This is a genomic window from Actinomadura sp. NTSP31, from assembly GCF_041951385.1.
GTDB classification, from domain to species: domain Bacteria; phylum Actinomycetota; class Actinomycetes; order Streptosporangiales; family Streptosporangiaceae; genus Spirillospora; species Spirillospora napierensis.
The window spans coordinates 56,725-114,395 of sequence record NZ_JBGNUT010000020.1 but is presented as its reverse complement, the minus strand read 5'-3'; the positions used below and the strand labels follow the sequence as shown (position 1 = coordinate 114,395).

Annotated in this window: 29 protein-coding genes (2 of these 29 only partly in view); 8 read left to right on the top strand and 21 right to left on the bottom strand. The window is 74.0% G+C overall.

Features of this window, described 5'->3' with window-relative positions; translation table 11 throughout:
* The 6 genes from ACA514_RS30240 to ACA514_RS30215 form a co-directional block, all read right to left on the bottom strand.
* Positions 1-18,755: the 5' portion of an amino acid adenylation domain-containing protein gene (locus tag ACA514_RS30240; protein ID WP_375044662.1), read on the bottom strand. Its footprint begins 1,519 nt before the window's first position; 18,755 of the gene's 20,274 nt are visible here — the first part of the coding sequence; it begins with the start codon at positions 18,753-18,755; the stop codon falls past the left edge of the window.
* Complete coding sequence (locus tag ACA514_RS30235) at positions 18,755-23,701, bottom strand: amino acid adenylation domain-containing protein (protein ID WP_375044661.1); 4,947 nt, start codon at positions 23,699-23,701, stop codon at positions 18,755-18,757. The genes ACA514_RS30240 and ACA514_RS30235 overlap by 1 nt, the downstream gene beginning before the upstream one ends.
* A gap of 105 nt (positions 23,702-23,806) precedes the next feature.
* Positions 23,807-24,025 (bottom strand): MbtH family protein, encoded by a 219-nt coding sequence (locus tag ACA514_RS30230; RefSeq protein ID WP_375044660.1) that lies wholly within the window; start codon positions 24,023-24,025, stop codon positions 23,807-23,809.
* Positions 24,026-24,075: 50 nt separating this feature from the next.
* Positions 24,076-25,110: a 2,3-diaminopropionate biosynthesis protein SbnA gene (sbnA, locus tag ACA514_RS30225; RefSeq protein ID WP_375044659.1), complete on the bottom strand. Its 1,035-nt coding sequence runs from the start codon at positions 25,108-25,110 to the stop codon at positions 24,076-24,078.
* Between the two features lie 124 nt (positions 25,111-25,234).
* On the bottom strand, positions 25,235-27,037 hold the full coding sequence (locus ACA514_RS30220) for an AMP-binding protein (RefSeq protein ID WP_375044658.1): 1,803 nt from the start codon (positions 27,035-27,037) through the stop codon (positions 25,235-25,237).
* Positions 27,038-27,262: 225 nt separating this feature from the next.
* Positions 27,263-28,138 (bottom strand): LuxR C-terminal-related transcriptional regulator, encoded by an 876-nt coding sequence (locus ACA514_RS30215; protein ID WP_375044657.1) that lies wholly within the window; start codon positions 28,136-28,138, stop codon positions 27,263-27,265.
* A 372-nt stretch (positions 28,139-28,510) separates the two neighbouring features.
* On the opposite strand from ACA514_RS30215, the gene ACA514_RS30210 reads away from it, so the two are divergent.
* Together ACA514_RS30210 and ACA514_RS30205 are read left to right on the top strand one after the other, a co-directional pair.
* Positions 28,511-30,331 carry a BTAD domain-containing putative transcriptional regulator gene (locus tag ACA514_RS30210; protein WP_375044656.1) on the top strand — a complete coding sequence of 607 codons (1,821 nt, stop codon included), beginning with the start codon at positions 28,511-28,513 and terminating at the stop codon, positions 30,329-30,331.
* A 73-nt stretch (positions 30,332-30,404) separates the two neighbouring features.
* The gene (locus ACA514_RS30205) at positions 30,405-31,232 is read left to right on the top strand and encodes an NAD(P)-dependent oxidoreductase (protein WP_375044655.1); all 828 of its coding nucleotides are present in this window, start codon (positions 30,405-30,407) and stop codon (positions 31,230-31,232) included.
* Between the two features lie 120 nt (positions 31,233-31,352).
* Here ACA514_RS30205 and ACA514_RS30200 read toward each other — a convergent pair whose 3' ends face one another.
* Together ACA514_RS30200 and ACA514_RS30195 are read right to left on the bottom strand one after the other, a co-directional pair.
* Positions 31,353-31,838: a carboxymuconolactone decarboxylase family protein gene (locus tag ACA514_RS30200; protein WP_375044654.1), complete on the bottom strand. Its 486-nt coding sequence runs from the start codon at positions 31,836-31,838 to the stop codon at positions 31,353-31,355.
* Positions 31,838-32,914: a dihydrodipicolinate reductase gene (locus tag ACA514_RS30195; RefSeq protein WP_375044653.1), complete on the bottom strand. Its 1,077-nt coding sequence runs from the start codon at positions 32,912-32,914 to the stop codon at positions 31,838-31,840. Before ACA514_RS30195 ends, ACA514_RS30200 begins: the two co-directional genes overlap by 1 nt.
* Before the next feature lie 158 nt (positions 32,915-33,072).
* Between ACA514_RS30195 and ACA514_RS30190 the strand changes: the two genes are divergently transcribed.
* Entirely contained in the window at positions 33,073-33,909 is an 837-nt protein-coding gene (locus ACA514_RS30190; RefSeq protein ID WP_375044652.1) for an LLM class flavin-dependent oxidoreductase, read from the top strand.
* A gap of 10 nt (positions 33,910-33,919) precedes the next feature.
* Here the strand turns inward: ACA514_RS30190 and ACA514_RS30185 are convergent, their stop codons facing one another.
* Complete coding sequence (locus tag ACA514_RS30185) at positions 33,920-35,110, bottom strand: ROK family protein (RefSeq protein ID WP_375044651.1); 1,191 nt, start codon at positions 35,108-35,110, stop codon at positions 33,920-33,922.
* Positions 35,111-35,238: 128 nt separating this feature from the next.
* Here ACA514_RS30185 and ACA514_RS30180 point away from each other — a divergent pair, with 128 nt between their 5' ends.
* On the top strand, positions 35,239-36,642 hold the full coding sequence (locus tag ACA514_RS30180; protein ID WP_375044650.1) for an APC family permease: 1,404 nt from the start codon (positions 35,239-35,241) through the stop codon (positions 36,640-36,642).
* On the top strand, positions 36,639-37,508 hold the full coding sequence (locus tag ACA514_RS30175) for an ROK family protein (protein ID WP_375044649.1): 870 nt from the start codon (positions 36,639-36,641) through the stop codon (positions 37,506-37,508). The genes ACA514_RS30180 and ACA514_RS30175 overlap by 4 nt, the downstream gene beginning before the upstream one ends.
* A 19-nt stretch (positions 37,509-37,527) precedes the next feature.
* Here the strand turns inward: ACA514_RS30175 and ACA514_RS30170 are convergent, their stop codons facing one another.
* Complete coding sequence (locus ACA514_RS30170) at positions 37,528-40,329, bottom strand: sugar-binding domain-containing protein (RefSeq protein ID WP_375044648.1); 2,802 nt, start codon at positions 40,327-40,329, stop codon at positions 37,528-37,530.
* A gap of 207 nt (positions 40,330-40,536) precedes the next feature.
* Here ACA514_RS30170 and ACA514_RS30165 point away from each other — a divergent pair, with 207 nt between their 5' ends.
* A complete protein-coding gene (locus ACA514_RS30165) occupies positions 40,537-42,093 on the top strand; it encodes a class I adenylate-forming enzyme family protein (RefSeq protein ID WP_375044647.1) in 1,557 nt (518 codons plus the stop codon).
* An 11-nt stretch (positions 42,094-42,104) separates the two neighbouring features.
* Here ACA514_RS30165 and ACA514_RS30160 read toward each other — a convergent pair whose 3' ends face one another.
* The 4 genes from ACA514_RS30160 to ACA514_RS30145 form a co-directional block, all read right to left on the bottom strand.
* Positions 42,105-42,671 carry a hypothetical protein gene (locus tag ACA514_RS30160; RefSeq protein ID WP_375044646.1) on the bottom strand — a complete coding sequence of 189 codons (567 nt, stop codon included), beginning with the start codon at positions 42,669-42,671 and terminating at the stop codon, positions 42,105-42,107.
* A gap of 27 nt (positions 42,672-42,698) precedes the next feature.
* A complete protein-coding gene (locus ACA514_RS30155; protein ID WP_375044716.1) occupies positions 42,699-43,916 on the bottom strand; it encodes a flavin-dependent oxidoreductase in 1,218 nt (405 codons plus the stop codon).
* Between the two features lie 5 nt (positions 43,917-43,921).
* Complete coding sequence (locus ACA514_RS30150) at positions 43,922-45,166, bottom strand: DJ-1/PfpI family protein (protein ID WP_375044645.1); 1,245 nt, start codon at positions 45,164-45,166, stop codon at positions 43,922-43,924.
* Between the two features lie 303 nt (positions 45,167-45,469).
* Positions 45,470-46,117, bottom strand: coding sequence for a dihydrofolate reductase family protein (locus tag ACA514_RS30145; protein WP_375044644.1), 648 nt, complete (start codon positions 46,115-46,117; stop codon positions 45,470-45,472).
* Between the two features lie 164 nt (positions 46,118-46,281).
* On the opposite strand from ACA514_RS30145, the gene ACA514_RS30140 reads away from it, so the two are divergent.
* Complete coding sequence (locus ACA514_RS30140) at positions 46,282-47,244, top strand: GlxA family transcriptional regulator (protein WP_375044643.1); 963 nt, start codon at positions 46,282-46,284, stop codon at positions 47,242-47,244.
* Between the two features lie 48 nt (positions 47,245-47,292).
* Here the strand turns inward: ACA514_RS30140 and ACA514_RS30135 are convergent, their stop codons facing one another.
* A complete protein-coding gene (locus ACA514_RS30135) occupies positions 47,293-47,934 on the bottom strand; it encodes a TIGR03085 family metal-binding protein (RefSeq protein ID WP_375044642.1) in 642 nt (213 codons plus the stop codon).
* A gap of 203 nt (positions 47,935-48,137) precedes the next feature.
* On the bottom strand, positions 48,138-48,992 hold the full coding sequence (locus ACA514_RS30130; RefSeq protein WP_375044641.1) for a helix-turn-helix domain-containing protein: 855 nt from the start codon (positions 48,990-48,992) through the stop codon (positions 48,138-48,140).
* Positions 48,993-49,062: 70 nt separating this feature from the next.
* Here ACA514_RS30130 and ACA514_RS30125 point away from each other — a divergent pair, with 70 nt between their 5' ends.
* Entirely contained in the window at positions 49,063-49,845 is a 783-nt protein-coding gene (locus tag ACA514_RS30125) for a phytanoyl-CoA dioxygenase family protein (RefSeq protein WP_375044640.1), read from the top strand.
* Here ACA514_RS30125 and ACA514_RS30120 read toward each other — a convergent pair.
* The 5 genes from ACA514_RS30120 to ACA514_RS30100 all read right to left on the bottom strand — a co-directional run.
* A complete protein-coding gene (locus ACA514_RS30120; protein ID WP_375044639.1) occupies positions 49,793-52,912 on the bottom strand; it encodes a hypothetical protein in 3,120 nt (1,039 codons plus the stop codon). The two genes, ACA514_RS30125 and ACA514_RS30120, sit on opposite strands and share 53 nt — an antisense overlap.
* A 613-nt stretch (positions 52,913-53,525) precedes the next feature.
* A complete protein-coding gene (locus ACA514_RS30115) occupies positions 53,526-54,353 on the bottom strand; it encodes a carbohydrate ABC transporter permease (RefSeq protein WP_375044638.1) in 828 nt (275 codons plus the stop codon).
* The gene (locus tag ACA514_RS30110) at positions 54,350-55,336 is read right to left on the bottom strand and encodes a carbohydrate ABC transporter permease (protein ID WP_375044637.1); all 987 of its coding nucleotides are present in this window, start codon (positions 55,334-55,336) and stop codon (positions 54,350-54,352) included. Before ACA514_RS30110 ends, ACA514_RS30115 begins: the two co-directional genes overlap by 4 nt.
* Complete coding sequence (locus tag ACA514_RS30105) at positions 55,333-56,622, bottom strand: ABC transporter substrate-binding protein (protein WP_375044636.1); 1,290 nt, start codon at positions 56,620-56,622, stop codon at positions 55,333-55,335. The genes ACA514_RS30110 and ACA514_RS30105 overlap by 4 nt, the downstream gene beginning before the upstream one ends.
* 77 nt (positions 56,623-56,699) lie before the next feature.
* Positions 56,700-57,671: the 3' end of a family 78 glycoside hydrolase catalytic domain gene (locus ACA514_RS30100; RefSeq protein WP_375044635.1), read on the bottom strand. It continues 1,749 nt past the right edge of the window; the window shows 972 of its 2,721 coding nt (coding positions 1,750-2,721); its start codon lies off the right edge, out of view; it ends in the stop codon at positions 56,700-56,702.

Below are 57,671 nucleotides of genomic sequence, written 5' to 3'. Positions count from 1 at the left end.
GCCTCCCGGACGGCGGGATGGGCGGTCAGCAGCGCGGCGACCGCGCCGGGCTCGACCCGGTGGCCCCGGATCTTGACCTGGTGGTCGAGCCGGCCGAGGAACTCGGCGGCGCCGTCCGGCCGCAGCCGCACCAGGTCGCCGGTCCGGTAGAGCCGCGAGCCCGCCGGGCCGAACGGGTCGGGCACGAACCGCCCGGCGGTGAGCGCGGGCCGGTCCAGGTAGCCGCGGGCGACGCCTGCGCCGCCGACGAACAGCTCCCCCGGGACGCCGACCGGGACCTCGCGCATGTCCTCGTCGAGCACGTGCATGCGGACGCCCGGCAGCGGCCGGCCGATCGGCACCACCTCGCCGTCCGCGGGCCCGTCCACCGGGTGGACGCTCGCGCCGACCGAGGTCTCGGTCGGCCCGTACTCGTTCACCAGCCGCCCCGGCCCGACCCGGTCGAGCCACTCGGCGGCGAGCCCGGCGGGCAGCGCCTCGCCCGCGACGACGATCACCTCGGCCAGCTCCGCGGCCTCCTCGGGCGCCACCTGCCCGGAGAGGATCTCCAGGTGGCCGGGGGTCAGCTTCAGGAAGCCGAACGGGGCGTGCCGCAGGAGCTCCTCGCCCAGCCTCGTCAGCTCCAGGTCGGGCGGCAGCAGCCGCACCGCCCGGCCGGTCAGCAGTGGCGCCCACAGGTTCGGGACGACCAGGTCGAAGGCCACCGAGGAGAAGACCGCGGAGCCGCCCCGGCCCCGCCCGGCCAGCTCCGCCGCGGCCCAGCCGAGGTGGTTCGCCAGCCCGCCGTGGGTCACCTGGACGCCCTTCGGCCGTCCGGTCGACCCCGACGTGTAGATCACGTAGGCCGTCTCGTCCGCGTGCGGGCGGTGGGCGAGCGCCCGGGCGGGGGCGGCGCCGATCCGGTCGGCGGAGAGCACCGTGCCCGCGAAGTCCGCGCCGATCGGCTCGGCGAGGCCGGCACGGCTCAGCAGCGCCGCCGCGCCCGCGTCGGTGAGCGCCTCGCCCAGCCGCGCGGCGGGGTGCGACGGGTCGAGCGGCAGGTAGGCGGCGCCCGCCCGCCAGACGCCGAGGAGGCCCGCGATCAGGTCCACGCCCCGGTCGAGCAGGACGCCCACCACGGTGCCGGCGCCCGCGCCGGCGGTCCGCAGCGCCGCCGCGACGGCGTCGGCCCGCTCGATGAGGCCGGCGTAGGTGAGGGCGTCGTCGCCGCAGACGACGGCCCGCGCCTGCGGGGTGCGCGCCGCCTGCTCGGCGATCCGCTCGGGCACGCTGAGCGGGCCGTAGTCGGCGACCGGGCCGGTCGCGGCGCGCCGGAGGGTCTCGTCCTCGCCGTCGGGCAGGCAGGTCTGCCCGGCATCGCCGTCCGGATCGGCGGCCATCGCCGCGAGCACCGCCCGGTACATCCCGGCGAGGCGCTCGGCGTTCTCCGGCGAGAGCACCCGCGAGTTGGTGTGGAAGGTGAGCCGGGCCGCCTGCACGGCGACGGTCAGCGGGAACTCGTTGGAGCTGAAGCAGAAGTCGAGCCTGCGGTCGACCGGCCCCTCCTCGGGCTGGTCGAAGTCGATGTAGCTGAAGTACACGTCGATGAGGCGCTCCCCGCCGGCCAGGTCGTGCTGGATCGCCGACATCGGGAGGTGCCGGTGCTCCCACATCCGGGCTTCGGCGGCGAACACGTCCGCGACCAGCTCGCGCCAGGTCCCCGCCCCGCGGTCCATGACGACCGGGAGGGCGTTGAGGCTCATCCCGGCCACCCGGTCGGCGCCGATGACCTGGGCGCGCGAGTGGCACATCAGGCCGGTGACGAACGCGCGCTCGGGGGTGAGCCGGCTCATCACCTTCAGGTGCGCGGCCAGCAGCACGCTCTTGACCGGCACGCCGGCGTCGTAGGCGAGGTGCTCGATGCCGTCCATCAGGTCGCCGAAGCGGACCTGGTGCAGGTGGACCTCGCCCGGTCCGGCGCCGACCGATCCCCAGCCGTCGGGGAAGGTGAACTTGGCGGCCCCGTCGAGCGCCGAGCGCCAGTACTCGCGGTCGCGGTCGCCGGCCAGCGCCGCGCGCTCGGCGGCGACGAAGTCGGCGAAGCGCACGTCCGGTGCCGTGTAGGGCTCGGGCCCGTGGCCGTCGCGGTAGGCGCGGTACAGCTCCAGCGCCTGGACGCGCAGCAGGTAGAAGCTCCAGCCGTCCAGGATGACGTGGGACTGGGCGAAGGTCAGCTGCCAGCGCCCGCCGGCCAGCCGGTGGACGGTCAGCCGCATCAGCGGCGCCGCCTCGTGGTCCAGCGGTTCACCGGCCTCGGCCTCGAGGTGCGCGGCGAGCACCGCCGCTTCGGCGTCCTCGCCGAGGTCGCGGCGGTCCACCACGCGCAGCCGGATCCGCGCCTCGCGGTGGACGAGCTGCAGCGGCTCGGAGTAGCGCTCCAGGTCGATGGAGGTGCGCAGGATCTCGTGCCGGGACACCAGCTCGTCCATCGCCCGGCGCAGCGCGTCCTCGTCGAACGGCTCGGCCGCGGAGAAGCCCACGGTCTTGACGATGTGATAGTTCGGCTGGCCGGTGCTGGAGAGCATCTCCACGAGCATCCCGGCCTGCCCCTGGGTGAGCGGATAGGCGTCGGTGACGCCGGCGGGGAGCCGGTCGCGGTCGCGGTCGGCGATCAGCTCGAACGGGGCGACCCTGGTGGCGGACTCCTGGATCTCGGCCCGGCCCTCCAGCGCCCGCGCGAGCCCGGCGACGGTCCGCCGGGCGAAGACGTCGGGGACGCCGACGTCCAGCCCCTCCGCCCGCAGGGCGCCGACTAGCGACACCGCGCGGATCGAGTCGCCGCCGAGGTCGAAGAAGCCGTCCTCGACGCCGACGCCGCCGACGCCCAGGACCGCCGACCACACCGACGCGATCCGCTGCTCCAGCGCGGTGCGCGGCGCGACGTAGGCCCGCCGGGCGCGCAGCGCGGCGGCGCCGGGGGCCGGGAGCGCCCGCTTGTCGAGCTTGCCGTTCGGCGTGAGCGGGACGGCGTCCAGCGCGACGAACACCGCGGGCACCATGTACTCGGGGAGCGTCTCGGCGAGCCGGTCCCGCAGGTCGGCGGCGTCGGGCCTCTCCTCGCCCGCCGGGACGACGTACCCCACCAGCGCGGGTTCGCCGCGCTCGTCGTCGCGCAGCAGCACCACGGCGTGCCGGACCTGCGGATGGGCGGCGAGGGCGGCCTCGATCTCGCCGAGCTCGACCCGGAAGCCGCGGATCTTGACCTGGTCGTCGATCCGGCCGGCGAACTCCAGCGAGCCGTCGTCCTTGCGGACGGCGGTGTCGCCGCTGCGGTACATCCGCGATCCCGGGGGGCCGAAGGGGTCGGGCACGAACCGCTGCGCGGTGAGGTCGGGGCGGCCGAGGTAGCCGCGGGCCACGCCCGGGCCGGACACGTGGATCTCGCCGGCGACCCCGTCGGGCACCCGGTTGCCCTCCGCGTCCAGCAGGTGGACCCGCAGGTCGCTGAGCGGGCGGCCGACGGCATTGCCCGCCGCGGGGTCCAGGTCGCGCTTGGTGATGCGGTGGTAGGTGGTGTGGACGGTGGTCTCGGTGATGCCGTACATGTTGACCAGCGCCGTGCGGGCGAGGCTGCGCCTCTCCACCCACGGCCGCAGCTCGGGGATGTCGAGCTTCTCCCCCGCGAACACGACGGCGCGCAGGGCGAGCGATCTCAATCGCGGGTCTCCGGCGGCCGCCGCGGCCACCAGCGAGCGGAACGCGGTCGGGGTCTGCGACAGGACGGTGACCTCCTCGTCGACCAGCAGGTCGAGGAAGTCCTCCGGCGAGCGGGCGACCTCCGTCGGCACCAGCACCAGCCGGCCGCCGTGCAGCAGCGCCGCCCACATCTCGAACACCGACACGTCGAAGGCGTACGAGTGGGACATGCTGACCACGTCGGAGTCGTCGAAGGCGTAGTGCTCCTGCGCCGTCGTCATGAGCCGGACGACGTTGGCGTGCGTGACCGCGACGCCCTTCGGGCGGCCCGTCGACCCGGACGTGTAGATGGTGTAGGCCAGGTTGCCGGGCACGGCCGCGGACCAGGCCGCGTCCGCCGTGTCGCCGCCCGCCGTGTCGCCGCCCGCCGCGTCGCCGTCCGCCGCGTCGCCGCCCGCCGGGACGGCCGCCTCCGCCGGATCGTCGAGCACCACGAGCCGTCCCCCGTGGATCGCCCGCGCGAGGCCGGTCCGCGCGTCGTCGGTGACCAGCACGTCCACGCCCGCGTCCGCGACGATGTACCGGAGCCGGTCGGCGGGGTTGGCGGGATCGAGCGGGAGGTAGCCGGCGCCGGACCTGAGCACGCCGAGCAGCGCGGGCAGCAGGTCGGCACCGCGGCCGAGGCACACGCCGACCAGCCGTTCCGGCGCCGCGCCGAGCGACCGCAGGCGGCGGGCGAGCCGGTCGGCGCGCGCGTCCACCTCGGCGTACGTCAGCGTCACGCCGCCCGCGGTGACCGCCGGCGCGTCCGGGGTGCGCGCCGCCTGCTCGGCGAACAGCTCGTGCAGGCAGCCGCCCACGGCGGTGCCGGACGCGCCTTCGGCGGCGTCCTCGGCGGCCGGTTCCGGCAGGTACATCGCGCGGGCGTCGCCGTCCGCCCCGGCGGCCATCGCCTCCAGCACCGCGCGGTACATCCCGGCGAGCCGCTCGGCGGCGGCGTGGCCGACCGCCCCGGTGTGCGTGCTCAGGTAGAGGCGGTCGCCGCGGTTGTGCACGGTCAGCCCGATGCCCGCCTCGACGGGCGCGTTGCTGATCCGGCGGCCGGTGTCGACGGCGTCGGTGTCGACCTGGTGGAAGTCCAGGTAGTTGAAGTAGACGTTGATGAGCCGGCCGCCGCCCCACTCCCGCTGGATGTCGGGCATCGGGTAGCGCCGGTGCGGCCACAGCTCGACCTCGCGGTCGAAGGTCCGCCGGACCAGGTCGGCCCACGTCCGGGCGCCGCGGTCCATCGCGAACGGGACCGTGTTCAGGTACATGCCGTAGACGCGGTCGGCGCCGAGCTCCTCGGGCCGGGTGTCGCAGACCAGGCCGGTGTGGAAGGCCCGGGCGCCGGTGATCTGGCTCATCACCTTGAGATGGGCGGACAGCAGCACCGCCTTCAGCGAGACGCCCGTCGCGGTGGCGAGGGCGCGCAGCCCGCCGCCGAGGTCCTCGAACGGCACCTGCGCGTACACCGGCTCGACGTCCGCGGCCGCCGGACCGGCCGGGCCCGTCGCGGCCGTCGCGGCCGTCGCCCAGTCCGCGGGGAGGGTCAGCGGCGCGTACTCACCGGTGATCCGCCGCCAGTAGCCGCGGTCCTCGGCCGAGTCGAGCGATGCCAGCTCGGCGGCGACCGAGTCGGCGAAGCGCACGCCGGGCGCCTCGTAGGGCTCGGGTTCGAGTCCGTCCCTGATCCGGTGGTAGACCTCCAGCAACTCCATCAGCAGCAGGTGGTAGCTCCACCCCTCGGTGATCAGGTGCGCCTGGGTGAAGGTCAGCCACCAGGCCTCGTCGCTCTCCTGGTGGGCGAACATCCGGATCAGCGGGGCGGTCTCCAGGTCGAACGCGTCGGCCCGTTCGGCGGCGACGAACTCGCGCAGGATCCGCTCGCCCGCCGCGCCGGTCACGTCGGGGACGCCGCGCAGATCCTGCACCCCGACCCGGATGCCCGCCGCGTCGCGCGGGTCGTGGACGACCTGCATCGGCACCGAGTAGCCCGTCAGGTGGATCGACGTGCGCAGGATGTCGTGCCGGGCGACCAGCGTGCGCGCCGCCGCCGCGAGGGCGTCCGCGTCCACCGGCCGCTCGTCGCGGATCCGGAACGTGTTGATGATGTGGTAGGCCCGGTGCCCGTCGTCGGCGAGCATCTCGACGAGCATGCCGATCTGGTTGCGGGTCAGTGGATAGGCGTCGGCGACGCCGTCCGGGAGCGCGGCGCGGTCCCGCTCGGAGATCAGCTGGAACGGCGCGACCGCCGCCCGGTCGCCGGCGGTGAGCCGGTCCCGGTCCCGCAGCGCCGCGCACAGCCTGGCGACCGTCCGGTACTCGAAGACGTCGCGGACGGCCACGTCCAGGCCCTCGGCGCGCAGCGCGCCCACCAGCGCCACCGCGCGGATCGAGTCGCCGCCCAGGTCGAAGAAGCCGTCGTCGACACCGACCCGCTCGGCGTCCAGGGCGCGCCGCCAGGCGTCGGCCACCCGGCGCTCCAGCCCGGTGCGCGGCGCCACGTGCTCGCCGCGGGCGAAGTCGCCCTCCCCGGGCGCGGGCAGCGCGCGCCGGTCGAGCTTGCCGTTGGAGGTCAGCGGCAGCCGGTCCATCGCCACGAACGCCGCGGGGACCATGTAGTCCGGCAGGGTCCGGGCCAGCTCCGAGCGCAGCGCGCCGGGGGCGGGGCTCGCGCCCTCCTCCGCGACCAGGTAGGCGATCAGGCGCTCGCCGCGCACGACGACCACGCACTGCCGCACCCGCGGGTCGGCCGCCAGCACCGCCTCGATCTCGCCGAGCTCGATCCGGTGGCCGTGGACCTTCACCTGGTCGTCCAGCCGGCCGAGGAAGTCCAGCGAGCCGTCCGGCAGCCGGCGCGCCAGGTCGCCGGTGCGGTACAGGCGCGCTCCGGCGGGGCCGTGCGGGTCGGGGACGAACGACGCGGCGGTGAGGTCCGGCCGGTCCAGATAGCCGCGTCCCACCCCGGCGCCGCCGACGTGCAGCTCGCCGGGCACGCCCGCCGGGACGGGCTGCAGCCATTCGTCCAGCACGTGCAGCCGGGTGTTGCGGACCGCGCGGCCGATCGGCACCCGCGCCTCGGCGGACGTGCCGTCCTCGGCGGTGATGACGGCGTGCGTGACGTCGTCGGAGCATTCGGTCGGGCCGTAGGCGTTCACCATCGGGACGCCGGGGAAGCGGGCGGACCACCGCGCGCACAGCTCCGGCGGCAGCGCCTCGCCGGTCACCACCAGCCACCGCAGGTCCGGCAGCGCGGGGGCCGGGGCGCCGGTGTCCCAGGTGTCCAGGGCCGCGCGCAGCAGCGACGGGACGACCTCGAGGACGGTGACGCGGTCGCTCGCGGCCAGCCCGAACAGGCTTTCCGGGTCGAGCGCGGCCGCCGCGTCCACCACCCGGACCCGGCCGCCCACGACGAGGGGCGCCAGCATCTGCCACACCGAGATGTCGAAGGCGGGCGAGGCGTTCAGCACGACGGTGTCGGCGGCGGTCAGTCCGAGGTCCTCGATCTTGGCGAGCAGGTGGTTGCCCATGCCGCGCCGGTGGACGATCGCGCCCTTCGGCCTGCCGGTGGATCCCGACGTGTAGATGACGTAGGCGAGATGATCGCCGTCGCCGCCGGCGGCCGGGACGGGGGCCTGCGCGGACGGGTGCGGCCACCCGTCCGGCTCGTCCAGCAGGACCACGGTCCGCCCGTCGCCCGGCGCCGCGCCGAACAGGTCGCGGCGGGTGAGCAGCAGCTCCAGACCGGCGTCGGCCGCGAGGCCCGCGAGGCGCTCCGGCGGCAGCTCGGGGTCGAGCGGCAGGTAGGCGCCGCCGGCCTTGAGCACCGCCAGCACGCCGAGGACCAGCTCGGCCGACCGGTCGGCGCAGATCCCGACCAGCGTCTCGGGACCCGCGCCCAGCTCGCGGAGCCGGTGCGCGAGCCGGTCGGACCGGTCGTCCAGCTCGGCGTAGCCGAGCGAGATCCCGGCGGCGTGCACCGCCACGGCGTCCGGGGTCTCGGCGGCGTGCCGCTCGAACTCGGCCGGCACGCGGATCGCGACGGGCTCGCGGGCGGCGGCGCGCTCGTCCGGCAGCGGGTCCGGCTCGTCCGGCCCCAGGTACGCGTCGCGGGCGTCCCCGTCGGCGTCGGCGGCCATCGCCGCCAGCACCGCCCGGTACATCCCGGCCAGCCGCTCGCCGTTCGCGCGGCTCAGCACGCCGGTGTCGGTGCTCAGGCTGAGCCGGTCCGGCCGGCAGTGCACGGTCAGTCCGAACTCGGTCCGCGAGTCGCCGAGCCTCAGGTCGGCGCCGCCGGACGGCCCGCCGGCCTCGTCCGGGCCCGTCCGGGGGAAGTCGAAGTAGTTGAAGACGACGTTCACCAACCGCCCGCCGCCCCAGGCGCGCTGGATGGCGGGCATCGGGTAGCGCCGGTGCGGCCACAGCCCGGCCTCACGGTCGAAGACGCGCCTGACCAGCTCGTACCAGGTGCCGGCGGTGCGGTCCATGGCGAACGGCACCGTGTTGAGGTGCATCCCGTACACGCGGTCGGCGCCGAGGACCTCGGGGCGCGCGTCGCAGATCAGCCCGACGTGGAACGCCCTCGCGTCGGTCAGCTGGCTCATCACCTTCACGTGCGCGGCGAGCAGCACGCTCTTGATCGACACGTGCGCCCGCGCGGCCAGGGCGTTGAGCGGTTCCTCGAGTGCGCCCAGTTCCACGCGCACGTCGTACGGCTCCCCCGGGCCGGTCCCCGGCTCGCCGCCCCAGCCCTCGGGCAGGGCGACGGGCGCGTGGCCGTCGACGGTCGCCTGCCAGTAAGCGCGGTCCTCCTCGGAGTCCAGCGCGGCCAGTTCGGCGGCGATGAAGTCCGCGAAGCGCACTGGCGGCGCCTCGTAGGGCGCGGGTTCGCGCCCGTCCCTGACGCGCCGGTAGCAGTCCAGCAGCTCGGCCAGCAGGGCGTTGTGGCTCCAGCCCTCCGTGACCGCGTGCGGGCGGGCGACGGCCAGCCACCAGCCGCCGCCGTCGGCCACGTAGGCGCCCAGGCGCAGCAGCGGCGCCGCGGCCAGGTCGAACGGCTCGTTCCGCGCCGCGGTGAGCAGGTCCATCAGCGCTGCCTCGCGCTCGTCCTCCGGCAGCCGGCGCAGGTCGCGGGCGGTCACCGGGACCTCGACGGCCTCGTGGACGACCTGCATCGGGACCGAGTACGAGCCGAGGTCGAGGGAGGAGCGCAGCACCTCGTGGCGGTCCACGACGACCTGGGCCGCGGCGCGCAGCGCGCCCTCGTCGAACGGCCGCGGGTCGGGGATCCGGTAGGCGGCGAAGCTCAGGTAGTGGCCCTCGCCGCCCATCATCTCCACGAGCATGCCGACCTGGGCCTGCGACATCGGGTAGGCGTCGCGGACCCCGGCGGGCAGCGCCGCCCGGTCGTCGGGGCCGATCAGCTCGAACGGTTCGACGGCGCGCGCGGCACCCGCCACGGCGCCGCGTCCCGCCGCGGCCTCGGCCAGTCCGGCGACGGTGCGGGACACGAAGAGGTCGCGCACCGAGACGTCATAGCCCTCGTCGCGCAGGGTGCCCACCACGACGATGGCGCTGATCGAGTCGCCGCCGCTCTCGAAGAAGCCGTCGTGCAGGCCGACGCGGGCCCGGCCGAGCACCTCGGCGAAGACCGCGGCGATGCGTTCCTCGGCCGGCGTGCGGGGTGCGATGACGGCCTCGTCCTCCTGCGCGCTGTCGGGTTCGGGGAGGGCGTGGCGGTCGACCTTGCCGTTGGCGTTCAACGGAATCGCCGGCAACTCCACGAACACCGCCGGAACCATGTACTCCGGCAACAACCCCGCACAATGCTCACGCAAACCGGTCACATCACCCGCCGAGACCACATAAGCGACCAGCCGATCCTGCCGGGCGACCACCACCGCCTCGGCCACACCCGGATGCGCCGCCACCACCGCCCGGACCTCACCCGGCTCGACCCGATACCCCCGGATCTTCACCTGATCATCCAAACGACCCAGAAACTCCACATCCCCACCCGGCAACACCCGCACCAGATCACCCGTCCGATACAACCGAGACCCCACCCCGAACGGATCCGGCACGAACCGCTCAGCCGTCAAACCCGGATTGCCGCAGTAACCCCGCGCCACACCCACACCGCCCACGAACAACTCACCGGCCACACCCACCGGAACCAACCGCATATCCGCGTCCAGAACACGCATCGTCATCCCCGGCAACGGCCGCCCGATCGGCACCACCTCACCCGCCACATCACCCCCGACCGGGAACACACACGTCCCCACCGACGCCTCCGTCGGCCCGTACTCGTTGAGGACCCGGCCGTCCGGGGCGAGTTCACGCCATGTCTCCAGCGCCGGTCGCCCGAACGCCTCGCCGGCGACGACGAGCGTGTCCGTGAGGCTGCGAGCCTGTTCGGCGCCGAGCTGGTGGCCGAGCAGTTCGAGGTGGGACGGCGTGAGCTTGACGAAGCCGAACGGCCCCTCCTGCGCGAGCCATCCGCCGAGATCGGCGAGGTCGGCGTCCTGGGGGAACAGATGCACCGGCCGACCCGACACCAACGGCGCCCACAGACTCGGCACCTGCAGATCGAACGCCACCGACGAGAACACCGGCGCGCCACCAACGGCACCATCCAGCAACTCCGCCGACGCCCAACCCACATGATTGGCCAACCCCCGATGCGTCACCTGCACACCCTTCGGCCGCCCCGTCGACCCCGACGTAAAGACCACATAGGCCGCACGGTCCAGGTCGCGAGCCACGTCCGGACGGGTGGGCGGCATGGCCGCGATCCGCCCGGCCTCCCCGTCCAGGAACGAGGCGTCCAGGAGGAGGGATGCGCCCGCGTCCTCCAGCATCGAGGTGATCCGGTTCGCCGGGTACGCGGGGTCCAGCGGCACGAACGCGCCGCCCGCCTTCCACACCGCCAGCAGCGACACCACCAGATCGGCGTCGCGGCCCAGAAGGACGCCCACCACGGACTCGGGTCCGACGCCGCGTCCGATGAGGTGCCGGGCGAGGCGGTTCGCGCGCTCGTCAATCTCTCCGTAGGTGAACGACATGCCGCCGGCCTCCACTGCCGGCGCCTCCGGCGACGCGGCCGCCCGCTCCTCGAACAGATCCAGCACCGAACGCGAGGCCGCGGCGGCGGCGCCCTCGCCCCACGAGAGCAGGCGGTCGAGTTCGTCCGGCGGCAGCAGTTCGGCGTGCGGGTCCCCGTCGAGGTCGCCGGCGACCGCCTCCAGGGCGGCCCGGTACATGCCCGCCAGCCGGTCCGCGTTCTCCTGGGTCATCGTGTGCGTGTTGGTGCGCAGCGTGAGGATGCCGCCGAGCACGGTGACGCCGAGCGGGAACTCGGTCGCGCTGGCGTTGATGCCGTTGCCCTCGTCCTCGGCCCGCTCCGACCCGACGTCGCCGAAGTCCATGTAGCTGAAGAAGACGTCGGTGATGCGGCCGCCGCCGTGCTCGCGCTGGATGGCGGGGAGCGGGAAGTGCCGGTGCGGCCACAGCCCGACCTCCCGGTCGAAGACCCGCCGGACGAGGTCGCGCCATGTGCGGGCGGTCCGGTCCATCGGGAACGGCAGCGTGTTCAGCAGCATGCCGAGGATCCGCTCGGCGTCCGGCGCCTCGGGCCGCGTGTGCGTGACGAGTCCGGTGTGGAACTCCGGCTCGGGCGTGATCCGGCTCATCACGGCCAGGTGCGCGGCGAGCAGGACGCTCTTGAGCGACACCCCGGCCTCGGCCGCGCGGGCGCGCAGGCGCGGTTCCAGGTCGCGGAACGACAGGCCCGAGCGGACGTCGGCCAGCGGACGGGCGGGGTCGCCGCGCCACGCCTCGGGCAGGGTGAGCCTGCCCCGCCCGCCGACGATCTCCCGCCAGTAGGCGCGGTCCTCCGCCGAGTCCAGCGCCGCGAGTTCGGCCGCGATCGCGTCGGCGAACCGCACCGCGGGCCGCGCGTCCGGCTCCGGTTCGCCGCGCCCGGACAGGATCCGCTCGTAGCCGTCGACCAGCTCGCCGAGGAGCAGGTGATAGCTCCACCCGTCCAGGAGGGCGTGGCTCTTGACGAACGTGCAGCGCCAGGTGTCGTCGTCGTGGAGGTGCACGAAGACGCGCAGCAGCGGCCCGTCGGCGGCCTCACCGAACGCGCGCGCCCGCTCCTCGGCGACGAAGGCGGCCAGGGCCGCCTTCTGCTCCGGCTCGCCGAGCCCGCGCAGGTCGCGGAGTTCGCAGGGGATGTCGGCGGCGGCGTGGACGAGCTGCATCGGCGTCGAGTAGCCGTCCAGGTGCAGGGACGAGCGCAGGACGTCGTGCCGGCCGGCGACGGCGGCGACGGCCCGCCGGAACGCCTCGAGCGAGAACGGCCTCCCGCCGCGGATGCGGAAGGAAGTCACGTCCACGTAGCTGTTGCGGGTGTCGTCGGCGAGCATCTCGACGAGCATCCCGGCCTGGTTCTGCGACAGCGGATAGGCGTCGACGACGCCCCGCGGGAGCCGGGCGCGGTCGGCGTCGGAGACCAGCTCGAACGGGGCGGCGGCGGGCCTCGGGGCGGCCGCCGCGCCGCCGTCCCGCTCGGCGAGCCGCGCGCACAGCGCGGCGACGGTCCGGTGCTCCATGACGTCCCGCACCCCGGCCTCGAAGCCCTCGGCGCGCAGGGCGGCCGCGAGCACGACGGCGCGGATGGAGTCGCCGCCGAGGTCGAAGAAGGCGTCGTCGACACCGACGCGCCCGACGCCGAGGACGTCGCCCCACAGGGCGGCGACGCGCTCCTCGACGGGCGTGCGCGGCGCGATGTACGGACGGTCCGGCCCGGTGCCCGCGGCGTCGCGGTCCGGGACGGGCAGGGCCCGCTCGTCGAGCTTGCCCGCCGTGCTGAGCGGGATGCGGTCGAGACGCACGAACGTCCGCGGCACCATGTGCTCGGGCAGCAGGGCCGCGCAGTGCCCGCGCAGTCCGTCGAGGGCGCCGTCGGTCACGACGTAGGCGACGAGACGGACCGCCCCGGTCCCGTCGTCGCCCGCGACGACGACCGCGTCCCGGACGGCCGGGGCCTCCCGCAGTACGGCGGCGACCTCTCCCGGCTCGACGCGGTGGCCGCGGATCTTCACCTGGCCGTCGCGGCGGCCGAGCACCTCGGCGTCGCCGTCGGAGCGCCAGCGGGCGAGGTCGCCGGTGGCGTACAGGCGCCCGCCGCCGCCCCCGAACGGATCGGGCACGAACCGCGCCGCGGTCAGGGCGGGGTCGCCGGAGTAGCCGCGCGCGAGCCCCGCGCCGCCTACGTACAGCTCCCCGACGACGCCGACGGGGACGGGCTCCATCAGCTCGTCCAGGACGTAGAGGGTCGTGCCCGGGATCGGGCGGCCGACGGGCACCACGCCCTCGGGGCGCGGCTCCTCCACGGTGAACGCGGCGTCGGCGACGGTGATCTCGGTCGGCCCGTACTCGTTCACGACCCGGCCGCCGCCGAGCAGCCGCGACCACAGCCCGGCGACCGGGCCGTGCACCGGCTCGCCGCCCACCACCAGCGTCCCGGCGAGCCCGGCGGCGCGGTCCGGGCCGAGCTGGTGGGCGAGCATCTCCAGGTGGGAGGGGGTCAGTTTGACGAAGTCGAAGGGGCCGTTCGCGGCCAGCCAGGCGCCGAGGTCGGCGAGGTCGCCGTCCTGCGGGAACATGTGGACGGCCCGTCCCGCGACCAGCGGCGCGTACAGCATCGTGACGGCCAGGTCGAAGGCCACCGAGGAGAACAGCGGCGCCCCGCCCCCTCCTTCGGCGCGCTCGGCATCGCCGATGTATTCGGCGGCCGCCCAGCTCAGGTAGCCCGCCAGGCCGCGGTGGGTGACCCGCACCCCCTTCGGGCGGCCCGTCGACCCCGACGTGTAGATCACGTAGGCGGTGGAGTCCGGGTCCCGGACGACCGTCTCGGGGGCCGTCCCCTCCCGCGCGGCGTCGGCCGCCCGCAACCGCGTGCCGTCGAAGGCGCCCGCGAGCAGCCCCTCGTGCGCCTCCTCGGTCAGGACGATCCGCGCACCGGCGTCGGCCAGCACGTGGCCGAGCCGTTCGGCCGGGTCGGACGGGTCCATCGGCGCGTAGGCCGCGCCGGCCCGCCACACGCCGAGCATGCTCGCGAGCAGGTCGGGGCCGCGCCCGAGCAGCACCCCCACCACCGTCTCCGGGCCCGCGCCGAGGTCGCGCAGCCGGCCGGCGATCCGTCCGGCCCGGTCCCACAGCTCGGCGTAGGCGACGGTGCCGGCCGCGCCGGTCACGGCGACGGCGCGCGGCGTCCGGGCGGCCTGCTCCCCGATCAACGAGCAGGCGTCGGCGTGCGCCGCGGCCGCCGGGCCCGCCGCCCACTCCCGCAGGGTCCGGTCGCGCTCGCCGGGCGGCAGCAGGATCTCGCGGGCGTCGCCGTCCGGGCCGGCGGCCATTGCCTCCAGCACGGCCCGGAACATCGCGCCGAGGCGGTCGGTGTCCTCGAGCGTGAGGTGGTGCGAGTCGGCGGTGAGGATGACGTGCCCCACCCGCGAGGAGATGGTGAGCGGGAACTCCGTCGGCGCGTCGTCGCTGCCCGCGCGGTCGTCCACCAGGGCCGTGTCGACCTGGTGGAAGTCCTGGTAGTTGAAGTAGACGTCGATCAGGCGGCGCCGCCCGCCCGCGCGGCGCTGGATCTCGGGGAACGGGTGGCGGCGGTGCGGCCACAGCTCGACCTCGCGCTCGAACGTGCGCCGGACGAGATCCCGCCACGTCCGGGCGCCGCGGTCCACGGCGAACGGCAGCGTGTTGAGGTACATGCCGTAGACCCGGTCCGCGCCGAGGATCTCGGGGCGGGCGTCGCAGACGAGCCCGACGTGGAAGGCCGGCTCCTCGGTGAGCTGGCTCATCACCTTCACGTAGGCGGCGACGAGCACGCTCTTCAGGGACGCCCCCGCGTCGGTGGCGAGCGCGCGGAGGCCGCCTTCGAGGTCGTGCCACGGGATGCCGACCAGGTGCTTCTCGCTCGGCTTGGGGTCGGGCCCGTCGGGCGCGGGCCGCTCGCCGGACCAGGCGGCGGGCACGGTGAACTTCGCGTGGCCGCCGACGACGCCGTCCCAGTACTCCCGGTCCTCGGCGGACTCCAGGGAGGCGCGCTCGGCGGCGATGAAGTCGGCGAAGCGGACCGCGGGCGCCTCGTACGGCTCCGGGTCGCGGCCGTCGCGGATCGCCCGGTAGCAGTCCAGCAGCTCCATCAGCAGGGAGTGGTGGCTCCAGCCCTCGAGGATCGGGTGGCACTCGGTCACCGCCATCCAGAACCCGCCGTCCCCCGTCAGGTGCGCGTGGAAGCGCATCAGCGCGGGCGTGCCGAGGTCGAACAGCGCCGCCCGCTCGTTGGCGGAGAACTCCGCCAGCGCCTGGTCGGCCTGCTCGCCGGTCAGGCCGGTGAGGTCGTGCACGCCCATCGGCAGCTCGGCGGCGGCGTGCACGAGCTGCATCGGCACCGAGTAGCCGGTGAGGTGGATCGAGGTCCGCAGCACCTCGTGCCGCGCGACGACGAGCCGGCCCGCGGCCCGGAAGGCCGCCTCGTCGAACGGCCCGTCGTCGTTGATCCGGAACAGGGTGACGTTGTGGTAGGCGTTGCGGCCGTCCTCGGCGAGCATCTCGACGAGCATGCCGATCTGGTTCTGCGACAGCGGATAGGCGTCGTCGACGCCGTCCGGCAGCGCGGCCCGGTCGCGGTCGGAGATCAGCTCGAACGGCCGCACCAGCGAGGCGCCGGCGGCGGGCAGGGCGGGACGGCCTTCGGCGAGTCCGGCCAGCGCGGCCACCGTGCGGTGCGCGAAGACATCCCGGACCGAGACGTCCAGGCCGCGGGCGCGCAGCTCGCCGACCAGCGCGACCGCGCTGATCGAGTCGCCGCCCAGCTCGAAGAACCCGTCCAGGACCCCGACCCGCTCGACGCCGAGGACGTCCGCCCACACGGCCGCGACCTGCGCCTCGCCGGGCGTGCGCGGCGCGGCGTAGGCGCCGCGGGCCCGCACGGCCGCGTCGCCCGGCTCGGGCAGCGCGCGCTTGTCGAGCTTGCCGTTGGGCGTCAGCGGGATCCGGGCGAGCGGCACGTACACCGCGGGGATCATGTAGTCGGGCAGGGTTCGGGCCAGCAGCTCGCGCAACGCGGCGGCGTCGGGCAGCCCGCCCTCCGCGTCCTCGGCGGGAACGAGGTAGCCGACGAGCCGCTCGTCGCGGACGACCACCACGGCCTGCCGCACCGCGGGATGCGCGGTCAGCGCCGCCTCGATCTCACCGGGCTCGACCCGGTAGCCGCGCACCTTCACCTGGTCGTCGGCGCGTCCCAGGAACTCCAGGCCGCCGTCCGGAGCGCGCCGCGCCAGGTCGCCGCTGCGGTACATCCGCGATCCCGGCGGGCCGAACGGGTCGGGCACGAACCGCTCGGCCGTCAGGCCCGGCCGGTTCAGGTAGCCGCGGGCGACGCCGGGCCCGGCGACATGGATCTCTCCCGGAACGCCGACCGGGACCGGGTTGCCGTGCGGGTCGAGGAGGCGGATCGCCAGGTCGGCGAGGGGCCGCCCGACGCGGTTGCCGGCGGCGGGGTCCAGGTCCGCCCCGGTCAGCCGGTGGTAGGTCGAGTGGACGGTCGTCTCGGTGATCCCGTACATGTTGACCAGGACCGGGGCGTCCAGGCCGCACCGGTCGGCCCAGGGACGCAGCTCCGCCGTCTCCAGCTTCTCGCCCGCGAACACGACGGCGCGCAGCGCGAGGCGTTCCACCCGCTCATCGCCGTCTTTCGCGGCGGCGACCAGCCCGCGGAATGCGGTCGGCGTCTGGCTGAGGACGGTCACGCGCTCCTCGACCAGCAGATCGAGGAAGTCCTCCGGCGAACGGGTCACCTCGCGGGGCACCACCACGAGCGTCCCGCCGAACAGCAGCGCGCCCCACATCTCGAACACCGACACGTCGAAGGCGTAGGAGTGGAACAGCGACCACACGTCCGCCGGGCCGAACACGTAGTGCTCGTGCGCGGTCGTCATCAGCCGCACCACGTTGGCGTGCGTCAGCGCCACGCCCTTGGGCCGGCCGGTGGACCCGGAGGTGTAGATCACGTAGATCGCGTTGTCCGGGACCGAGTGGTTCGCCGGGTCGCCCTCCGACGCGTCCGCCTCGTCCCGGCCGACCACGACGGTGGCGCCGTCGTGCACCTCGCCCACCAGATCCAGCAGCTCGGGCCGCGTGACGACGACCTGCACGCCAGCGTCGGCCGCCACGTGGGCGAGCCGTTCGGCGGGGTTGACGGGGTCGAGCGGCACGTACCCCGCACCCGACTTCAGCACGCCGAGCAGCGCCGGGATGAGGTCCGGGCCGCGCTCCAGGCAGACGCCGACCAGCGACTCGGGGCCCATGCCGAGCGACCGCAGATGGTGGGCGAGCCGGTTGGCGCGGGCGTTGACCTGCGCGTAGGTCAACCTCTCGGCCCCGGCGACCACCGCGATCGCGTCCGGCGCCGCGGCGGCCCGCTCCTCGAAGAGCTCGTGGACGCAGCGTTCGACCGGCGGGCGGACGGCCGGGCCGGCGAGGACGGCGGCCCGCTCGGCGCCGTCGAGGATCTCCAGCCGGGACACGGGCGTCGCCGGTTCGGCCAGCGCCGCCTCCAGCAGGGTCCGGAAGTGCGCGGTCATCCGCCGCACCGTGGACGCCTCGAACAGCGCCGAGGCGTAGCGCATCCGCGCGGAGAAGGCGCCGCCGGCGTCCTCCTGGACCTGGAGTTCGAGGTCGCACTTGGCCGGTCCCGAACCGGAGCCGAACTCCTCCACCCGCACGCCCGGCAGGTCGACGCCCTCGTTGCGCTCGCCGTGCAGGGTGAAGGCGGCCTGGTAGAGCGGGGTCCGCGACATGTCGCGCTCGGGCTGCAGCTCGTCCACCAGGCGGGCGAAGGGCACCTCCTGGTGGTCGTAGGCGTCCAGCACCATGGCGCGCCCGCGCACCAGCAGGTCGGCGAAGGCGGGGTCCCCGGTCCAGGCCGCCCGCATCACCAGGCTGTTGATCCCGTAGCCGATGAGGCCCTGCAGCTCGGGCCGCGTCCGGCCGGACACGACGGTGCCCACCGGGACGTCCTGCCGCCCGGTGTAGCGGGCGAGCAGCACCTGGAACGCGGTCAGGAAGACGACGAACGGCGTGGTGTCGTGGCGCGCCGCCAGCTCCCGCACCCGCTCCCCCAGCTCGGCGGTCAGGTCGAACGAGACCTCGGCGCCGGCGTGGTCGCGGACGGCGGGCCGCGGGCGGTCCGTGGGCAGGTCGAGCGGCGCGAGCCCGGCGAGGCGCTCGCGCCAGTGGGCGAGCCGACCCTCCAGGGCGTCGCCCGCCAGCTCCCGGCGCTGCCAGGCGGCGAAGTCGGCGTACTGCACGGGCAGCGGCGGCAGCGGCGCGGGGCCATCCGCCGCGAACGCGCGGTAGAGGGCCGCGAGCTCGGTGCCGAACACCGTGCAGGACCAGGCGTCGCAGGCGATGTGGTGGAACACCACGGCGAGCACGTGGTCGTCCTCGGACAGCCGCACCAGGGTTCCGCGGACCGGCCACTGGCGTTCGAGGTCGAACGGGGTCGCGGTCTCGCGGGCGACGAGCCGGTCCGCCAGCTCCTCGCGCTCGCCCTCGGGCCGGCCGCTCAGGTCGGCCTCGTGCAGCGGCGGCAGGTCGCGGGGCTCGTCGATGACCTGGACGGGCGCGCCGCCGGACATCGCGTAGCGGGTGCGCAGGATCTCGTGCCGGACGATCAGCTCCCGCCAGGCGCGCTCCAGCGGCTCCCGCTCGACCGGGCCGCGCATGCGCAGCACCAGCGGAACCAGGTACTCGGCGCTGTCGGGCTCCAGCCGGTGCAGGAACCACATCTGCTGCTGCCCGTAGGACAGCGGAAGGGGACGGGCCCGGTCGGCGCGGCCGATCGCCGCGGCGCGGTGTCCGCCGCTCCCCGCGCGCCCGCCGCCCTGGAGGCGGCGCCGGAGCAGGTCCTCGCGCAGCGCCGCGGCGTCGCGCGCGTTCTCGTCGATGCTCATCAGTCCTGGCCCTCCAGCGGAAGCGAACCGGCCAGCAGCTCGGCGTCCGACAGCTCGGCGATCTCCGCGCGGACGCGGTCCTCGATCTCCAGCGCCAGCGCCGCGATGGTCGGGTTCTCGAAGACGGTCCGCACCTGCAGATCGATGTCGAAGGCGTCCTGGATCTCCGCGATCAGCCGGATCGCGACGATGGAGTTCCCGCCGGCCTGGAAGAAGTTGGCGTGCACGCCCACGGTGGTGCCGAGCAGCCCGGTCCAGATCTCCGCGATGCGCTCCTCGACGACCGTGCGGGGTTCGACGGCGTCGTCGCCGGGCCCGGTGTCGGGTTCGGGAAGGGCGTGGCGGTCGACCTTGCCGTTCGCGTTCAACGGAATCGCCGGCAACTCCACGAACACCGCCGGAACCATGTACTCCGGCAACAGCCCCGCACAATGCTCACGCAGACCGGCCACGTCACCCGCCGGAACCACATAAGCGACCAGCCGATCCTGCCGAGCCACCACCACCGCCTCGGCCACACCCGGATGCGCGGCCACCACCGCCCGGACCTCACCCGGCTCGACCCGATACCCCCGGATCTTCACCTGATCGTCCAAACGACCCAGAAACTCCACGTCCCCGCCCGGCAACACCCGCACCAGATCACCCGTCCGATACAACCGAGACCCCACCTCGAACGGATCGGGCACGAACCGCTCTGCCGTCAACTCCGCGCGCCCCACATAACCCCGCGCGACACCCACACCGCCCACGAACAACTCACCGGCCACACCCACCGGAACCAACCGCATGTCCGCGTCCAGAACACGCATCGTCATCCCCGGCAACGGCCGCCCGATCGGCACCACCTCACCCGCCACATCACCCCCGACCGGGAACACACACGTCCCCACCGACGCCTCCGTCGGCCCGTACTCGTTGAGGACCCGGCCCCGCACGCTCGCCCGTGCGAACGGAACGGCCAGTGCCGACGGCAGCGCCTCACCGGCGACCACGAAGGTCCGGGCGAGGGCGCGGAGCTCGTCCATGGGCAGCTGCCCCGCGAGGATCTCCAGATGGGACGGCGTGAGCTTGATGAAACCGAACGGCCCTTCGGACGCCAGCCATTTCCCCAGCCCGGCGAGGTCGGCGTCCTGCGGGAACAGATGCACCGGCCGACCCGACACCAACGGCGCCCACAGACTCGGCACCTGCAGATCGAACGCCACCGACGAGAACACCGGCGCGCCACCAACGGCACCACCCAGCAACTCCGACGACGCCCAACCCACATGATTGGCCAACCCCCGATGCGTCACCTGCACACCCTTCGGCCGCCCCGTCGACCCCGACGTGAAAACCACATACGCCGCACGGTCCAGGTCGCGGGTCACGTCCGGGCGGGTGACGGGCATCCGCGCGATCTCCTCGGAGTCGTCGTTGAGCACCGCCCCGGTGAGGGTGAGCGAGGCGCCCGCGTCCGCGAGCATCGACGCCGTCCGCTCGTCCGGCGCGGACGGGTCCAGCGGGACGAACGCCGCGCCCGCCTTCCACACCGCCAGCAGCGAGACGACCAGGTCCGCACGGCGGTCGAGCCGCACCCCGACCACCGACTCGGGGCCCACGCCCCATCCGGCGAGGTACCAGGCGAGCCGGTTGGCGCGCTCCTCTACCTCCCCGTAGGTGACCGGCTCGGTTCCGGCCACCACGGCGACCGCACCGGGTGACGCGGCCGCCCGCTCCTCGAACAGCTCCAGCACCGAACGCGGCGCCGCGGCGCCGGCGGCGCCCTGGCCCCACGCCAGCAGCCGCTCCTGTTCGCCGGCGGGCAGCAGTCCGAGGGCGCCCACCGGGACGCCGGGGCCGGTCGTGACGGCCTCCAGCAGCAGGCCGAAGTGACCGGCCATCCGCTCGATGGTCGCGTGCTCGAACAGGGCCGTGGCGTACTCCAGGCCGCCGACCATCGTCCCGTCGGGCTCGCGGCGCATGAACAGCGTCAGGTCCGTCTTGGCGACCCGCCACGCCTTGACGTAGGCGTCCAGGTCGTCCCCGCCCGCCACCGACGCGGTGAACTCCTCGTCGTGCAGGTCGAACGCCGCCTGGTAGAGCGGGGTCCGGGACAGGTCGCGGTCGGGCGCCAGGTCCTCCACGAGCCGCTCGAACGGCAGTTCCTGGTGGGCGAAGGCGTCCCGGCAGGCGTCCCGGACCCGGACCAGCGCCTCCTCGAAGGGCAGCTCCGGGCCGAGACCGCAGCGCACGACCAGGCTGTTCAGGAAGAACCCGACGACGCCCTCCACCTCGGGACGGTGCCGGCCGGCGACCGGCGTCCCGACCGGCACGTCCCACCGGCCGGTGTGCCGCGCCAGCAGCACGGCGAACGCGGTGAGCAGCGTCATGAACGGCGTGGCGTCGTGCCGCCGGCCGAGGCGGGCGAGCCCGTCGGCGACGTCCCGCCGGACGGTGAACGGCACGAGCGCGCCGCGCGGGTCCCGTACGGGCGGCCGGGGCCGGTCCGGGCGCAGCGCCAGCGGGGCGAGCCCGTCCAGGGCGCGGCGCCAGTGGGCGAGTTCGGCCTCGATGACCTCCTCGGCCAGCCGTTCGCGCTGCCAGACCGCGTGGTCGGCGTACTGCACGGGCAGGGGCGGGAGCGCCGCCGCGTCCGCGCCGTCCCCGTCGGCCGCCAGCAGGAGCCCGAACTCGCGCTGGAGGATCGCGGCCGACCAGCCGTCGCAGGCGATGTGGTGCATCGTCAGCACGAGCACCCGCTCGCCGGGGAGGGTCGCCAGCACCGCCCGCAGGACCGGACCGTTCTCCAGGTCGAACCCGCGGTCGAACTCCTCGTCGAGCACGGCCGCGAACCCCTGGCGCGCGACCTGCACCGTGCGCAGTTCCGCGGGACGGGGCGGGTCGACGAACTGGACGGGCTCGCCGTCCACGACGCCGTACCTGGTGCGCAGCGCCTCGTGCCGGGCGACCAGCGCGTCGAGCGCGCGGCGCACCGCGTCCGGCGAGGTCCCGTCGGGGACGGGGACGAGCAGCGGCGACACCCATTCGAAGGCGCGCGGGTTCATCCGGTCCAGCACCCACAGGCGGCGCTGGCCGGACGACAGCGGCAGCCCGCCCTCGCGCGGCACGGCCACCGGCCCCGCCGCCGGTCCGGGCGGATCGGCGGAGGGCGGCGCCGCGATCAGCCTGGCCTGCTCCTCGACCGTCGCCGCCGCGAGCAGCCCGGGCAGGTGGATCTCCCTGCCCGAGGCCGCCCGCAGCCGGTTGGCCAGCCGGGTGAGCTGGAGCGACGTGCCGCCGAGGTGGAAGAAGTCGTCCCGGACGCGCACGCCCTCGACGTTGAGCAGGTCCTCCCAGACGCCGGCGACGAGCCGTTCCGCCGGCGTGCGCGGCGGCGCGTCGGGCGCCCACGGCCGGTCGCCGGCCGCGCCGGGCTCGGGCAGCGCCGCGCGGTCGACCTTCCCGCTGGAGGTGAGCGGGTAGGACGCGATCTCGACGAAGGCGGCGGGGACGTGCGTGCCCGGCAGCCGCTCGGCCAGGAAGTCCCGCAGGTCGCCGGGGAGGCCGCGGCCGCCGTCGACCGGCCGCACGTGGGCGGCCAGCCGCAGGCCGAGGCCCGCGGTCGTGTACGGGGCGACCACCGCCTGCGCGACCCCGGGATGGGCCGACAGCGCCGCCTCCACCTCGCCGGGCTCGATGCGGACGCCGTTGACCTTGACCTGGTGGTCGAGCCGGCCGACGAACTCCAGGGTGCCGTCCTCGCGCCAGAAGACCAGGTCGCCGGTGCGGAACAGGCGCGAGCCGGGCGGCCCGAGCGGGTCGGGCACGTAGCGCTCGGCGGTGAGGGCGGGGCGGTCCAGGTAGCCGGGGCCGACCCCGATCCCGCCGATGTGCAGTTCGCCGCGGACGCCCGGCGGCACGGGCCGGCCCGCCGCGTCCAGCACGATCACCCGCATGCCGGTGACGGGGCGGCCGATGGCGACCGGTCCCGACGCCTGCGCCGGGTCGAACCGGTGCGCGGTCACGTCCACCGAGCACTCGCTCGGCCCGTAGGTGTTGACGATGTCGGCGGGCACCCGGTCCCGCAGCCGGCGGGCGAGCTCGGCGTGCAGCTGCTCGCCGCCCGACAGCACGAGCCGGAGCGATCCGCAGCCGTCCCAGCCGGGCTCCTCCACCAGGGCGCGCAGCAGCGACGGCACGACCTGGACGACGGTGATCCGGTGCGCGGCGATCTCGCGGAGCAGCGCGGCCGGGTCGCGCTCGGCCCCGTCCGGCGCCGCCACGAGCGTGCCGCCGCCCACCAGCGGCGCGAACACCTCGAGCTGGGCGGCGTCGAACGTCATGGCCGTCTTGTGCAGCAGCCGGTCCCGGCTCGAGAGCCCCTGGGCGCCGGCCAGCCAGGCGACGGCGTTGGCGAACCCGGCGTGGTCGATGACGACGCCCTTCGGCTCCCCGGTCGACCCGGAGGTGTAGAGGACGTAGGCGACGTCGAGTCCCGTCACCTCGACCGGGCCCGCGGGGGGCGGCTCTTCGGCGCCGGCGCGAAGCTCCTCCATGAGGAGGGCGCGGGCGCCCGCCTCCTTCGCCGCCTCGCGGCCGGCGTCCGCCGCCTCCGCGGCCAGCACCAGGTCGGCGCCGGTGTCGCGGATCATCCAGGCGAGCCTGCGGCGCGGGTGCCCGGGGTCGAGGGGCACGTACGCGGCGCCCGCCCGCCACACCGCGAGCAGCGCGACGACCAGGTCGGCGCCGCGGTGCAGGCACACGCCCACCCGCCGACCCCGGCCCGCGCCGAGCGCCCGCAGGCGGCGCGCGAGCCGGTCGCTCCGCGCGTCCAGCTCCTCGTAGGTCAGCTCGTCGTCCCCGTCCACGACGGCGACCGCGTTGGGCGACTCGGCCGCCTTGCGGGCGATGAGGGCGGGAACGGTGACGGCCCCGTCGGGCGGGCTCGGCACGAAGGACATGGTGGCTCCCAGGCGGACGGCGGGCACGGCGGGCACGGCGGGACGGACGCCCGGGTTCGGGCGCCGAGCGGACGGGCTGGGGGGCGGTGCGGAGGCGGCGGGCCGTCAGCCCGCGGCCTGCTGCTCCATGCGGCGGCGCAGGCTCAGGGGGCGCATGTCGGTCCAGATGGTGCCGATGTGCTCCAGGCACTCCTCGCGGGTGCCCTCGGTGCCCTCGGCCCGCCACCCGGCGGGCAGTTCACGGTCCGCCCACCAGATCGAGTACTGCTCCTCGTCGTTGAGGACGACGCGGTACGGGCGCGCGTCGGTCTGCTCTTCGGCCATGTGCACGTTCCCTTCACGGATACAACTGGGCCGCCGTTCACCGGCGGCGCTCAGATACCGGGCCCGGAGTTCTCCACCGCCATTTCCGGCGTTTTCTCTCCGGGTTCCTTCCACAGATGTGAGACCTCGCCGAAATGCTCGAAGACCCACTCGTCGGAATAGATGCTGTCGAGGTAGCGGTCGCCGCCGTCCGGAAAGATGAGGACGCAGTGCGACCCGGGCGGGACGGTGCCCGCGAGCTTCTCCAGGGCGGCGACGGCCGCGCCCGAGGAGCCGCCCGCCAGCACCGCCTCGCGGCGCACCAGCCGGCGGCAGGCGGCCACGCATTCCAGGTCGGTGACGTGCACGACGTCGTCGGCCGCGGCGGGATCGGCCAGCGCCGGGCGGACCGAGGCGCCGTGCCCCGGGATGAGGCGGGGCGCCGGCGGGCCGCCGAAGATGGCGCTGCCCACGGCGTCGACGGCCACGACGGTCGTGCCCAGCCCGCGCCCGCGCACGTAGTCGGCGCAGCCGCGCAGCGTCCCGAACGTGCTGACCGGGCAGAACAGGTAGTCGACCCGGCCGTCCAGGGCCTGGTCGATCTCCCGCATCGTCTGCTCGTGCGCGCCCGGGTTCAGGGGGTTGGCGTACTGGTTCGGCCAGTAGGCGTGCGGCAGCGTCTCGGCCAGTTCCCGCACGCGGCGCAGCCGCACCGGCAGGAACTCCCCGGTCTCGGGGTCGGGCCGGGTCACGACCTCCACCTCGGCGCCGAGCGCCCGCATCGCGGCCAGGTTGCGCGCCGTCGTCCGGGCGTCCACCACGCAGACCAGGCGCAGGCCGTGGTAGAGGCAGACCTGCGCGAGCCCGACGCCGAGGTTGCCCGACGTGGACTCCACGACCACCGACCGGCCGGCCTCCAGCGCGCCGTCGCGGATCCTGTCGCGGAGCATCGCCAGCGCGGTCCGGTCCTTGATGCTCCCGCCGGGGTTGAACCGCTCCATCTTCCCGAACACCCGGACGGGGAATTCCGGAAGAATCCTTTCCAGCTCGACGAGAGGCGTGTCGCCGATGCTCTCGAGCACACCCCGCACGAGCTTTCCCGGCACGGCTTCCCCTTTTCCCGGACGCGCGCCGTCAGGCGGCGCCCGGTCGCGACGTCTCCGGGCCGTCACTTCGTCTCCCGGATGAATCCACTGTCGCGGAGGTGCCAATATTTGGGCTATATCGCCACTACGTCGCCGACCCGGCCGGCCGGCGCGCGCGGGACCGGATCAGCCGGACCGGATGGATCGGGGGCTCGCGCCGGTAGCGCCGCCGGACCTCCTGGTCGAGCTCCTCGTGCAGCGACTCCAGCGCGTCCGCCATGAACAGGTCGCGCAGCAGGGCGCGGTTGACCCCGCCCTCGGCGGTGCGCGGCACCTCCCCGGCCGGCAGCAGCACCACGCTGCCGGCGCGCACCCCGGAGCGGCGCGCCAGGGCGTCCCGGATGGTCCAGGCGAGCGAGGACAGGCAGAACTCCTCGGCGCCGTCCTGCCGGACCTCGTGCACGACGACGAGCTCCTCGCGCAGCGCCGGCACCGTGAAGACGCCGCCGATCGCGCCCTTGAACGCGCGGTGCAGCCCCCGTACCCAGCGCTCGACGAACCCGGGGTACACGGTGCGCCCGTAGGCGGACAGGGTCTCATCGCTGCGGCCGACCAGGTACACCCGGTCGCCGTAGCGGACGCCGAGGTCGCCGGTGCGCTCGCGGCCGCGGCCGTCCGCGCCCGCCATCTCGATCTCCCCGATGCGCAGGTCCGGGATCGCCTCGCCGGTGCCCGGGTCGACGACGCCCACCGGCATGTCCGGCGGCACCTCCAGCCCGACCAGGGACACCACGGCGGGGTCCGCCTGGGCCGCGGCCTCGGTGCCGAGCGAGCAGGAGCGGAGCGGTTCGAGGACGCCGCGCTCCAGCGAGCGGACGCCGGCGTCGGTGATGGCCGGGGACGTCGAGACGAGGGTCGTCCACGACGCCGGCGAGTAGCAGGCCGTGAACGCCCCGGGCCGGAAGCCGGCGGCGGCGAACCGGGCGGCGAACCGCGCCGGGGCGCCCTCGGCGGCCTGGTCGGCCTCGATCAGCGCCCGCCGCCAGTGCGACAGGTCGAGCCGGCCGGCCGTCTCCGCCGGCACGCCGCGCACGCACTCGTCGTAGAAGCGCGCGGGCGCCCCGGTCACCTCGATGCGGTGCCGGTCGATCAGCTCCAGCCAGCGGCGCGGCGAAACCGGCTCGCCCGGCGGCAGCATGATCGCGGTGCCGCCGGCGTACAGCGCGGCCAGCACCTGCCTGAGGTCTCCCGTGCCCGGCTGCGGCGGCAGCCAGGCGCCCGACCGCACCCCCTCCGCCAGGCCCATGACCCGGCCGGTGAGCTCGAAATGGCGGGCGACCTCGCCATGGGTGTGGGTGACGCGCTCCGCGCCCGCCGCGGGCCGCGGGACGTATCGCAGCAGCGCGACAGCGTCCGGCGCGGGCGGGCGGAGGGACGGCGGCGCGCCGGGCGCGGCCGGGACGTCGAGGTCGGCGAGGCCGGTGGTGAGCAGCGACATCCGGGGCAGGCCGTCCTGCCCCATCCAGTCCGCCACCGCCATGAGGTCGCGGGTGTCGGTCAGCACCACGCGCGGCTCGGCGTCCAGCGCCCTGCCGGTCGCGCCCGCCAGATGCCACGGCGGCCCGGGCACCGGCGCGGCCACCGCGGTCATCCCCGCGTACAGGCAGCCCAGCAGGCTCTTCAGCAGCTCGCAGCCGGCCGGGTAGACGAGCAGGACCCGGTCGCCGGGAGCGCAGTGGCCGCTCAGCCAGGCGGCCCTGGCCCTGGCGACGGCGTCCAGCTCGGCGTAGGTGAGGCCGCCGGCGCCCTCCGCCTCCATGACCGCGATGCGCGACGGCGCCCGGGCCGCGTGCTCGCCGATCCGCTCCACCAGTCCGCCGGGCGGGCGCGGCGCCGCCCGGTGGTCCGCGCCGTGGTCCGGCCCGTCGTTCCCGTCCTCAGTCCCCATGCCAGACACGCGCCCGCTCACCCCGTGGTTTCGACCTGCGCGGCAAAGGCCCCCCGATGCCGCAGTCCGGTGCATTATCGCAATTGTCGGTTAAATCCTGGTCCAATCGGCGCCCGGCTCCGGTGCATGACCCTGCGGCGGCAACATGCTGCCAGCACCGCCCGGCCCCCTGACCAGTGCGGGTCACCGCGCGGGTCACGGCGCCCGCCGCCGCGCCCGGCCAGCTCACAGCGCCTTCAGCCAACCCCGCTCGACCGCCTTGACGCCGGCCTCGAACCGGCTGCGCGCCTTGAGCCGGCGCATGACGCCGGCCGTGATGCGCCGGCCCGTCCGCACCGACACGCCGAGCCTGCGCGCGACCGCCTCGTCGGTGTAGCCGCGCGCCAGCAGCCGCAGCACCTCGCGCTCCTGCGCCAGCAGCCCGTCGTCGTCGCGGTTGCGCTCCTCGCCGAGCGGGGAGGCGTTCTCCCACACCCGGTCGAACAGCGCGCACAGCGCGGTCAGCAGCCCGGCGCCGCGCAGCAGCACCGCCCCGGCACCGCTGTCGTCGGGGTCGATCGGGACCAGCGCGGTGTGCCGGTCGTACAGGGCCATGCGCAGCGGCAGCGCCGCGACGGTCCGCACCTCGGCCCCCGAGCCCATGAGCCGGCGCGCGTAGGCCATGCTCGCCGGATCGCCGGCGATGCTGTCCAGGTACACCGTGCACATCCGCACCCGGCGGTCGAGGACCGCCCGGTCCAGCGGCCAGCTCGCCATCATGTTGTCGGTCGTCTGCGGCCCGCCGGCCGCGAACCCCAGCACCTCCGACTCGCAGCGGTGGGCGAGCTCCTCGATGCGCGACCGGACGGCGTCGATCCCGACCAGCCGCTCGGCCTCCAGCCCCTCGCTGCAGCTGCGCAGCTCGCCGTACTCGTCCAGCAGGCTCGCCACCGCGGCGCGGCTGTCGGCGATGCGCCGCTGGTACTCGCGCACCTCCGCCTCCTGGCGGGTGAGCAGCGCCTCGAGGCCCAGCTCGGGGCTGACGACCCGGTACTCCCCCGGCTCCTCCCACGAATGGCGCACCAGCGCGAGCGCGACGAGCTGGCCGCGCGCCTCGCGCACCCGCGCCTCCGTCCACCCCAGCCGCCGCGCCAGTTCCCCGGTCGAAGCCCGCGGACACCTGATCATCATTCGGTACAGCGCCTCGGCGTCGGATCCAAGCCCGAGCCCATGGAGCATCCCGACTCCCCCAGTCTTGATCAAGTCTCCGTTCCGGATTATGCATCGGAGTTCGACGGGGGCGAAGCGGCGCGGGATCCGTGACCGCAGTAGGACAGACCCTGCCACGGCATGAAGCTGCCAGTAGCGCACAGTGACGGACCGGGGGCGCGTCCCGCACACTATCCCTCGAGCGGTCCGGCGCCCGTCCCGAAGCCGGCCGCGGGCGCTCTCACTTCACGCTCCGTAGTGACCAATGACGCTGAGGGAGGGTCCATGCGAGTGCGGATTCTCGGCCCGGTCGAACTCTGGGACAATGCCGACCGGGTCGAACTGCGCGGATCGAAGCTGCGCACCTTCCTCACCGCGCTGGTCCTCGCGCACGGCCGGGTGGTCTCCGACCAGACGCTCGTCGAGATGCTGTGGGAGGACGCGCCGCCGGCCACCGCCCAGGCGCAGATCCAGACCTACGCCTCCCGGCTGCGCGGCCTGCTCGGCGACGGCGCGGTCGTGGACCGGCACCGGCCCGGGTACCGGCTGCACATCGAGCACGCCGACGTCGACCTGACCAGGTTCGAGGGGCTCGCGGCGGAGGGCCGCGCGGCGCTCGCCGAGCGGCGCGTCGAGGCGGCCGCACGGTCGCTGTCGGGCGCGCTGGCGCTGTGGCGGGGCGAGGCCCTGACCGGCGTCACCGACTTCCTCGCCGACCTGGAGCGCCCCCGGCTCGAGGAGGCGCGGCTGGCCGTCCTGGAGGACCGGGTCGAGGCCGATCTCGCCCTCGGCCGGCACGCGGGCCTCGTGCCGGAGCTGACCGCGGTGGTGACCGCCCACCCCCTGCGGGAGCGGTCCCGCGCCCAGCTGATGCTCGCCCTCTACCGGTGCGGCCGCAACGCCGACGCCCTCGCCTCCTTCCAGGACTACCGGCGGTTCCTCGCCGACGAGCTGGGCATCGATCCCTCGGCCGAGCTCCAGGACCTGCAGCAGGCGATCCTGTCCGACCGGCACACCCTGCTGGCGCCGAGCGCGAGCACGTCGCGGCCGGCACCGGCGCCGCGGGTCGCCCGGCTGCCGGCTCCGCCCGCGGACTTCACCGGACGGGACGCCGCGGTCGGCCGCGCCCGGGCCCTGCTCGGCGACCCGGGCGCGCCCCGGGTGTGCGCGATCACCGGGATGGGCGGCGTCGGCAAGACCGCGCTCGCGCTGCGCGTCGCGCACCAGGTCGCCGACGCCTACCCGGACGGGCAGGTCCACGTCGACCTGCAGGGCAGCTCGCGGCGGCCCCTGGAGGCCGCGGAGGCCCTGACCCGCCTGCTGCGCACGCTCGGCGCGCCCGCCGCGGACCCGCCGAACGGGACGGAGGAGCTGACCCGGTCCTACCGCGACCGGCTCGCCGGACGCCGGGTCCTCATCGTGCTGGACGACGCGGCCGGCGAGCGGCAGATCAGGCCGCTGCTGCCCGGCGTCCCCGGGTGCGGCGTGCTGCTGACCGGCCGCACCCGGCTGGCCGCGCTGGAGGGCGCCGACCGCATCTCGCTGCAGCCGTTCGAGCCCGCCGAGGCGGTCGAGCTGCTCGCCCGCCACACCTGCCCCGAGCGCGCGGCGGCCGAACCGCGGGCGCTCGCCCTGATCGCCGAGCGCTGCGGGTTCCTGCCGCTGGCGATCCGCGCCTGCGGCGCCCGCCTCGTCGGGCACCCGCACTGGCCGCTGTCGCGACTGGCCGACCGGCTCGCCGACCCGCACCGGCTGCTCGACGAGCTGCGGGTCGCCGACCTCGACGTCCAGGCCGCGCTGGCGCTCAGCTACCGCCGGCTGCCGGCCGACCTGCGGCGGGCGCTGCGGCTGCTGTCGCTGCTGAGCACGCCGGAGTTCTCGCTCTGGATCGCCTCGGTGCTGCTGGACCGCCCCCTCACCGAGACGCGGGCGCAGGTGGAGGAACTGGTCGAGGCCTACCTGCTGGAGGTGCCCGCCGAGCGGCCCGACACCTACCGCTTCCACCGGCTGGTGCACGCCGTCGCCAGGGAGCGGGCCCTCACCGAGGAGACACCGCGCCTGCGGGCCGCGGCGATCCGGCGCGTCGACCTCGCCCTCACGGCCTGACGCCGCGAAGGAAGGCGCCGGCGCAACGGCCGTTGGAGGAAAAATATAGCGGCGGGCCTCATCCTGAGCTTCCGTGAGACTCCCCCCGCCAAGGCCCGTCTCCGCGCGCCCGGTCGTCCTGGTCGCCGAGGAGATCTCCCCCGCCGCCATCGAGGTGCTCTCCGCCGGCCTCGACGTCCGGCGCTGCGACGGCACCGACCGCGGCGCGCTGGTGGCCGCCGTCGCCGAGGCCAGCGCGCTCGTCGTGCACCGCGAGACCCGGGTGGACGCCGGAGTCGTCGCGGCCGGCGGGCGGCTGAAGGTCGTCGCCAACGTCGGGCCGGGCCCCGGCGGCGTGGACGTGACCGCGACCGCCCGCGCCGGCGTCATGGTCGTCAGCGCCCGCACCGCGCGCACCGTCAGCCTCGCCGAGCTCACCGTGGACCTGCTGGTGTCGGCGGCCCGGCACGCCCCGCCGGACGTGCGGCTGGAGGGCAAGGTGCTCGGGGTCGTCGGCCTCGGCGCCTGCGGCGCGATGGTCGCCGAGCGCATGCGCGCGTTCGGGATGCGCGTCGTCGGCTGGGACCCCGATCCGGAGCACCACCGCACCGCCCGGCCGCACATCGCGCTGCTGCCGCTGGAGGACCTGCTGGAATCCGCGGACTTCATCGCCGTCCAGTTCCGGGCCGCCGGCCTGATCGGCCGCGCGGCGCTGAACCGGGTCCGTCCCACGGTCCGGATGGTCTATTCGGCCGCGGACGGCGTCGTGGACGAGGAGGCGCTCCGCGCCGCCGTCGAGGAGGGCCGGGTGGCCTTCGGCGTCGGCGTCCACGTCGGCGAGCCCCGCGGCGGCGAGGTCGCGGTGGCCGAGTCCGTCCGCCACCTGCTGGCCGGCGAGATCACTCCCGGCCGGTGGAACTGACCCCCGGTGTCCGAGAACACGAGGAGGAGAAATGATCACCTGCCCCCCGCCGTCCCGCCACAACACCGGCTGGCAGTGAACCCGGCCCGCCCCGTCCCCCCGGGGCGGGCCCCACAGGGCTCAATCGCCGGGCTTGGGCAGCATGCACATGGTGTCGAGGCCGAGGACGTGGTTGAGGCGGCCGAACGCGAGCCAGGAGCCGATGCACATGCTCAGCTCCACGATCTCGCGCTGGGTGTAGTGCGCGGTCATCCGGTCCCAGAACTCCTCGTCCAGGCCGTGGTGGTCGAGGGCGTACCGTTCGGCGTACTCGGCGGCGAGGCGCGTGCGGTCGTCGAACCGGTCGGTGGTGCGCCATTCGGTGACCGCGCCGGCGAACTCGTCCTCGACCTTCATGCCGTCGCGCTCGGTCCGCCAGTCGAGGCAGAACACGCACCCGTTGATCTGCGCGATGCGGAGCCGGGCCGCCTCGAACTCGCGGAGACCGAGCGTGGTGTGCGCGTAGACGGCGAGCGACAGCTTCGAGGCGGCGGGGCCGATGCCCGGCACCATCTCGCCCCACGCGTACTGGATCGGGTCCTTGCCGTCCGGGATGTCGAGGTCCATCAGGCCCTCCTTCCGAGCTTGCCCACGGCGGGACGCAGCGGGACGTCGAGCGCGTCGTAGAGTCCGGGTTCGGCGTCCACCAGCCAGTCGATGGCGCCGACAAGGCGTCCGACGGCGGTCGCGTTGCCGCCCGCCGCGCGGTTGCCGTGCTCGTCGGTGGCCTCGACCGTGACCTCGATGCGCGGCACGCCTTCGATGATCACGCGGTGGGCGCCGTCGCCGTCCGGCGGCGCGGGCCAGTCGGGCGCGCAGGACGGGTGGATGCGGGTCACGTGCTCCACCACGATGAGAGGTTCGCCATCCTTGACGCCCTGCACCTCGAACCGGACCGCGCCCTGGGTGCCCTTCTCGAAGTCGCCCATGGACGCGGTGGTGACGGTGTCGTCCAGCGGACGCCGTTCCAGCGTCTCGCGGATCTCGTCCAGTTCGACGCCGAGCGCGCGTGCCATCAACCGGACCTGCCCGCCCCACACCATGGTCGGGACGGTCGCCGCGAGCATGGGCGGCTCGTAGTCCATCGGGTGGCCCATGCCGACCAGGTGGCGGACGGAGTCGGGCTGGTCGTAGGTGGAGTAGTCGAAGATCTCCTGGCAGCGGACGGCGTCGATGACGCCGCCGAGTCCGCTGATCATCAGCGGCAGGACGTCGTTGCCCCAGCCGGGGTCGACGCCGGAGACGAACAGCGAGCCGCCGCCTTCGGCGACCGCGTCCAGCACCGCCTCCCGCATCTCCCGGGGGGCGTTGCGCTGGTCGTAGAGCGCGTACAGCGCGGGCGTGACGACCACGGCCCCCGCGCGGACCGCCGTCAGGACGTCGGCGAGCGCCTCGTCCGGGCGGACGTCGCCGGACGCCGCGTAGACGACGGCCTGCGGGCGGGCCGCGAGGACGGTGCCGATGTCGGTGGTCGCCGCGACGCCGAGGTCGCGGCCGAGGCCGGCGAGGTCGCCGGCGTCCCGTCCGGCCTTGCCCTCGTCGTGGACGATCACGCCGGTCAGGTTCAGCGCCGGATGGGCGTCGACGGCGCGCAGGGCCAGCCGGCCCACGTTGCCGGTGCCCCAGACGATCGCGGAGATCATGCGCGGAATGTAACAAAACCCTGGGCCTATGCAAAGCAAGCATTTGTTTAACGTTCTCGGCAGGATTTTCCGGGGGACGGTGTCGGATCGGGGCAGCGTCGTTCGTAGCAGGGGTGAGACGCCGACCCGGGCGCCCGAGGAGAAGAGAGACAGGAACGATGACCGACTCAACGGCAACCCGCCGAACCAGGCCCTTCCGATTCGGGGTCGTCGCCCCGCTCACGACAGACCTGCAGACGTGGCGCGACCGGGCCCTCCGTGTCGCCGACAGCGGGTACTCCACGCTGCTGATGCCCGACGTCCCGCGATGGCAGCCGGCGCCCGCCCCCACGCTGGCCGTCGCGGCCACCCTTACGGACCTGCGGGTCGGCACGTGGGTGTACGCCTCCCCGCTGCGCCCGGCGTGGAGCGCCGCGTGGGAGGCGCACTCGCTGTCGGTGCTCACCGACGGTCGCTTCGAGTTGGGCATCGGCACCGGCAGGCCCGGCATCGAAGACGAGGTACGCGAACTGGGGCTGCCCGTCGTACCACCGAGCGAGCGGCTGGGCCAGGTGCGCGAGACCGTGACGGCGCTGCGCGATCTCGACGGTCCCGGCCTGCACACGCCGGTGGTGATGGCCGTGCGCGGGCCGAAGGCCCAGGCGCTGGCGGCCGACCTCGCGGACACGGTCACCTTCGCGGTGATGCCGGAAGACGATCGGGCCGAAAGCACCCGGGTGGTGCGCGACTTCCGCACCCTCGCCACCCGGGACATCGAACTCGCGCAGCACGTGGCGGTGATCGGCGACACCGTCGCGCCGTTCATGGCGTCCCCCGACACCGACCCCGCGGCGCTTCGCGCGGCGGACTCGCTGGCGATACTTCCCAACGACCCCGCGGCGGCCGCCGAGGAGATCCAGCGGCGACGGGAGGAGCTCGGCTTCTCCTACTTCGTCTTCGGCGCCGACTTCGCCGACACGCTCGCCCCGGTCGTGGCCGAGCTGGCCGGACACTAGGCCCGAGGCCTCACGCTTCGGTCACGGCGCGGGTGAAGACGAGGTCGCGGGCCGTTTCCAGGCCCGTCGCCAGGGCGCCGAGGACGACGGCGTCGTCGCCGAGGGCGGAGACCTCCACGCGCGGCGCGCCGAGCGGGGTCATCGTCTCCAGGTGGTCGCGCACGGCGCCGAGGAGCACGTCGGCGCCGTGCCCGCCAATGCCGCCCCCGAGCACGATCAGGTCGGGGTCGAGGAGCGCGACGACGCTGGCCAGGGCGCGGGCGACGTGCCCGGCCTCGTGCGCGACGGCCTCCGCCGCGAGCGGGTCGCCGGCCCGGGCCGCGTCGAAGACGCGCTTGGCGGTGATCGGCCCGGTCATGCCGAGCCGCCGCGCGGCGGCCACGACGCCGGGGCCGGACGCGACGGACTCCAGCATCCCGTGCGAGCGGGTCTCCCGCGGGTCGGCCTCGCCGAACGGCAGCCACGCGATCTCCCCGGCCGCGCCGCGGGCGCCGCGGTGCAGTTCGCCGTTCAGGACGATGCCCATCCCGATGCCGGTGCCGATCGACACGAACGCGAAGTGCGGCACGCCCTCGCCGAGCCCGTAGCCCTGCTCCCCCAGCGCGGCCAGGTCGATGTCGTTCTCGATGGTGCAGGGCGCGGGCAGCCGCCGCGCCAGCCGGCCGGTGACGTCCGGGACGTCCCAGCCGGGCAGGTTGGGCGCCAGGCGCAGGCGCCGGTTCTCGACGTCGTGGACGCCGGGGGTGCCGAGCACGATGTGGGTGACGGCGCCGTCCGCGGCCTTGGCCAGGTCGTCGACGACGCGGCCGAGCTGGTCGATGAGGGCGGCCGGATCGGGGTCCGCGCCGGCGCCGACGGAGCGGACGTCGGCGCGCACCGCGATCTCGCCGGACAGGTCGGCGAGCGCGGCCCGGATCCATTCGCGGCCGACGTCGAGCCCGATCACCCAGCCCGTCTCGGGCCGGATGCCGTACAGCCGGGCGGACCGCCCGGCGCCGCCGGTGCGGCGGCCGATCGCCTTGACCAGGCCGACGCGCTCCAGGTCGGCGAGCGCGAGCGAGATGGTGGGCTTGGACAGCCCGGTCGCGGCGGCAAGCTGCGGGCGCGACACCGGCCCGAGCAGGCGGATCCGCTCGTAGACGGCGCGCTCGTTCATGATCCGCAGCACGCTGGTGGTGTTGGCGGTCTCCCTGCTCGGCACGTGTAAAGACTGACATATCCCGGCACGGCGCACGCCCCGGGTGTTGATTTGTTAGGGAGCCTCCCTTACATTCGCATCGACGTCGAGCGGGGGTGAGGCGTCCGGTCACGAGGAAGGGAGAGACCGAGATGACCGCTCCCGCGGGCTCGGGGTTCGAACGGCGGCTCGGCGTGTTCCAGGCCACCACCGTGAACATGACCCAGATGTGCGGTATCGGCCCATTCGTCACCATCCCTGCGATGATCTCCACGATGGAGGGCCCGCAGGCCATGTTCGGCTGGCTGGTCGGCGCGCTGATCGTGCTGGCCGACGGCCTGGTCTGGGCCGAGCTGGGCGCGTCCATGCCCGGCGCCGGCGGCACCTACCTCTACCTGCGCGAGGCGTTCCAGTACCGCACCGGCCGGCTGATGCCGTTCCTGTTCGTCTGGTCGGCGGTGCTGTTCATCCCGCTGATCATGTCGACCGGCGTGATCGGCCTCGTGCAGTACGCGGGCTACCTGTGGCCCTCGCTCGTGGACGGCTCCGGCCTGTCGACCGCCGGCCACGTCCTGGCGATCGCGGTCGTCGCGGCCGTGGTCGCCGCGCTGTACCGGAAGATCGGCGACATCGGGCTGCTCACGACGGTCTTCTTCATCGTCATGCTGGTCTCGGTGCTCGGCGTGATCCTCGCCGCGTTCACGCACTTCCACTCCGACCTGGCGTTCACCTACCCGCACGACGCGGGCTCGAAGTTCTTCCACGGGCTCGGCGCCGGGCTCGTCATCGCCGTGTACGACTACCTCGGCTACAACACCGCGGCCTACCTCGGGGCGGAGGTCCGGCAGCCGGGCCGGGTGATCCCGCGGGCGATCATCTTCTCGATCCTCGGCATGATGGCGCTGTACTTCCTGCTCCAGGTCGGGATCCTCGGCGTCATCCCGTGGGAGAAGACGCAGGAGTCCAGTTCGTTCGCGTCCCTCGTCCTGGAAAGGACGTGGGGCAAGGCCGCGGCGAAGGTCTTCACGGTCGGGATCATCGTCACCGCGTTCGCGTCGGTGTTCGCCGGGCTCCTCGGCGGCTCGCGGGTGCCCTACAACGCGGCCCGCGACAAGCTGTTCCTGCCGTGGTTCGCGCGGATGCACCCGCGCCTGAAGTTCCCGACGTTCGGGCTGTACGCGATGGGCGTCATCACCGCGATCGGCTCGCTGTTCACCCTGACCGACGTCATCAGCATGCTGACCGCGGTGTTCGTGCTGGTGCAGTCGGTCGCGCAGATCGTCGCCCTCACCGTGCTGCGGCGCCGGCAGCCGAACCTGCCGCGCCCGTACCGGATGTGGCTGTATCCGCTGCCGAGCCTGGTCGCGCTGGCCGGCTGGGTCTACATCTACAAGTCGGCGGGCACCAGGCCGATCCTGCTGTCGCTGGGCTGGCTCGCGGCCGGCGTCGTCGCGTACCTGGTCTGGGCGCGGCTGGAGCGGATCTGGCCGTTCGGGCCGAAGGAGATCAGCGAGCCCTTCACCGAACCCGGCGACGCCGCGCCGCAGGCCGCATGATCCTCGGGATCGACTTCGGGGGGACCAAGGTCGCGCTCGCCACCGCCGACGCGACCGGGGCGCCGCTCCGCCGCGCCCGCCTGGAGACCCGGGCCGCGGACGGGGCGAAGCAGGTGGTGCGCCGGGCGCTGGACGCGGCGCACCGCCTCGTCGCCGAGACCCCGGGCACGCTGGCGGCGGTGGGCGTCTCGACGTTCGGCGTCGTCCGCGAGGGGCGGGTGCGGCTGGCGCCCAACGTCCCCGGCTGGGAGGACCTGCCGCTGCCCGACCTGGTCTCCGGTGACCTCGGCGTGCCCGTGCGCATCGACAACGACGTGAACGCGGCCACCGCCGCGGAGGCGCGCTGGGGGCGGCTCGCGGGCGTCGGCACCGGCGTCTACGTCAACCTCGGCACCGGCCTCGGCGCGGGGCTCGTCGTCGGCGGACGCGTCGTGCCGGGCGCGCACGGCGCCGCCGGCGAGATCGGGTACCTGCTGCGGCGTCCCGGCGAGCCCGGGTGCGCGGACGGCCGCGCGCCGCTGGAGGAGTACGCCGCGGGCGGCGGCCTGGCCGCGCGGGCCTCGGCCGTCCTCGGCGAGGCGGTGACGGCCGCCGGGCTGTTCGCCCGCCGGGACGACCCGCGGGTGGCCGCGCTGCTGGACGGCACCGCCGGGGCGCTCGGCCTGGCGGTCGCCAACCTCGCGACCACGCTCGACCCGGAGCGGGTGGTCCTCGGCGGCGGCATGGCCGCCGAGCCGTCCCTGCTTCCGGCGATCCGCGCGACGGTCACGCGGGCGGTCCCGTTCCCGCCGGAGGTGGTGACCGCCCGGTTCGTCGACGACGCCGCGCTCATCGGCGCCATCGCCCTCGCCGCGACCGGCGCGTGACCCCGCCGCGCCGGTCTGCTCACCTCCGCAACGCGGCGGGCACGGCGCGAAGCGGCAGGTTCCACCCGGCCAGGCTGACGACCGGGGCGGCGCCCCGCAGGTCGGAGGCGCGATAGCGGGCGGTCAGCGACTCGGACTGCCCGGGCCATAGCGTGACGTCGTTGTCGCTCCAGCGGATCGGCAGCACCTGGCCGCCACCGGGCAGCGGGCGCCCGCCGGGTGCGCCCCGCCGCACGTCCGCCCTGGTGAAGACGGTCGGCGCCGTCCCGGTCGCCCTGACCGTCACGGTGGTCACCAGGTCAGCGCCGTCGCGGCGGGTGGCGGCCGTCGCGCGCACGGCGGCGCGGGGCAGGCCGCGCAGCCCGGTCAGGTCGGCGTACCCGTCCGGCCGGAAGGCAGCGCCGCTGCCCTTACCGAGGGTGTTCTTCCAGTCCACCGCGTCCGGTTTCGTGGACAGCCAGTAGACGTTGCGGCTGACGGTCGTGCCGCGCCGGGTCAGCATGAGTTCGAGGAAGTAGGTGCGGGAAATGCCCCTCGGCGCCTGCGCGGCGGCCACCGTCCGGACGTCCTGGGTGGCCAGAGCCGGCACCGCGACACGGGAGGTCCGCTTCACGGTGCCGTCGACGTCGATCAGCCGCGCCCGCGCCGCCAGCCCGGCCTGGCGCCGCCCGGTCAGGTTGGCGACCTTGACCGCGCCGGTCGCGTAGTCGTACATGATGTGCACCGGCTCGCCCGCCTTCTTCGCGCCGAAGTACACACCGGGCTGGTCGAAGTCCTGGTTGTACAGGTTCCACTGCAGCGACGGCCAAGCCTTGTTCATCATCCAGTAGATGACGCCGGTGCTCGGGTTGGCCGGGTCCTTGGAGTTGCCGAGGTACGCCTCGAACTGCGCGCGTGCGGTCTCGTACCCGCCCATCTGCGCGATCCGCTGGTACGAGGCCATGTCGGACCACGGCCCGTACCGGTGCCAGAGCGGGGTGTTGTACTGACCCATGCGCGCGGTCCTGGTGTAGTCGTTGTAGGCGTACACATGGAAGAGGTCCCGGCCGGAACGCGGACCGCGTGCAGTGGCCGGGTCCCAGATCGCCGCCTGGTCCCGCAGGGTCAGGAAGCGGTCGAGCGAGTCCTGTGTCGGGACGGTGTTGCCCGCGCTCGTCTCGGTGTCGAAGCCCCAGGCGCTTCCTGCGTTCGTATACGACGGGTCGTTCACGGCGGCGGTCTCGCGGCCGTTGCTCCACCAGTAGACCGGCGGCACGTAGTTGTAAGGCCCCTCCTTGGCACCCGACGGACCGAGCCGCGGCGACGCCTTGTCCTCCGCGGACGCGACCTGCGGCGTGCCCCAGTCCGCGGCCTCGAACGCCGACAGGTACACCGATTCCTTCGCCGCGTCCGGCGCCGCGTCGCTGCCCTGGAAGAAGGTGAACACGCTGGGGTGGTCGCGCAGCCGGCGGGCGACGGCCGCGGCCTGGACGGCGGCGCTGGCCTGGAGCTCCCTGCTCCACCTGGCGTAGGGATCCTCCCAGCGGTCGCAGCACTGCCAGCCGGTCATGGCGAGGACGCCCTCGCGGTCCATCTGCCGGAACATGTCGTCCGGCGGGAAGTTGCCCTCGAAGCGCAGCGCGTTCAGGCCGAGGTCCTTGACGTAGGACAGCTGGTCGCGGACGTTCCGGGACGAGTAGCGCAGGAACATGTCCGGTGACCAGCCGCCGCCGCGGATCACGATCGGCACGCCGTTGATCTCGAACCGCCGGTAGCCGTGCGGCGCGTGCGTCCTGCCGGGGACGGCGCGGGTCAGCGACGAGGCGACGGTGCGGATGCCGAAGTCCTCGGCGTACCGGCCGGTCTCCCGCCCGCCGGTGCGCACGTGCGCGGCGAGGCGGTAGAGCGGCTGATCGCCGAGCCGGTACGGCCACCACACGTCGGGATGGTCGAGGCGCACGCCGAGCGCGACCGGGCGGACGGTGCCCGGCGGCAGCGTCACCGTAGTCCTGAACGGCAGCCGGGTCGCGCCCCGTCCGACCGTGCCGGCGAACTCGGCCCGCCGCACGGTTCCGGTGTTGTTGCGCAGCAACGCCTTCACGGTGAGGTCGGAGCGGGAGAAGTCCGCGGCGTTGCGCTGCACGACGTGGACGTCGCGCAGCGACACCGGGCCGTCCTGGACGATCTTCGGCGGGCGTTCCAGGCCGGTGCCCTGGTCCGGGGCGGCCGGGTTCCAGTCGAGCCGGCTGCCGGTGAGGTAGGTCTTCGCCTTGTTCGGCGCGACGTCGAGCGCGATCGCGTTGGCGCCGTCGCGCACGTACCGGGTGACGTCGTACTCGAAGCGCGAGTAGGAGCCCTGGAGCCGCGAGCGGCCGTCGATCCGGGCGCCGTTCATCCACAGGTCGGCGGTGCCGGAGACACCGTCCATGACCAGGAAGGTGCGGCCGTCCCGCCGCGGGTGCAGGATCACCTCGTCGCGGTACCACCAGTTCACGGCGAACTGCCCGGCGGGCACCGACGCCAACCGGTCCGAGCGGAAGACGTCCGGGTACCGGCCGTTCTCCAGCAGTCCCGCCATCAGCGTCTCGGGGCGGCCGATCGGCAGCCAGCCGGACGCCCGGTAGCCCGGCCGGGAGATCCGCGCGCCGTCGCTCCCCGCGACGGCCGAGGACTGGATCCGCCAGCCCCGGACCAGCTCCGAGGCGCCGTCCTCGCCCGCCGGCGCGAGGACAGCGGGCGCCGCGCGCCCCCGCGCGTTGCCGCTCACGGCGGACGGCGGGGCGGCGATGGCGAGGACCGCGCAGGCGGCCAGGGCCGCCGGCGGTCGACCGGGCTTCAACATGGGCGCCTCTGCGGTCGGATGCGTCGTCATTCCTTCACTACCTGTGCGATCACCCGATCCGGCCGCCGCCACACGCGATCTACCGCCGGTTTCGCGCCAGGGAGTGGTCAAGGCGGTCGGCTTTTGCCCATGGCAGATCCGGCCCTTTCCGTACGAGAATTGTCCGTCATAGCCTCCGGGCACCGCGATCGTCGAGAGTGGGTCCCCATGCCGCCGGCAGACACCGAGTCGCGAGCGACCATCGCCGAACTGCTCAGGCGCGGCGCGCGCGAGTTCGGCGAGGAGCGGTACCTGGTGACGCCCACGGATCGGCTGACCTACGCCGAAGCCGACCGCCGGTCGGCGCTCGCGGCGCGCTGGCTGCTCCACCACGGCGTGAGCAAGGGGACTCGCGTCGGCCTCTTCTTCACCAGTGACACCGAATGGGCCGTCTGGTGGCTCGCCGCCGGCCGCGTCGGCGCCGTCGCCGTCCCGCTGAGCACGCTCTACGCCCCGGCCGAGATCGCGAAGGTGCTGCGGCTGGCCGACGTCGCCGTGCTCGTCGCCCCGACGCGCGTCCTCAAGATCGATGTCGCGGAGCGATTCGAGGCCGCGCTTCCCGGGCTGTCGGACCAGCCGGCCGGAAACCTGTGCCTGCCCGCCGCGCCGTACCTGCGCCGCATCGTCCTCACCGGTGAGTCCGACCGCTCCTGGGCCACGGTCTGGAACGCCGCGAGCACCGCCGTCGTGCCGGCCGGGCTACTGGCGGCGGTCGAAGACGAGGTCGCGCCCGCCGATCTGGCGATCATGGTCCACACCTCGGGATCGACCGCCGACCCCAAGGGCGTGCTGCACACGCACGGCACCCTCGTCCGGCAGACCTCCACCTGGCCGGCCGCGATCCGGGCGCTGACCGGCGTCTCGGACGTGCCGCGGATCCTCTGCGCGATGCCGTTCTTCTGGATCGGCGGCGTGCTGGCCACGACGGGCGCGCTCCACGAACCGGTGACCGTGCTCGTCCTGCCGCGATCGGACGCCGGTGCGGCGCTGGACCTGATCGAGCGCGAACGCGGGAACGGCGTCGTCGGCTGGCCGGCCTTCACCCAGCAGCTGCGCGACCATCCCTCCTTCGCCGAACGCGACCTGAGCAGCGCGCCCATGCTGACGGACGGCCCGCTCGACCTCGCCATGCACGACGTCCCGGACGGCTACCCCATCCACCGCAGCATGACGGAGACGGCCGGCGGCTTCGCCTTCACCGACACCGCGATCGTCGACGGCGAGGGCCGTCCGGTTCCCGACGGCGACGTGGGAGAACTGCTGATCCGCGGCGCGGGAACGATGGCCGGCTACAACAAGCGCGAACGGTCGGAGGTGTTCGACCAGGACGGCTGGTACCACACCGGAGACCGCGTCTACCGCCGCACCGGCGATCCCCGTCTCTTCTATGTCGGGCGCACCAGCGAACTCATCAAGCCGGCCGGGGCGAACGTGTCCCCGCGCGAGGTCGAGTCGGTGATCGAGGGGTTCGAGCAGGTCGTCCAATGCGTGGTCATCGGGACCGACCACCCCACGCGCGGCGAGGAGGTCTGCGCGGTCATCGTGCCCACCGCCCATGAAGTCGACGTGGCAGCCCTCGCCGCTCAGGCACGCCTGCACTTGTCGGCCTACAAGGTTCCGACCCGATGGGTCATCGCATCGAGCGAGCAGATACCGACTCTTCCGAGCGGCAAGTTCGACAAGAGGAGGCTTCGCGCACTGGTCGCGGACGGCACCCTGAAGTAAGAGCCCGCCGGTCAGCCGCTGACATGGGCGGTGTTGTCGAGCCAGTGCTCGGCGAGATCGGCGTCGCCGTCGACGCTGATGCCGGTGGCCTTGCGGTCGGTGAGAGGGAGCCGTCGGGTCAAGGTCAGCAGCAGCGATCGTGCCGGGCCGGTCACCGTCACGTCGGCCTGCCGGGTTCCGGGCTGCCACCTCGCCCCGTCAGGCCGCCTTTCGACGAACCAGGCGCCCGCGTCGTCCGCGGTGCCGGCGGCCAGCCACTGCAGGGTCTGCCCGGTGCCCCGGATGGCGTGGGCGGACTCGGACCGCTGCATCTCCCACGTGGGGGAAGTGAGCATCGCGAGGTGGTTGCCGATGAGCGCGGCTGCGATATCGGCGTCAATGTCGACCGACCGGTCCGCCGCCCCGGCCGCGTCGAAGCCGTGGACGACCGCCTCGTTGAGCATGCTGGCCATCCAGAATCGCGTCCCGGGCCGCTCGTCCCCCGCGGGGTTGAACACCGGCGCGTCGAGCGCGTCGTCGGAGCACGCGTTCGCGACCCGCTGCGCGGACTCATCGGTGACCTGCGGATCGCCCAGCACGCCTCCCTGCCGCGAACCCGCCCGTCCTCATGAACGGTCCGCTCGGTCGCGGGAGCCCCCGGAGTCCTGGACGTAACTGGCCACGATGGCCTCCAGTTCGGCGGGGGTGATCACGTCCTCGATGCGGTCGAAGCCTTCCGGGGCCCGGCGTTCGACCTCCTCGATGACCTGTTCCGGGCCGCCGAGCCGGTTGCGGAGGACGATCCGGGTGGTGGCGGGGAGGCGGTCGCGCTGGTAGGCGAGCAGGGCCCGGGCGGGGTCGGCATGGGCCGCCAGGTGGGCGCTCAGGTTCACCGCGTCCAGGATGGCCTGGCCGGCGCCGTTGGAGCCCATCGGGTACATGGGGTGGGCGGCGTCGCCCAGCAGGGTGACCCGGCCGCGCGTCCAGTAGGGCAGGGGGTCGCGGTCGCACATGGGGAACTCGAACCGGTCCCGGGTGGACCCGATCATGGCGGCATGGTCGAACAAGTCGCAGGTGAAGCGCTCGACGTGCGCGGCCAGGCTCGCCGGGTCGGCCGGACGCGTCCAGTCCTGCTCGTCGGGCGGCGGGTCGCCGGGACGGCCGGTCTGGACGCCCATGGCCCAGTTGGTCAGTCTGGTGCCCGGTGCCGCGCCCGCCGCGATCGGATACACGACCAGCTTGGCGGTGTTGCCCCCGATGATCACCATGGTCCGGCCGGTGCCGAACGCGGGCCGGTCGGTGGCGCCGCGCCAGGTCATCATGCCGCTCCAGCGCGGTGGGCCCTCGTCGGGGAACAGGATCGACCGGGTGGCCGAGTGGATGCCGTCGGCGCCCACCAGGATGTCCGCGCGTGCGTGCGAGCCGTCGGCGAACCGGGCGGTCACGGCCTCGGCGTCCTGCTCGAAACCGACCAGGCGGTGGCCGGTGCGCACCGCGTCCGCGCCCAGCCGTTCCATCACCGCGCGGTGGAGCAGCCCCTGCAGCCGGCCGCGGTGCACGCTGATCTGCGGATGCGCGAACCCGGCGGCCAGACCGCAGGGCCTGCGCATGATCTCCTGCCCCAGCCGGTGGGTGTAGACCAGCTCGCCGGTGCGCACCCCGATCTCGTCCAGCCGGTCCAGCAGCCCCACCGCATCCAGTTCCCGGACCGCGAACGGCAGCACGTTGATCCCCACACCGAGCTCGCGGATCCGCTCACCGCGCTCGTAGAGCACGCAGCCGATGCCCTCGGCGTGCAGGCGCAACGCGGTGAACAACCCGCCGATCCCGGCTCCCACGACCATCACCTTCACGGCTCCTCCTCGCCCTCATCGGGATTGTCGCGGCCACCGCCCGGCGATCCACCGGCTTTGCGGTTTGCGGTCCTCGAGCGAAGCGAACCGGTCGTGATCAGCCGTGCGCCGATGCGGACGACGGCCAGAGCGGCCACACCGGCCAGGCCGAAAAGCAGGACGCGCAGGGTCGGTGTCCACGGCCATCTCGGGCCGGACGAGCCGAGATCCGCGGTCGGGTATTCCAGGATCTTGCGGGTCCACCGGGCCGTGGGCCTGTCGAACGTACGGGCCATGGAACCGAGCACCGGGCCGAACGCGAAGCCCGGCCGCCGGTGCGGGTATTCCAGCGGGACGCCGGCGCGGCGGGCCGTGGCCGCGATCTCGGGGTCGGGGTTCGCCGCGGCGGCGGCGCCCGGGACCATCAGACGGTCGACGTCGTCTCCCACGCCGGCGAGGCGTGCCCGTGGGACGAAGGTCAGCCCGTGCCGTGAGCGCACGGTGGCCGTGGACGCGATCGCGACCGTCCGGGCGGCCTTGACCTCGGCGTACGGGCTGAATACCGAGGCGAGTTCCAGTTCCCCGACGCCGCCGGTGAGCACCACCCCCACCGTGCTGGTGTTCGAGCGGTACCCGAGGTTGAGCAGGTGCACGATGGCGTTGGACGGGGACAGCCGCGATTCCGGCATCCTCGCGGGCGCGCCGGGAGAGTAGTGGCGCCAGCCGGCGGTCCGGGCGGCCGCGGCGGCGGTGCCCGTGCCGGCCAGCCGCTCGATCACCCGCAGCGTCCCGTCCACCGAGGACAGCAGCCCGCCCGTGGTGATCACGTTTCCGGCGTCGACGTAGCGGACTCCGCGCCGCCAGTGCACCGCGGGATGCGCGTCCTGCAGGCCGGCGAGCCGGTACCAGTGCGTGGTGGCCTCGCGGCCGTCGAGGAGACCGGCTTCGGCGACCAGCCGGGCTCCGGTGCACACGCTCAGCACCAGTCCGCGACTCGCGGTACTCCGCAGCCACGCGATGACGCGGCGATCGCCGTCCTTGTCGGAGGGCATCTCCGGCACCACGGTGACGTCCGGCGCCCTGCCGCCCAGCCGCCGGCTCAGTTGCGCGAAGTCCAGGTCCGGGACCAGGTCCAATCCCCCGAGCAACGGCACGGTCCGGCGTTCGGGTGCGACCGTGTAGACGTTGAACCTCCCCGTGCTCGCCAGAACGTCGTAGGGGACGAGCGTGTCGGCGACGTTGGCACCTGCGTTGCCGACCACGACCGCCACAATGGGCTTGCCCGGGGCATGCACCGGCGGAGCCACGGCGGGGAGACGCCTGTCCGCAGGCGGCGCGTACCGGTAGGAGGCAAAACTCCGTGCGTTGATGAGGAACTCCACGCCCGGGACGAGGAACAAGGCCACAAGGATGACCAGCCCACGGCCGAGGGCCCGCAAGATCCGTGCGCCCCGCTTCCTTTTCATGACGTCACCCGGCTGCCACCGTGAGCCGGCCCGCCACCGCAGTGGAGAGCCGGGCGACTTCGGCCAAGGCCCCCTGCCCAAGGCTCGTACGCATCGCGGTCACCGGCTCTTGGCCGTGAACGTCAGATGGGTGACGCCCGAGGGCGTCGAGACCGCCTCGATGTCGAACGCGTCCTCCAGCGACTCCAGGCCGTCCCAGAGCCGGACCCCGCGGCCGAGCACGATCGGGACCTGCACCACGTGCATGTGGTCGACCAGCCTCTCGGCGAGGAAGTCGCGTACCACCGAGGGCCCGCCGCCCAGACGCACGTCCTGGCCATCGGCCGCCTCGCGGGCCCGCTCGAGCGCCTCGGCGGGTGAGGCGTCCAGGAAGTGGAACGTGGTGCCGCCCTTCATCTCGATCGACGGCCGCGGCCGGTGGGTGAGCACGAAGACGGGGGTGTGGAACGGCGGGTCGGCGCCCCACGCACCGTGGTAGCCGGGGTCGTCCTGCCAGCCGGGCGGACCGAACTTGCCGGCCCCCATGATCTCGGCGCCGATCCCGGACTCGTGCAGTGCCGCGACGGCGTGATCGGCGCCGGTGCTCCCGCCCCGGCCACCGCCCATCCGATGCCAGAACCGGGTGGCGAACATCCACTCGTGCAGGCGTTCGCCGGCGTGCCCGAACGGGACGCCGGGGGCCTGACCCGCGCCGGTGGCGAAGCCATCGAGCGAGATCGAGAAGTTGTGCACACGCACGTCGGACATGACGGTTCTCCCTCGATGATCGAAGCCCCGGCCGGCATCCGCGAACGGCCGATGCGTTCCGGGTGTGACCTCACCGTCGGGGGCCGGTTCGCGGGCGGCAACGAAACATGGAGACAATGTCCGAAAACTTGGTACTCCCGTCCCTGCGACGTAGGGTCTTCGGAGTGGACGATCGGCTGATGGTGGTCGTCGGATACGACCGGGCGCAGTTACTCGACATCGCCTGCGTGACCTCGACGTTGAACGAGGCGAACTGGGGCGCCACCCCGCCCTACCAGGTGCTCCTGGCCACCCCGGGCGGCCGGGCGATCACCTGCACCGACGGGATGACGCTGCACGGGCAGGAAGCGCTCGAACGGCTCAAGGGCCCGCTGGACACGCTGATCGTGTCGGGCGGGCTGGGCTACCGCGAGGCCGCGGCCGACCCCCGCTTCGTCGGACATGTGCGCCGGCTGGCCAAGGAGAGCCGGCGGGTCGCGTCGGTGTGCACCGGCTCCGCCGTGCTGGCCGCGGCCGGCCTGCTCGACGGCAGGCGCGCCGCCACCCACTGGATGTGGGCCGACAGGATCGCCGCGCGGTACCCGAAGGTCACCTTCGACCCCGACCCGATCTACATCCGCGACGGCAACATCACCACCTCGGCCGGCGTCACCAGCGCACTCGACCTGACGCTCTCGTTCATCCAGGACGACCACGGGCCGGAACTGGCACGCGGCGTGGCGCAACTGGTGGTGACCTACCTGCAGCGGCCGGGCGACCAGTCGCAGATGAGCATGTTCGTCGCCGCCGCACCGCCGACCGAGCACAGCATCGTCCAGCAGGTCACCGACCACGTCGCCGGCAACCTCGACGGCGACCTGAGCACCGCCGCCCTGGCCCGGCTGGCGGGGGTGAGCGAGCGCCACCTCACCCGGCTGTTCCTCCAGCACCTCGCCCACACCCCGGGACGCTACGTACGCCAAGCCCGCACCGAAACGGCCGCCCACCTGCTGGCGACGACGACGCATCCGGTCGCGAGCGTGGCACGGCGCTGCGGATTCGGGACGGCCGAGACGCTGCGCCAGGCCTTCGTCGACCAGTACGGGACCGCGCCCTCGCGCTACCGCGCGAACCACTCAATGCAATAGGTGGGCCGGACGGAGCCGCCGCTTCTTCGAGAGTCCGTGAGTCGGGAGTTACATGCCCAGCCGTGCGCGTTGCACGGCTTGGACGGCGGCGGCGGGCCCGTCGACCTGGACGTCTGCCGCGTCCTTGCGGCCGAACAGGTAGAGCAGCAGTTCACCCGGGAGCCCGGTGATGCGGGCCGTGGGTCGGCCGCGCCGTGCCCGGACGGTGCTGGTGGTGCCCGCCCAGTGAAGTTCCAGTCCTGCGCCGCGCAGTCGCCGGGCCAGGAACCAGGGGACGCGAGTGAGGCAGTGCCACAGCGCCTGGTCCATGGCAGGTTCGGTGGTTCGGGGCGCGCGGCCGTTGGCTCTGCGGACGTCCTCGTGGTGGACGAAGAACTCGATCAGGTTGGGGACGCGGCGGACCCATCCGATCCGGAAGAACCCCGGTGGCGGTCCAGATCGGAGCGTGGCCACGAGCGCGGTGAAGTCGTGCGAGGCGAGCGCCGTCTGCCGTCGTTCGGCGAAGCGGCTCCACGCGCCGGGCAGGACCAGCCCCGGGCCGGCGAGGGAGTCGTTCTCGCGGAGGACCAGGTGCGCGGCCATATCGCGGGTGGTCCACGGCACGAGGAGGGTCGGTGCCCGGGGGCCGAGTTCGTCGAACAAGTCGGCGAGCTGGGCTCGTTCGACGGCGTCCAAGAGCAGACCGGCCATACCGGCGGAGTGTAACCGGGCCGGCGGCGGACCAGGAGTCCCTGGCCACATGAGGGCTCCTGGCGGGGGCGGTAAAAGATTGGCTCCTCGACCCCGACACCATCGACCTCACCGACCGCTTCCGCACGTTCCTCCGGGGCATCCTGCGACCGGGTTCCTGAAGCGGCGAGGCGGCGGCCCGGCCGCCTCTCGTTGGGAGGTCGCTATTGCGAGGCTCTGTTACGCCTTCTGTATTCCGTGGGCGTCAGTCCGACCAGGGTCTTGAAGCGCCGGGCGAAGTACGTGGGGTCGTCCCAGCCGACGGCGGCGCCGATCCGGGCGGCGGGCAGGGTCGAGTTCACCAGCAGCGCCGCCGCTCGTTCGGCCCTCAGCCGGGCCAGGAGGCCCATCGGGGTCGAGCCGGTGCACTGGCCGAACAACCGGCCGAGGTAGGCGGGGTCCAGGTTGACGGCCCGCGCGAGGTCGTCCAGCCTCCACGGTTCCGCGGGCGCCGCTTCGAGGCGCGCGATGGTCGCGGCGACCGCGGGGTGGACGGCCGGTTCGAGAGCGCCGTGTTCGGGCTCGGCGCCGTCGGCCAGGATTCCCAGCACGGTCATCAGGCGGCCGACCGCCCGGCCCGGGCGGCGGCGGCCCGCCGTCAGGTCCTCTTCGAGCAGGCGGATCTGCGCGATGGCTTCGTCGGCGTCCGAGGGGGCGAGGGATCGAACCGCCACACCGCGGGCACCGTGGGACACCGGGTCGGTCCACAGCAGCCGGCGCAGCATCGGCAGCTGGTACAGCTCGGCCCGAAGCGCGTGAGCGGATAGGCAGCAGTTGGCGACGGTGAGATCGGCGCAGTCGCCGAAGCCGTGCCACGCGCCCGGCCGCAGCACGATCGCGTCGCCGTGCCGTAGCGGGCGCTCGCCGTGGCCGGTGACATGCCGACCGCGGCCGGGGCCGATGATCGCGATTTCGAGGAAGTCGTGGGTGTGCGGCTCGACGCCCGCGTTCAGGTGGTGGACGCCGCCCCAGACCGGGCCGTCGGCGAACAGCGCTTGCTCGTGCAGTGTGGCGAGCATGTCGTGATCGTACGACTCCTCGCCGGGATCGGCCTAGCCCTCGGCCGCATGGCCCGGCGAGGCTTGGCACATGATGAACGAGCAGGCGAGTACCGATGTCGGAGCCGATGGCCACGTCTCACAAGAGCTGGTGGACGCGTATCGCGAGTACGGTTTCGTCCGAGTCCGAGGCGTCCTCGATCCGTCCGGGATCGAGCGGTTCAGGACCGGCGCAGAAGCCTTCCTGGAGGCTCATCGCGCCGAGAGCCTGGAGACCCGCGGTGCCTTCAGCCAGCTGGTCAACGTGTGGCGGCGCGACCGGACATTGCGCGATCTCACCCTGGACCGGCGTCTCGGCAGGATCGCCGAGCAACTCGCCGGGTTCCCGCTGCGGCTGTGGCACGACCAGATGCTGGTCAAGGAACCGCACAGCGACACCGCCACGGAATTCCATCAGGACCGTCCGTACTGGCCGCACCGCGGCGACCGCCTTCCCCTCTCCGCGTGGATCGCGCTTGTCGACGTCCCGCCGGAACGGGGTTGCATGACGTTCCTGCCCGGCACCCAGCATCACTCCGGTCTCCGCCCGCAGGATCTGCACGATGCGGAGGATCTGTTCGCGGCGGATCCGGCGCTGCGGTGGGCGCCCCGCGTCACGCTCCCGCTGCGAGCCGGCGACTGCACCTTCCACAGCGGTTACACGGGGCACATGGCGCTGCCCAACCGGACGGGGACGGCCCGGCTCGCGCATGTCAACATCTACATGGACGCGGAGACCGCCTACAGCGGCGAAGCCCACCCCGTGACCGACGGCCTCGGCCTCACGTCGGGGGATCGGTTGGACGGCGAGATGTTCCCCCGTCCGTGGGCATGAGCAGGCGAACCGGCCCGAACAGTCCGGAGACCCGCTGACCGGGGAAGACGAAGTGGGTCGGGCTCACCTCGTCGAGGTGGGGCGCGAGCGTGCCGCAGACCAGGACCTCGATCTCGTTCGGGCCTTCCCGCAGTGCGTTGCCGAGATGGAAGCGGTAGGGGGCGCATATCCGCACGCCCGCGTGCACGCCATTGACCGTGACCTCGGCCGTGCCGCGTACCCGTCCGAGGTCGAGCGTCGCGCCGGCTGGGGCCGAGGACAGGTCGACGCGGCGACGATAACGGACCGCCCCGCTGTAGCCCGCCAGTCCTGTGTCCTCCCAGTCGCCCAGCTCGATCGTTCCGGGACCCACGGCGAACCGCACGGGCCCGGCGAGCGCGGCGCCGGCCTGGTGTCCGGGGATCGTCAGGATCCGCAGCTCCGCGGTCCTCCGGCCGGGCGCTTGGCGTGGGGTCCCGCCGGGGTCCGTCTGGGGAGGCAGCCGCATCTCCGGGCCCGGCTCCAGCCGCTCGCCGTCCAGGAGCACCTCCAGCAGTTCACCGTGCACCTCGACGGCCATCCGGGTCGCGCCCGGTGGCACGGTGACGCGCAGCCACTCGACGCGCGGGCCGATGTCCGGTGCCGCGAATCGCGCGGGCAGGACGTCGCCGGTCTCCGGGGCGTCGTCGAGCCAGGCCGCGCCGGGCAGCGGATGGGGGCGCCGCCGCAGGTGCAGCGAGGCGGGGTCGCCGTACTGGCGGCGGCTCGGCAGGACGGGCACCGGCTCGCCGTCGCGCGCGGCCGTCCACCCGGCGCCGGAGACCACCGCGCCGTCCACCATGACGGACGGGGGCGCGCCGCCCTCGGTGAGGACCAGCGTCACCTCCCCGCCGGTCACCTCGTAGCGGCCGACGCGGGGCACCTCGTGCTCGGCGTACGGGTCGAACCCGCCCTGGCGGCCGATCTCCTGACCGTCGACAAGGATCCGGCAGGGGGCCGCCGAGGCCACCTGGAGGACCGAACCGCTCGGGGGCATCGCGGCGCTGAGCGTGACCCGCGCGCCCGGCCTCCCCGGCCCGGCGACCGTGATCCACTCCGGGCGCCGGTAGCGGCCGGGATCGGTGACCACGGCGAGGTGGGCGCGCAGCCGCACCTCCTCGTCCAGGACGAACCGGACCTCGACGTCGTGCTCCCCGCCCGCGACGGGAGCCGTGGCGATCGCCAGATGCCCCCGGTCGTCCAGCGGAACCTCGGCCCCGTCGACCAGCAGCGTCTTGGCCGCCGGCGCGCCGACCGCCACGAAACCGCCGTCCGCCGGCACGGACACGCGGGAGCGGAACAGCACCGCCTCCCCGGCCGAGACGTCACCGAAGTCGAGGAACTCCTCCGGCACGTGCCCCTTGGGCCCGAGGAAGTCCCGATGCACGGCGTCCTTGCGGATGCCGCGCGAGTCGGAGTACACGGCGGGGCGCCACGAGCCCTCGGACTCCAGCGCCCAGACGCCGTGCGGGCCGAAGGTGGCGTGCGCCTCGGCCCAGACGGTCTCGCCCTCCACGCGGTGCCGGAGGCTCCAGCATTCCAGCGGGACGTCCCGGTCGGCGGGGCGGGCGAAGTCCCCCCAGGAGTTGTCGAGCGTGGGCACCGTCTCCATCGTCCAGGACATACCGAGATCCAGGCCCGTGCCCGTCGGCCGCTCTTCGGCCGGGACGGCCGCCGTACGGTCCGCGCCGTCCTCGCCGCCGGGGAAGATGAGCAGCGCGGCGGGCGCGTCGTCGAAGGGCACGACCACCTCGACCCACGTCTCGTCCACCGCCCGGACCTCCAGCGGCCGAGGCGGCCCTCCGAACGGGCCGGCCAGGAACGCCGGGCCGCGGACACCGCGCACCCGCAACCGCATGTCGCGCAGGTAGCGGTCCGGGTCGAAGTCGTAGGTCACGTCGAGCCAGCCGAGGTCGATGCCGCGCTCGCCGGGACGCTCGACCGACACGCGGCTGGCCATGGACGGGGCGGCGGTCACGAACACCACGGTGGCGCCGTCGACCTCGCGGACGAGGGCGGGGACCGGCGCGTCCACCCGGCGGTCGGCGGCGAGGACCGCCTCGATGCCGTCGGCGTCCGCCACGACCTCCGCCACGGCGCGGAGCTTCGCCACCGCCGCGTCGGCGTCCGGGTCGCCGACGCCGTGGCGCGGCGGCGGACCGACCGCGATGACGCGCCCGCCGGCCTCGGCGAACGCGACGAGCCTGCGCGCGGTCTCCCCTTCGAGGACGGTGCACGCGGGAAGGAGGACGGTGCCGTACGACTCGTCCGCGACCTCCAGCCGTCCTCGCGTGACGGCGGCCCGCTGAACGGAGTCGTCGTCCACGACGTCGGCGTCGATCCCGAGCCGGTCGAGCGCGCCGGGCGCCATCCGGAACCACGCCATGTCGCCGACGAGACTCCGGTAGACGTCCTGGGCGCGGACGGCGTCCGGGTCGACGCCGTCGAGGCGCGTCCCGGCCTGCGCGGTGGCGGTCGGGAACAGCACCGCCACGTCGCAGACGTGCTTCCCCAGCGACAGCGCGGCGCACAACCGGGTGACGGCGTCCGCGAACACCCGGTGGTGCCTCCAGTAGGGCTGCCGCCAGTCGGTGGACGGCGGCGCCCACTCCCACCAGCCCGCCTTGGTCGTGTAGTAGGCGGCGTGCGGGTTGTAGAGGGTGGAGCCCGAGCGCAGCCAGGGAAGCAGCCAGTCGAAGGTCTCCTCCAGCGTCCCGCCCCAGCCGCTGGAGTGGAACGCCTCGATCCAGGTGCGGTCCCGGCCGTACAGGTGCGCCAGTGAGGAGTGGATGCGGGCGTCGCCGTGGTGGTCCGAGCCGGGGGCGCCGAACCAGCGGTGTGTGCGCGCGTAGTCGGCGTAGATCTTGACACCGTCCACCGGGAGCCCGGCCCGCGCCGGATCCTGCTGGTCGCACCCGTGTAGCAGCCCGTGCGCCTGGTGCCACTCGGCGAGCGGCCGGAAGAACGCGTCCTCGGCCAGTTCCGCGCGGGTGAGGTGGTAGTCGCGGCGGATCCGGAAGGCGTCGGGTCCGCCCGCCCCGCTCCCCACAGCGCCCCGAGGTGCGGGGTCAGGTCGTAGCCCCGGCGCCGCGCGAACTCGTCGGCGAACGTCGGCGACCAGGTCGGCAGCGAGGGCAGCTCGTCCTGGAACGAGCCGACGATCACGTTGCCGAGCCGGTGGCCGAGCCGCCGCGCGAACTCGCCGTGCACGCGGTCGAACAGCACCTCGCACGCTTCGGCCGACAGGTAGTCGAAGCCCCGCACGCCCACCGTCCCGGACGGTTCCAGCCACTGCCCCGCGTAGGCGGGGACGTCCCGGACCAACCGGGCCTGGAGGTCGGCGCCGGAGAAGCCGAGCTGGTCGTAGAACCAGAGCGACACCCCCAGCTCGGCGGCGTCCTCGCACACCGCGTCCAGCAGGTCCCACCAGGCGTCGGAGAAGAACGGCGGGTCGTCGGCGTCCGAGCCGAACATCGGCCCCGACGGCGCCAGGTTCAGCACCACCAGGTTGTGGACGCCGCCCTCGGCGAACCGCTCGAGCTGGTCGCGGAGCCGGCGCCGGTCGAGCCGCTCGCCGCTCCACCACCAGATGGGCGCCGGGGAGTACGCGGGCGGCGGCGAGTCCAGGACCGCCAGCAGACCGGACGGGATCGCGGCCACGCTCACCCCTTCAGCCCGCTGGCGAAGCCCTTGATCACGTACCGTTGCAGCACCAGGAAGACCACGATGATCGGCAGCGCGGCGAGCACGAGGCCGGCGAAGACCAGCCCGTAGTCCGACACGTACTGCCCCACGAACGCGAAGATCCGCACCGGGACGGTCTCCCGCGCCGACCCGCCCAGGTAGAGCAGCGGCGTGAAGAAGTCGTTCCAGACGAACACGGCGTTGAGGATCAGCACCGTGCCGGTGATCGGCCGCAGCAGCGGGAACACCACCCGGGTGAACGCCTGGAGATGACCGGCGCCGTCGATCAGCGCGGCGTTGGCGTAGTCGCCCGGCAGCGCCCGGATGAACCCGGTGTAGAGGAAGATCGTGAACGGCAGCTGGATGCCGGTGTAGAAGATGATCATTCCCTGGTAGGTGCCGAGCAGCCCGGCCGAGTCGGCCAGCTTGAACAGCGGGATCATGCCGAGCTGGAACGGCAGCACGATGCCGAGCAGGAACAGCACGTACAGCACGAAGCCCATCCGCGTGGCGCAGCGGGCCAGGAAGTACGCGGCGAACGACCCGATGGCGATGAGCGCCACCAGGCTGACCACCGTGATCACCGTGCTGTTCAGCAGCGCCGACCCGAGCGAGGCCCGCGACCAGGCGTCGGAGAAGTTCGCGAACGTCGGCGACGTCGGCGGGGACAGCGGCGCCGAGGCGATCTGCTGCTTGTCCTTCAGCGACAGCGCGATCAGCGCGTACACCGGGAACAGGAACGCCAGCGCGACCACGATCATCAGCATTTCCAGCAGGAACGTGCGGAACCCGTACCGGAGGCTCATGCCGTCACCTCCCGGCTGCGCAGGTAGTAGATCTGGATCAGCGAGACAGCGGCGACGAACAGCGCCAGGACCAACGCGATCGCCGTGCTGTAGCCGTAGTTCCCGAACACGAACGCCTGCTTGTACAGGACGGTCGAGAGCGTCTCGCTGGAGTGGCCGGGGCCGCCGCTCGTCGCCGCGTAGACCTGGTCGAACAGCTTCAGCCCGCCGATGGTCGACAGCATGACGTTGATCGTGACCGCGGGGGCCAGCAGCGGCCAGGTCACGCTGCGGAACCGCTGGAACCGGCCGGCGCCGTCGATCATCGCGGCCTCGTGCAGCTCCGCGGGCACGCCCTCCAGCCCGGCCAGGAAGATGACCATCGAGTAGCCGGCGAACTGCCAGATCACCATCCCCGCCACCGACCACAGCGCGAGCGACGGGTCGCCCAGCCAGTCCTGGCGCAGCGACCCGAGGCCGAGCGCGCCGAGGATCCCGTTGAGCCCCGCCTCCGGTGCCGGGTTGTAGACGTACTTCCACAGGAACGCCACCATCACGGGGCTGACGACGGCGGGCGCGAAGAACACGACCCGCAGCACCACGCGCGACTTGATGCGGGTGTGCACCCCGAGCGCGAGCAGCAGCCCGATGCCGTTCTGGACGACGACGATCGCGACGGTCAGCAGCAGGGTGTTGACCAGCGATCCGCGGGTGGCGTCGTCCTGCAGCAGCCGCCGGAAATTGTCCACGCCGTTGAAGGAGCGGTCACCGATGCCGTTCCAGTCGGTGAAGGCGTAGACGACCCCGCTGGCGCTCGGATACAGCACGACCAGCACGTACACGAGCAGGGCGGGCGCCGCGAACCACCAGGGCGGCGTCAGGAAACCGCCGCGCCGCCGCCGGACGCGCCGCGGACGCCGGGCGCCGGCCGCCTCCGGGGCCGCGCCGGCGGCCGGCGCACCGGCCGCCGGAGCGGCCGGTGCGCGCTGAGGGGACGAGGTCACGGCTGCTTCTTCCGGTAGGTCTCGTCCAGCTTGGCCAGCCCCTTGGCGACCGTGGTCTTGCCGGCGAGCAGCTCCTGCACCATCGCGAAGTGAGCGGGCTGCACCTCGGCGTTGGGCCAGGCCTGGTCCATGAACGGGACGGCCTTGTTGCCGTCCATGTACGGCAGGAACGGCGTCAGCACCGGGTCGATCCGGGAGCTGGAGTCCCGGACGAGCGGGACGCACGCGACGGCCTCGGCCCAGCGGTTGATGTTCTCCTGCTGCCCGAGGAACTCGATGAACGCCTTGGCGGCGTCGCGGTTCTTGCTGCGGGCGCTGACGCCCAGCCCGACGACGACCCCGGCGGGGATCCACACCTGGGCGGCGTCGTCGGCGCCCGGCACCGGGAACATCGACAGGTCGTCGGCGCTCGGCGCGGCCTTGCGGAAGTCGGGCAGGACCGCGGACACCTGGATCGCCATGGCGGCCTTGCCGGTGGCGACCATGGACGTCTGCTGCTCGAACGTGGTGCCGTTGGGGTTGTCGTTGAAGAAGCCCCGCTTCTGCAGCTCCAGGTACATGTCGAGCGCCTGCACCCAGCCGGAGTTAGCGAACGACGCCGACCCCGCCTTCATCTGGCTGTCGAATTGCGGGTTCTTGGCGTACACGGTGGACGGCACGAGCGCGTAGGTGATCAGCTGCGTGACCCACTGGGTCTGCGCGCCGAGCGCGATCGGGATCTTGCCCTTCTTCTTGATCTTGTCGCAGACCTGGAGGAACTCGCTCCACGTCTTCGGCGGGGTCACCCCCGCCTCCTGGAAGACCTTCTTGTTGTAGATCGCGCCGATCACGCTGGATCCGGCCGAGTACAGGAACGTCCTGCCGTCCTTCTGGAAGGCCGGCTTCAGCCCCGCCGGGACCTTCTTCGTCCAGGCCTGGTCGCTCAGGTCGGCGAGCAGCCCGGCCTGCGCGATCTGCGCCATGCTCATCGCGCTGCCGTTGCCCGGGTAGACCACGTGCACGTCGGGGGCGTTGCCCGCGCCCAGCTGGGTGCGCAGCGAGGTCTCCACCTGGTCGGTGGGGGCGAACGAGGTGCTGAACTTCGCCTTGGTGTAGGCCTTGGTGAGCAGGTCGACCGGCTTCTGCTGGTCGGCCACGCCCACCAGGCGCAGGGTGCCGCCGGACCCGCCGGACGATCCCCCGCAGGCCGTGAGGGCCGCCGGCAGCGCGACCGCCGCGGCCGCTCCGCCCGAGAGCCGCAGGAAACCGCGGCGGCTGAGGGCCGCCCTGTCGAACGACGATGTCATCTGTCCTCCTCGCGTTCATGGCGCGGGCCGCCGAGGTGACGGCGGCCGGCCATGCCCGTCCCACGCGGGGACGGTGGTCAATGAAGTTCCGCGGTGAAGCGGTACTCCCCCGAAGCCGTCCGGCAGCGGAGCTCTCCCGGCTCCGCGCCGATGATGCGGACCCCGGCGGCCTCGGCCACCGGCACCCCGCCCTCCCGGACCCCGCCGGGATCGTCCGCGGGGATGTGGACGGTGGCGGTCGCGCCGGGCGGCACCGTCACCTGGAGGTGGAACGCGCCGTCCCGGCGGGACCAGCGGGTGGCGACGGTCCCGCGCACCGACTCGTACCTCGCGCCGGCCGAGGTGAGGTCGCCGGGCCTCGGCCGGACCAGCAGCTCGCGGTAGCCGACCGATCCGGGCGCCTGGTCGAGGCCGGCGACGCCGCGGTAGAGCCATTCGCCGATCGAGCCGAGGGCGTAGTGGTTGAAGGAGTTCATCGCCGCCGCCTGGAACCCCCGCTCGTCGGTGTAGCCGTCCCACCGCTCCCAGATGGTGGTCGCGCCGTGCCGCAGCGGGTGCAGCCATGACGGCGGTTCGGTGCGGCGCAGCAGCGCGTGCGCGAGGTCGGCGTGGCCGTGCGCGTCGAGGACGGGCGCGATCAGGCTCACCCCGAGGAAGCCGGTGGTCAGGCCCGGGCCGGCCTCCCGGACGAGCTCGACCAGGCGCCGCACCGCACCCGGCACGAGGTCCGCCGGGAGCAGTTCGAACGCCAGCGCCAGCAGGTAGGCGGTCTGGGTGTCGCCCCGGATCCCGCCGTCCGGGGTCACGAACCGCTCGGTGAAGGTCTTGCGGACGTGCTCGGCCAGCACGCCGTACCGCCCGGCGGTCTCCGCCTCGCCGACGACCTCGGCGGCCCGCGCCGTCAGCTCGGCGCTGTGGGCGAAGTAGGCGGTGGCGAGCACGTCCCGGGGCGTGGGCGCGGGCGCGAGCCAGTCGGCGAAGTGGGGGCCGACGCGGCGGGTCCACACCAGGTCGGGGTTGTGCCGGTGCACGTGGTCGACCCAGGCGCA

Excerpts from the sequence above, each read along its gene's own strand:
- ACA514_RS30235 (WP_375044661.1), bottom strand. The coding sequence starts at position 23,701 with ATGTCCTTCGTGCCGAGCCCGCCCGACGGGGCCGTCACCGTTCCCGCC.
- ACA514_RS30230 (WP_375044660.1), bottom strand. The coding sequence starts at position 24,025 with ATGGCCGAAGAGCAGACCGACGCGCGCCCGTACCGCGTCGTCCTCAAC.
- ACA514_RS30220 (WP_375044658.1), bottom strand. The coding sequence starts at position 27,037 with ATGGGGACTGAGGACGGGAACGACGGGCCGGACCACGGCGCGGACCAC.
- ACA514_RS30210 (WP_375044656.1), top strand. The coding sequence starts at position 28,511 with ATGCGAGTGCGGATTCTCGGCCCGGTCGAACTCTGGGACAATGCCGAC.
- ACA514_RS30200 (WP_375044654.1), bottom strand. The coding sequence starts at position 31,838 with ATGGACCTCGACATCCCGGACGGCAAGGACCCGATCCAGTACGCGTGG.
- ACA514_RS30195 (WP_375044653.1), bottom strand. The coding sequence starts at position 32,914 with ATGATCTCCGCGATCGTCTGGGGCACCGGCAACGTGGGCCGGCTGGCC.
- ACA514_RS30190 (WP_375044652.1), top strand. The coding sequence starts at position 33,073 with ATGACCGACTCAACGGCAACCCGCCGAACCAGGCCCTTCCGATTCGGG.
- ACA514_RS30180 (WP_375044650.1), top strand. The coding sequence starts at position 35,239 with ATGACCGCTCCCGCGGGCTCGGGGTTCGAACGGCGGCTCGGCGTGTTC.
- ACA514_RS30175 (WP_375044649.1), top strand. The coding sequence starts at position 36,639 with ATGATCCTCGGGATCGACTTCGGGGGGACCAAGGTCGCGCTCGCCACC.
- ACA514_RS30170 (WP_375044648.1), bottom strand. The coding sequence starts at position 40,329 with ATGTTGAAGCCCGGTCGACCGCCGGCGGCCCTGGCCGCCTGCGCGGTC.
- ACA514_RS30165 (WP_375044647.1), top strand. The coding sequence starts at position 40,537 with ATGCCGCCGGCAGACACCGAGTCGCGAGCGACCATCGCCGAACTGCTC.
- ACA514_RS30155 (WP_375044716.1), bottom strand. The coding sequence starts at position 43,916 with ATGGTCGTGGGAGCCGGGATCGGCGGGTTGTTCACCGCGTTGCGCCTG.
- ACA514_RS30145 (WP_375044644.1), bottom strand. The coding sequence starts at position 46,117 with ATGTCCGACGTGCGTGTGCACAACTTCTCGATCTCGCTCGATGGCTTC.
- ACA514_RS30135 (WP_375044642.1), bottom strand. The coding sequence starts at position 47,934 with ATGGCCGGTCTGCTCTTGGACGCCGTCGAACGAGCCCAGCTCGCCGAC.
- ACA514_RS30130 (WP_375044641.1), bottom strand. The coding sequence starts at position 48,992 with ATGCTCGCCACACTGCACGAGCAAGCGCTGTTCGCCGACGGCCCGGTC.
- ACA514_RS30125 (WP_375044640.1), top strand. The coding sequence starts at position 49,063 with ATGATGAACGAGCAGGCGAGTACCGATGTCGGAGCCGATGGCCACGTC.
- ACA514_RS30115 (WP_375044638.1), bottom strand. The coding sequence starts at position 54,353 with ATGAGCCTCCGGTACGGGTTCCGCACGTTCCTGCTGGAAATGCTGATG.
- ACA514_RS30105 (WP_375044636.1), bottom strand. The coding sequence starts at position 56,622 with ATGACATCGTCGTTCGACAGGGCGGCCCTCAGCCGCCGCGGTTTCCTG.